This window comes from Pseudoflavonifractor phocaeensis, assembly GCF_021531375.1.
Lineage (GTDB): Bacteria > Bacillota > Clostridia > Oscillospirales > Oscillospiraceae > Lawsonibacter > Lawsonibacter phocaeensis_B.
Window position 1 is genome coordinate 56,576 of sequence record NZ_JADYTU010000003.1, and the last position, 54,741, is coordinate 111,316.

48 protein-coding genes (1 of these 48 running past the window's edge) are annotated in these 54,741 nt (G+C 59.6%); 29 read left to right on the top strand and 19 right to left on the bottom strand.

Annotated elements, in window-relative coordinates; genetic code table 11:
- The 6 genes in view from I6E39_RS02470 to I6E39_RS02495 are tightly spaced (at most 16 nt apart) and all read left to right on the top strand, a layout consistent with a single transcriptional unit that may run on beyond the window.
- Positions 1-487 carry the 3' portion of an ABC transporter permease gene (locus I6E39_RS02470; protein WP_235379750.1) on the top strand. 473 nt of this gene lie to the left of the window's left edge, so 487 of the gene's 960 nt are visible here — the last part of the coding sequence; its start codon lies off the left edge, out of view; its stop codon occupies positions 485-487.
- 16 nt (positions 488-503) lie between these two features.
- The gene (locus I6E39_RS02475; protein ID WP_235379751.1) at positions 504-1,397 is read left to right on the top strand and encodes an ABC transporter permease; all 894 of its coding nucleotides are present in this window, start codon (positions 504-506) and stop codon (positions 1,395-1,397) included.
- A gap of 12 nt (positions 1,398-1,409) precedes the next feature.
- Positions 1,410-2,468, top strand: coding sequence for an ABC transporter ATP-binding protein (locus I6E39_RS02480; RefSeq protein WP_235379753.1), 1,059 nt, complete (start codon positions 1,410-1,412; stop codon positions 2,466-2,468).
- A 1-nt stretch (position 2,469) separates the two neighbouring features.
- A complete protein-coding gene (locus I6E39_RS02485; protein ID WP_235379755.1) occupies positions 2,470-3,513 on the top strand; it encodes an ABC transporter ATP-binding protein in 1,044 nt (347 codons plus the stop codon).
- Positions 3,514-3,528: 15 nt separating this feature from the next.
- Entirely contained in the window at positions 3,529-5,142 is a 1,614-nt protein-coding gene (locus I6E39_RS02490) for an FAD-dependent oxidoreductase (RefSeq protein ID WP_235379756.1), read from the top strand.
- 12 nt (positions 5,143-5,154) lie between these two features.
- On the top strand, positions 5,155-5,604 hold the full coding sequence (locus I6E39_RS02495; protein ID WP_235379758.1) for a NanQ anomerase/TabA/YiaL family protein: 450 nt from the start codon (positions 5,155-5,157) through the stop codon (positions 5,602-5,604).
- Positions 5,605-5,679: 75 nt separating this feature from the next.
- Here the strand turns inward: I6E39_RS02495 and I6E39_RS02500 are convergent, their stop codons facing one another.
- The 4 genes from I6E39_RS02500 to I6E39_RS02515 all read right to left on the bottom strand — a co-directional run bounded on the left by I6E39_RS02500 (position 5,680) and on the right by I6E39_RS02515 (position 9,799).
- Positions 5,680-6,366 carry a D-lyxose/D-mannose family sugar isomerase gene (locus I6E39_RS02500; RefSeq protein ID WP_235379822.1) on the bottom strand — a complete coding sequence of 229 codons (687 nt, stop codon included), beginning with the start codon at positions 6,364-6,366 and terminating at the stop codon, positions 5,680-5,682.
- A 54-nt stretch (positions 6,367-6,420) separates the two neighbouring features.
- Positions 6,421-7,146 (bottom strand): GntR family transcriptional regulator, encoded by a 726-nt coding sequence (locus I6E39_RS02505; RefSeq protein ID WP_235379760.1) that lies wholly within the window; start codon positions 7,144-7,146, stop codon positions 6,421-6,423.
- A gap of 265 nt (positions 7,147-7,411) precedes the next feature.
- The gene (locus I6E39_RS02510; RefSeq protein WP_235379762.1) at positions 7,412-8,410 is read right to left on the bottom strand and encodes an SIS domain-containing protein; all 999 of its coding nucleotides are present in this window, start codon (positions 8,408-8,410) and stop codon (positions 7,412-7,414) included.
- Positions 8,411-8,434: 24 nt separating this feature from the next.
- On the bottom strand, positions 8,435-9,799 hold the full coding sequence (locus I6E39_RS02515) for a hydantoinase B/oxoprolinase family protein (RefSeq protein WP_420908169.1): 1,365 nt from the start codon (positions 9,797-9,799) through the stop codon (positions 8,435-8,437).
- Here I6E39_RS02515 and I6E39_RS02520 point away from each other — a divergent pair.
- The 4 genes from I6E39_RS02520 (at position 9,734) to I6E39_RS02535 (ending at position 13,443) form a co-directional block, all read left to right on the top strand.
- Positions 9,734-10,015, top strand: a complete 282-nt coding sequence (locus I6E39_RS02520; RefSeq protein ID WP_235379764.1) for a hypothetical protein — start codon at positions 9,734-9,736, stop codon at positions 10,013-10,015. The two genes, I6E39_RS02515 and I6E39_RS02520, sit on opposite strands and share 66 nt — an antisense overlap.
- Positions 10,016-10,540: 525 nt before the next feature.
- Positions 10,541-11,584: an ABC transporter substrate-binding protein gene (locus I6E39_RS02525; RefSeq protein WP_338127107.1), complete on the top strand. Its 1,044-nt coding sequence runs from the start codon at positions 10,541-10,543 to the stop codon at positions 11,582-11,584.
- A 109-nt stretch (positions 11,585-11,693) separates the two neighbouring features.
- On the top strand, positions 11,694-12,656 hold the full coding sequence (locus I6E39_RS02530; RefSeq protein ID WP_235379767.1) for an ABC transporter permease: 963 nt from the start codon (positions 11,694-11,696) through the stop codon (positions 12,654-12,656).
- The gene (locus I6E39_RS02535) at positions 12,649-13,443 is read left to right on the top strand and encodes an ABC transporter ATP-binding protein (protein WP_235379768.1); all 795 of its coding nucleotides are present in this window, start codon (positions 12,649-12,651) and stop codon (positions 13,441-13,443) included. Before I6E39_RS02530 ends, I6E39_RS02535 begins: the two co-directional genes overlap by 8 nt.
- Positions 13,444-13,527: 84 nt before the next feature.
- Here the strand turns inward: I6E39_RS02535 and I6E39_RS02540 are convergent, their stop codons facing one another.
- The 3 genes from I6E39_RS02540 to I6E39_RS02550 all read right to left on the bottom strand — a co-directional run bounded on the left by I6E39_RS02540 (position 13,528) and on the right by I6E39_RS02550 (position 16,019).
- Positions 13,528-14,136 (bottom strand): polysaccharide deacetylase family protein, encoded by a 609-nt coding sequence (locus I6E39_RS02540; RefSeq protein WP_235379770.1) that lies wholly within the window; start codon positions 14,134-14,136, stop codon positions 13,528-13,530.
- A 119-nt stretch (positions 14,137-14,255) separates the two neighbouring features.
- A complete protein-coding gene (locus I6E39_RS02545) occupies positions 14,256-15,836 on the bottom strand; it encodes a recombinase family protein (RefSeq protein ID WP_235379772.1) in 1,581 nt (526 codons plus the stop codon).
- Positions 15,837-15,875: 39 nt separating this feature from the next.
- Positions 15,876-16,019: a hypothetical protein gene (locus I6E39_RS02550; protein ID WP_235379774.1), complete on the bottom strand. Its 144-nt coding sequence runs from the start codon at positions 16,017-16,019 to the stop codon at positions 15,876-15,878.
- 312 nt (positions 16,020-16,331) lie between these two features.
- Between I6E39_RS02550 and I6E39_RS02555 the strand changes: the two genes are divergently transcribed.
- The 13 genes from I6E39_RS02555 to I6E39_RS02615 all read left to right on the top strand — a co-directional run bounded on the left by I6E39_RS02555 (position 16,332) and on the right by I6E39_RS02615 (position 32,048).
- Positions 16,332-18,815, top strand: coding sequence for an O-antigen ligase family protein (locus I6E39_RS02555; protein WP_235379776.1), 2,484 nt, complete (start codon positions 16,332-16,334; stop codon positions 18,813-18,815).
- 181 nt (positions 18,816-18,996) lie between these two features.
- Positions 18,997-19,623: a sugar transferase gene (locus tag I6E39_RS02560; protein WP_235379778.1), complete on the top strand. Its 627-nt coding sequence runs from the start codon at positions 18,997-18,999 to the stop codon at positions 19,621-19,623.
- Positions 19,620-20,462 carry an NAD-dependent epimerase/dehydratase family protein gene (locus I6E39_RS02565; protein ID WP_235379779.1) on the top strand — a complete coding sequence of 281 codons (843 nt, stop codon included), beginning with the start codon at positions 19,620-19,622 and terminating at the stop codon, positions 20,460-20,462. The genes I6E39_RS02560 and I6E39_RS02565 overlap by 4 nt, the downstream gene beginning before the upstream one ends.
- Before the next feature lie 9 nt (positions 20,463-20,471).
- Positions 20,472-21,281, top strand: coding sequence for a glycosyltransferase family 2 protein (locus I6E39_RS02570; RefSeq protein ID WP_235379781.1), 810 nt, complete (start codon positions 20,472-20,474; stop codon positions 21,279-21,281).
- Between the two features lie 3 nt (positions 21,282-21,284).
- A complete protein-coding gene (locus I6E39_RS02575; RefSeq protein WP_235379782.1) occupies positions 21,285-22,412 on the top strand; it encodes a DegT/DnrJ/EryC1/StrS family aminotransferase in 1,128 nt (375 codons plus the stop codon).
- Positions 22,412-22,990 (top strand): acyltransferase, encoded by a 579-nt coding sequence (locus I6E39_RS02580; RefSeq protein ID WP_235379783.1) that lies wholly within the window; start codon positions 22,412-22,414, stop codon positions 22,988-22,990. The genes I6E39_RS02575 and I6E39_RS02580 overlap by 1 nt, the downstream gene beginning before the upstream one ends.
- Entirely contained in the window at positions 22,991-24,310 is a 1,320-nt protein-coding gene (locus I6E39_RS02585; RefSeq protein ID WP_268842154.1) for a nucleotide sugar dehydrogenase, read from the top strand.
- Entirely contained in the window at positions 24,311-25,393 is a 1,083-nt protein-coding gene (gene wecB, locus I6E39_RS02590; RefSeq protein ID WP_235379784.1) for a non-hydrolyzing UDP-N-acetylglucosamine 2-epimerase, read from the top strand. It begins immediately after the preceding gene.
- Positions 25,390-26,499, top strand: coding sequence for a glycosyltransferase family protein (locus I6E39_RS02595; RefSeq protein ID WP_235379785.1), 1,110 nt, complete (start codon positions 25,390-25,392; stop codon positions 26,497-26,499). The genes wecB and I6E39_RS02595 overlap by 4 nt, the downstream gene beginning before the upstream one ends.
- Before the next feature lie 18 nt (positions 26,500-26,517).
- Positions 26,518-27,597 (top strand): Gfo/Idh/MocA family protein, encoded by a 1,080-nt coding sequence (locus I6E39_RS02600; protein WP_235379786.1) that lies wholly within the window; start codon positions 26,518-26,520, stop codon positions 27,595-27,597.
- Between the two features lie 27 nt (positions 27,598-27,624).
- Positions 27,625-28,926 (top strand): glycosyltransferase, encoded by a 1,302-nt coding sequence (locus tag I6E39_RS02605; RefSeq protein ID WP_235379787.1) that lies wholly within the window; start codon positions 27,625-27,627, stop codon positions 28,924-28,926.
- Positions 28,923-30,494: a hypothetical protein gene (locus I6E39_RS02610; protein ID WP_235379788.1), complete on the top strand. Its 1,572-nt coding sequence runs from the start codon at positions 28,923-28,925 to the stop codon at positions 30,492-30,494. Before I6E39_RS02605 ends, I6E39_RS02610 begins: the two co-directional genes overlap by 4 nt.
- Before the next feature lie 15 nt (positions 30,495-30,509).
- Entirely contained in the window at positions 30,510-32,048 is a 1,539-nt protein-coding gene (locus I6E39_RS02615; RefSeq protein ID WP_235379790.1) for a lipopolysaccharide biosynthesis protein, read from the top strand.
- Positions 32,049-32,107: 59 nt separating this feature from the next.
- On the opposite strand, the gene I6E39_RS02620 is transcribed toward I6E39_RS02615, so the two are convergent.
- The 3 genes from I6E39_RS02620 to I6E39_RS02630 are packed head-to-tail and all read right to left on the bottom strand — an operon-like array spanning position 32,108 to position 33,593.
- Positions 32,108-32,248 carry a hypothetical protein gene (locus tag I6E39_RS02620; protein WP_235379791.1) on the bottom strand — a complete coding sequence of 47 codons (141 nt, stop codon included), beginning with the start codon at positions 32,246-32,248 and terminating at the stop codon, positions 32,108-32,110.
- Positions 32,245-32,508 carry a hypothetical protein gene (locus tag I6E39_RS02625; protein WP_235379793.1) on the bottom strand — a complete coding sequence of 88 codons (264 nt, stop codon included), beginning with the start codon at positions 32,506-32,508 and terminating at the stop codon, positions 32,245-32,247. Before I6E39_RS02625 ends, I6E39_RS02620 begins: the two co-directional genes overlap by 4 nt.
- 11 nt (positions 32,509-32,519) lie before the next feature.
- Positions 32,520-33,593 carry a hypothetical protein gene (locus tag I6E39_RS02630; RefSeq protein WP_235379795.1) on the bottom strand — a complete coding sequence of 358 codons (1,074 nt, stop codon included), beginning with the start codon at positions 33,591-33,593 and terminating at the stop codon, positions 32,520-32,522.
- Positions 33,594-33,991: 398 nt separating this feature from the next.
- On the opposite strand from I6E39_RS02630, the gene I6E39_RS02635 reads away from it, so the two are divergent.
- Positions 33,992-35,917 (top strand): polysaccharide biosynthesis protein, encoded by a 1,926-nt coding sequence (locus tag I6E39_RS02635; protein WP_235379796.1) that lies wholly within the window; start codon positions 33,992-33,994, stop codon positions 35,915-35,917.
- A 263-nt stretch (positions 35,918-36,180) separates the two neighbouring features.
- Positions 36,181-36,990: a carbon-nitrogen hydrolase family protein gene (locus tag I6E39_RS02640; RefSeq protein WP_420908171.1), complete on the top strand. Its 810-nt coding sequence runs from the start codon at positions 36,181-36,183 to the stop codon at positions 36,988-36,990.
- Positions 36,991-37,152: 162 nt separating this feature from the next.
- Here I6E39_RS02640 and I6E39_RS02645 read toward each other — a convergent pair whose 3' ends face one another.
- Together I6E39_RS02645 and I6E39_RS02650 are read right to left on the bottom strand one after the other, a co-directional pair.
- Positions 37,153-37,743, bottom strand: a complete 591-nt coding sequence (locus I6E39_RS02645) for a metallophosphoesterase family protein (protein ID WP_235379800.1) — start codon at positions 37,741-37,743, stop codon at positions 37,153-37,155.
- Positions 37,740-39,734, bottom strand: coding sequence for a BMP family ABC transporter substrate-binding protein (locus I6E39_RS02650; RefSeq protein WP_235379802.1), 1,995 nt, complete (start codon positions 39,732-39,734; stop codon positions 37,740-37,742). The genes I6E39_RS02645 and I6E39_RS02650 overlap by 4 nt, the downstream gene beginning before the upstream one ends.
- A gap of 350 nt (positions 39,735-40,084) precedes the next feature.
- Between I6E39_RS02650 and I6E39_RS02655 the strand changes: the two genes are divergently transcribed.
- On the top strand, positions 40,085-41,026 hold the full coding sequence (locus tag I6E39_RS02655; protein WP_235379803.1) for a VanZ family protein: 942 nt from the start codon (positions 40,085-40,087) through the stop codon (positions 41,024-41,026).
- 78 nt (positions 41,027-41,104) lie between these two features.
- On the opposite strand, the gene I6E39_RS02660 is transcribed toward I6E39_RS02655, so the two are convergent.
- On the bottom strand, positions 41,105-41,311 hold the full coding sequence (locus I6E39_RS02660) for a hypothetical protein (RefSeq protein ID WP_235379805.1): 207 nt from the start codon (positions 41,309-41,311) through the stop codon (positions 41,105-41,107).
- 206 nt (positions 41,312-41,517) lie between these two features.
- Here I6E39_RS02660 and I6E39_RS02665 point away from each other — a divergent pair, with 206 nt between their 5' ends.
- Genes I6E39_RS02665 through I6E39_RS02675 form a run of 3 tightly spaced genes read left to right on the top strand, consistent with a single transcriptional unit; the run spans position 41,518 to position 44,287 of the window.
- On the top strand, positions 41,518-42,285 hold the full coding sequence (locus I6E39_RS02665) for an alpha/beta hydrolase (RefSeq protein WP_235379806.1): 768 nt from the start codon (positions 41,518-41,520) through the stop codon (positions 42,283-42,285).
- Between the two features lie 14 nt (positions 42,286-42,299).
- Complete coding sequence (locus tag I6E39_RS02670) at positions 42,300-43,052, top strand: esterase family protein (RefSeq protein ID WP_235379808.1); 753 nt, start codon at positions 42,300-42,302, stop codon at positions 43,050-43,052.
- A 41-nt stretch (positions 43,053-43,093) separates the two neighbouring features.
- On the top strand, positions 43,094-44,287 hold the full coding sequence (locus I6E39_RS02675; protein WP_235379810.1) for an ATP-grasp domain-containing protein: 1,194 nt from the start codon (positions 43,094-43,096) through the stop codon (positions 44,285-44,287).
- 160 nt (positions 44,288-44,447) lie between these two features.
- Here I6E39_RS02675 and I6E39_RS02680 read toward each other — a convergent pair whose 3' ends face one another.
- The 6 genes from I6E39_RS02680 to I6E39_RS02705 all read right to left on the bottom strand — a co-directional run bounded on the left by I6E39_RS02680 (position 44,448) and on the right by I6E39_RS02705 (position 54,497).
- Positions 44,448-46,880 (bottom strand): glycogen/starch/alpha-glucan phosphorylase, encoded by a 2,433-nt coding sequence (locus tag I6E39_RS02680; protein ID WP_235379812.1) that lies wholly within the window; start codon positions 46,878-46,880, stop codon positions 44,448-44,450.
- Positions 46,881-47,117: 237 nt separating this feature from the next.
- Positions 47,118-48,554, bottom strand: coding sequence for a glycogen synthase GlgA (gene glgA / locus I6E39_RS02685; RefSeq protein ID WP_235379814.1), 1,437 nt, complete (start codon positions 48,552-48,554; stop codon positions 47,118-47,120).
- 114 nt (positions 48,555-48,668) lie between these two features.
- On the bottom strand, positions 48,669-49,784 hold the full coding sequence (gene glgD / locus I6E39_RS02690) for a glucose-1-phosphate adenylyltransferase subunit GlgD (protein ID WP_235379815.1): 1,116 nt from the start codon (positions 49,782-49,784) through the stop codon (positions 48,669-48,671).
- On the bottom strand, positions 49,781-50,989 hold the full coding sequence (locus tag I6E39_RS02695; RefSeq protein WP_235379817.1) for a glucose-1-phosphate adenylyltransferase: 1,209 nt from the start codon (positions 50,987-50,989) through the stop codon (positions 49,781-49,783). The genes glgD and I6E39_RS02695 overlap by 4 nt, the downstream gene beginning before the upstream one ends.
- Before the next feature lie 78 nt (positions 50,990-51,067).
- Positions 51,068-53,152, bottom strand: coding sequence for a 1,4-alpha-glucan branching protein GlgB (glgB, locus tag I6E39_RS02700; protein WP_235379819.1), 2,085 nt, complete (start codon positions 53,150-53,152; stop codon positions 51,068-51,070).
- Between the two features lie 196 nt (positions 53,153-53,348).
- Complete coding sequence (locus I6E39_RS02705; RefSeq protein WP_235379821.1) at positions 53,349-54,497, bottom strand: D-alanyl-D-alanine carboxypeptidase family protein; 1,149 nt, start codon at positions 54,495-54,497, stop codon at positions 53,349-53,351.
- Between the last annotated feature and the right edge of the window lie 244 nt (positions 54,498-54,741).

The window sequence follows — 54,741 nt, forward strand, 5'->3', positions numbered from 1 at the left end:
CATCAAGCTGGGTATCTTCCCTGCGGCGAACCGCGTCAGTCCTGACGCCACCAACGCCTTTGTGGACGCCTTCATGCATCTGTTCCTGCCGGTACTCACCCTGACCATCGGCATGGTGGCCGTGCTGATGCGCTATGCCCGCAACACCATGCTGGACGTGCTCAACAGCGATTACATCAAGACCGCCCGCTCCAAGGGCATCCCCGAGTGGAAGGTCTACATGAAGCATGGCTTCCGCAACGCCATGAAGCCCGTGCTGGTCATCCTGATGTACCGCATCCCCGCCCTCATCGGCGGCTCCGTGGTCATTGAGTCGGTGTTCTCCTATCCCGGTATCGGGACCACCATGGCCAACGCCGTCACCTCCATGGACTATAACCTGGTGCTGGTCATTACCCTGATCATTGCCGCCGTGATGCTGATCTGCTCCTTCATGGTGGATGTGTTCAATGCGCTGCTGGATCCCCGTGTCCGGCTGGGCGAGTAAGAAAGGAGGAACGGCTATGAGCGAAACCAAGACACTGAGTATCAAGGAACAAAATAAGAGCGCGGCCTCCTCTCTGATGAAGAAGAATATCCGCAAGTTCCTGCGCAACAAGCTGGCCGTATTCGGCCTTGTGGTCATCGTGATCATGACCGTGGCCTGTGTCGCCGGCATGATCCTTGGGGTCGATTACAGCACCCCCAACCCCACCATCATGAGAGCCGCACCTGACGCGGCCCACATCTTCGGCACGGACACCATCGGCCGTGACCTGTTCGCCCGTGTCCTGTACGGCGGCTGCTACTCCATCTTTATCGGCGTATTCTGCGCCGTGCTGTCCAGCGTGGTGGGCGCCATCCTGGGCGCCATCGCCGGCTATTTCGGCCGCTGGGTGGATGCGGTCATTGTCCGTATCTCCGAGATCTTCCTGGCGTTCCCCCAGCTGGTGCTGGTCATGATGCTGGTGGCCATCCTCAACAAGCGCAGCATGGGCAACATGCTCTTCGTGTTCGTCGTCACCGGCTGGATGACCACCTTCCGTATGGTGCGAAACGAGTTCATGAGCCTGAAGGGCGAGACCTACGTCAAGGTCTGCGAGGCCTTTGGCATGTCCCGGGCCAACGTGATGTTCAAGCAGATCCTGCCCAACGTCATGACCCCCATCATCGTCTCCACCACCACCAACGTGGCCTACTTTATCCTGCAGGAGGCCGCCCTGAGCTTCATCGGCCTGGGCGTGGCCGACTCCACCCCCACCTGGGGCAACATCCTCAACGCCGCCAAGAGCATCCAGGTGGTGCAGAACCAGTGGTGGATCTGGGTGTTCCCCGGTCTGGCGATCAGTCTGTTCGTGCTGGCTATCAACTTCTTTGGCGACGGCCTGCGCGATGTGCTGGACGCCAAGCAGCAGTAAGGAGGCGGCAGTATGGATAACAAAGAGATCATTCTGGACGTAGAAAATCTGAATACCACCTTTATCTCCGATCGGAAGAAAATCCGTATCGTAAAAAATGTCTCCTTCCAGCTCAAGCGGGGCACCGCCCTGGCTGTGGTGGGCGAGTCCGGCTGCGGTAAGAGCGTGACCATGAACTCCATCATGCGGTTCTTGGGCAAGAACGCCATTGTGGAGGCGGACAAGATCCAGTATAACGCTCTGCGGGACGGCAAAGTCACCGAGTACCGGCTGGAAAATATCGAGAAGCCCCACGGTCCTGAAATGCGCGCCCTGCGCGGCCCCGAGATGTCCATGGTGTTCCAGGACCCCATGTCCAGCCTGAACCCCGTGTATAAAGTGGGCGACCAGGTGGCCGAGGGCCTTTTGCAGCACAACAAGGGCATGACCAAGGCCCAGGCCCGGGAAAAGGTGCTGGAGATGTTCCGCAAGCTGGGCATCCCCGATCCCGAGGAGCGCATCGACTGCTACCCCCACCAGTTCTCCGGCGGCATGAAGCAGCGCGTGGTCATCGCCATCGCCATGATCTGTAACCCCGAGCTCATCATCTGCGACGAGCCCACCACCGCTCTGGACGTGACCATCCAGGCCCAGATCATGGAACTGCTGAAAGAGATGCAGCTCAAGGACGGCAAGAGCATCATCCTCATCACCCACAACATGGGTCTGGTGGCTGAGATGGCCGACGAGGTGTGCGTCATGTACATGGGCCGGGTGGTAGAATTCGGTTCCCTGGAGGACGTGTTCGACCACACCAGCCACCCCTACACCCAGGCGCTGCTGCGCAGCGTGCCTGTGCTGGGTCTGGCCGACGGCCAGAAGCTGGAGACCATCCCCGGCGCCACGCCCAACCCCGCCGACCTGAAGGGCGGCTGCGAGTTTGCTGACCGCTGCCCCTATGCCACCGACGCCTGCCGGGAGAAGGACATCCCCATGTTCCAGCTGTCTCCGGGCCACCGTGTGCGCTGCCTGAGATACAGCGAGTATCCCGTCGTCGGGAGCGGCGAAGCCGAAGTTGCGGAGGTGCAGTAAGATGAGTGAAAACAAGGAAATTATCTTTAAGGTGCAAAACCTTCGCACCTGGTTCCCCATTACCAAAGGCGCCTTTAAGAAGGTAGTGGGCCATGTCAAGGCCGTGGACGACGTCAGTCTGGAGGTCTACAAGGGAGAGACTTTGGGCATCGTGGGCGAGTCCGGCTGCGGAAAGTCCACCTTCGGAAAAACGCTGATGATGCTGGAACGTGCCACCGGCGGTCAGGTGCTGTTCAATTACGACGGCGAGTTCCGGGACATCACCAAGTTCAATAAGGACGAGATGTTCGACTTCCGCAAGAAGGTGCAGATGGTTTTCCAGGACCCCTACTCCGCCCTGAACCCCCAGAAGAAGATCTATACCTCCTTTGAGGAGCCTCTGGTGGTCCACGGCATGAAGGACCAGGCCCAGCGGGAGGCGCGGATGCAGGAAGTGCTGAAGATGGTCAACATCCAGCCTGACTACCTGATGCGCTACCCCCACGAGTTTTCCGGCGGTCAGCGCCAGCGTCTGTGTATCGCCCGGGCGCTGGAGGTCATGCCCGAGGTGCTGATCTGTGACGAGCCCGTGTCCGCGCTGGACGTGTCCATCCAGGCCCAGGTGCTGAACCTGATGAAGGACATTCAGAAGGAACTGAATCTGACCTACCTCTTCATCGCCCACGACCTGAGCGTGGTGCAGTACATGTCTGACCGCATCGTGGTCATGTATCTGGGCAAGATCGTGGAGGTGGCCGATTCCCGGGCCCTGTATGACGAGCCTCTGCACCCCTATACCCGGGCTCTGCTGTCCGCCATCCCCGTACCCGACATCCACAACACCAAAAAGCGCCAGGTTCTGGAGGGCGAGGTGCCCAGTCCCATCCACAAGCCCTCCGGCTGTGCCTTCCATAACCGCTGTCCCCACTGTATGGAGATCTGCAAGCAGGTGGACCCCACTCTGGCTGTGCAGAATCCCGAGAACGGCCACATGGTGGCCTGCCACCTGTATGCGGAGCAGCAGAAGAAGCTCCAGGAGGAGCAGGCTGCCGCGTCCCAGGCATAAGAAAGGAAGAACACTGTGTTTCTGCCGATCAATTGGCACTGTGATGTGCTGGTAGTTGGCAGCGGCATTGCCGGCCTTATGGCCGCCATTGAGGCGGCCGAGGCCGGTTGTGCTGCTACCCTCATGACCAGCGTCAAGCTCTTCTACGGCTCCAGCTTTTACCCCGGCACTTGGGGGTTGGGGCTGATCGGTCCGGAGGATCGGGCGGACCAGGCAGACCTGGTCAGCACCATTCAGGAAGTAGGCTGCGGCATGGCCAGCCAGGAAATGGCGGAGACTTTTGTGGACGGCATTCAACCGGCTATTGAAAAGGTGCGGGCCATGGGCGTGCGGCTGCGCCAGGCGGTCCAGAAGGACCAGCGGGAATTTATTCCCTGTTTTGACCACAAAGGCCGGGACTGGAACGGCATCGAGTTTGACAGCGCCCGACAGGTCTTCGGAAAACGTCTGGAGGAGCTGGGCGTTCAGATCCTGGAGCGCTGCGAGGTCCTGCAGTTGGTCCGCTCCGAAGGGCGGGTATGCGGCGCCGTGGTGTGCCGCCAAAATGAGCTGCATTATTTGGGTTGCCGCGCCCTGGTGCTGGCCACCGGCGGCTACGGGAGCCTGTTCCGCTATCATCTGTGTACGGAAGATGTGGCGGGGATGGGACAGGCCCTGGCGCTGGAGGCCGGCTGTTCCCTGGTCAACATGGAGTTTATGCAGATGATGCCCGGCTACATCTCCCCGGCCCCCAAGACCATTTTCAATGAGAAGACCTTCCGCTTTGTCCACATACGCCGGAATGACGGCGGAGAGCTCCTGCCTCCGGGAGCGGAGACAGACCGGCTTTTGGATCTGCGCTCCGGGCACGGCCCCTTTACGTCACGGTTGGATTCCCGAGAGGTGGACCTGGCGCTGTTCCGGGCCTTTTTGGAGGACGAGCGGGGAGTGGAGGTGACCTACTCCGACGCGCTGCGCAAGGCCCCTCCGGAGTTTATTACCACCTACTTCGACTGGCTGCGGGAGGCCAAGGGGCTGACCATGGATGACCCCATCCACATCGGCGTCTTCGCCCACGCCGCCAACGGCGGGGTGCGCATCGACCCGGAGGCCTTTACCGGAGTGCCCGGACTGTTTGCCTGCGGCGAGGTCACCGGCGGCATGCACGGAGCTGACCGGATCGGTGGCCTGTCCACGGCCAACGGACTGGTATTTGGCGGAAAGGCCGGACGGAGCGCCGCCGCGTCCTGCTTGGGTACGCCCCAGCCGCCGGAACAGTGCGCCTTTGAGGGCCATTCCTGTACCGACCCGGCGGGGACCCTGCGGGCGTTGCAGCAGCTGATGTTCCAAAATGCCATGATCGCCCGCAGCGAGACGGGCTTGAACGGCGCGCTGGAGCGGCTGGATGCCCTGGAGGCGGGGCTTAACCGTCGGCCCAGCGCGGACCCCCGGGCCATCGCCGGGGAGCGGGAGATCACGGCCCGGCTGACCACCGCCCGCTGCGTCCTTCAGGCGGCCCTGCTGCGGAGAGAGAGCCGTGGCTCCCATTATCGGGAGGATTTTCCCCATCAGGATCCCGCGTTGGAGCGGCAGATCATCCTTCGAAAGGAAAACGGCATAACAGCGCGCTTTTCTGACGCATTACCATAAGGAGGAATTTTTGTGATTTATACAAAACGTGATCGGCTGGGACGCTATAAAGGGATCAGCGCCCCTCTGGATACTGCCATCGACTTTTTGGTTTCTGCCGACCTGACCAAGCTGGCGATGGGCCGCAACGAGGTAGACGGCGACAACGTGTTCATCAACCGCTTTGATTACACCACCATGCCCGAGGAGCAGGCATCCTGGGAGGGCCACAAGTATTACGCCGACATCCATGTGGTGCTGGAGGGTGAGGAGCGCATCGGCGTCACCGACGCTGCGTCCCTCACCGCCGGGGCCTACGACGAGGCGGGGGATTTTATCCCCTATGAGGGGCCCGTAGACGCCTGGGTCACCATGCGCCCCGGCGACATTCTCATTGTCTACCCCGAGGATGTGCACATGGTGAAGGTGCAGCTCGACGGAGCGTGCCAGGTCAAGAAGGCCGTCTTTAAAGTCAAAGTGTGACCGCCATATTGTGAAAACAAGACCCGTCTGGAATTCCAGACGGGTCTTGTTTTTGTGTGTCAGGGATAGCGGCGGTTACGTTCCGGCCGGGGGATACTCGGTACACAGAAGACGGTAAACGGGTTCGTCCTCGTCAATCTGCGGGAAGCGGCCCACGGGGGCGTAAAAACGGTTGTCGTTCTGGTCGTCGTTGCACATGGAGACCTCACCCAGCAGGACGGGGCCAGTGCCGGGGACCACCTCAAAGTCGTGGTACAAATAGGGGTAGATGGTGATGCTCTCGCCGGGATCCAGGCGGACCTGGGCACCGGCCTTTACATAGTAGGAGCGGCCGTCCTTACATACGTTTACATCGGTATCCGCAAAGGTCTCCTCCGGGGTGGAATTATATACCCGGATGAGAATGGAACCGCCGCCCCGGTTGATGATGTCCTCCATCTTGTGCCAATGGAAGTGCATGGGAGAATATTGGCCTTCCTCCAGCATCAGCAGCTTTTCCGCGTAGGGCTTGGGGTAGCGGTCTGCCCGGCTCACGTTTCCGTTTCGCAGGGTGATGAGGGTGAAACCGGTCTTGTCAAATTCCCCCAGGCCGTAGTCGGTCACATCCCAGCCCAGCATGTTGTCCCGGATCTCGTCATACGCGTGGCCCTTCCCGGCCCAGTCGGCGGGAGTCCAGCGGCAGAAGGGGGGCAGGGCGAAGCCATTTTCCTCCGCAAGGCGTTCCATGCGCCGGATGGCATTGTTGATCTCTGAGCGCTTCAACACAAATCAGCTCCTTGTGATACATCGGCAGCGGCAGGACGGAAAAGGGCGGCATCAGCGGACGATAAACTCAAAATTCTCGCCGTAGCCGATTTGATAGCTGGTATGAACTGTTTGACCATCTGCCCGAACCACACGGCCCCGCATCTCCAGTTGAGGGGCGTTTCTGGGGACCTGCAGCAATTTGGATAGCTTTGCATCTGCCCGTACGATGCGAAGATGCATCGCGGTACGGCGTAGTTCTATCCCTTTTTCTTCCTGCAGGTAGCGGTATATCGAGTCGTTTTCCAGATCAATGGACAGCAAATACGCATACTCCAACGGATAGAAATTGTCTTCCAGCACCAAGGGCTTGTCACCCGCATAGCGCAGGCGGCGAATGCGCACCACCGGCTCGTTGGATTCCACGGAAAGCGCTTTCCGGATATCAGTCGAGTCTGCGGTACAGATCTTCGCGTCCAGAATCTTCGCGGAAACTGTGAGCCCATTGGCGCGGCACATTTCCGTAAAGCTCATGGGACCATCCAGCTGGCGGGTCAGCTTGGGCGCACAGACAAAGGTTCCTTTGCCCTGCTTTTTTTCCACAAGACCCTGGCTGACCAGCTCGTCCACAGCGCGGCGGACTGTGATCCGGCTGACACCATACTGCTGAGACAACTCCGTCTCTGTGGGGAGGCGCCCACTTTTGCTGAATATTCCATTGTTGATATCGCGCTGCAGCTGCTCTACGATTTGAGCATACAGGGGAACGATGCTGTTCGGGTTCATGGTCATTTCCATGGACATCTCACCAATCCATTCCATTTATAACGATACGAAATCTTTGCGCAAAATGATCCTATGACATTTGGTATCATATGGTTATAATTATAGCAGTTTTCCTGAAAATTACAACTGAATTTCCAACTTTTCTTGGATCTATTTTGACAAAGTTTCAAGGCCCGCCCCCGTTTTATACACGATGAAGCGGCGGACTCTAAAAAGGGACAAGCGTCCGCCGTAACTGCGGCAGACGCTTGTCCACGATTGGAGCGGATGATGAAGATCAATAATCAAATTTCCACATATAACGGCGGTAGGACATGGGATGCATCCGGACGTCGCCCATGGCGGCGATCAGCTGCTTGGAGACGGGGTGCAGCAGCAGGGCGTTGAAATATTCCGCAACGCTCTCGTCCAGCTCGCCCAGGCCCAGCTTTTCCGCGTCAATGACCCAGTGGTGGCCGCCGAACTTCTCCAGAAAGCGCTCAGCCCGCTCGTCCAGGGGACGGGTGCGGCCGACACTCTTGAACAGGAGAATGGCCAGGTCCTTGTCGCAGGTCTCAAAGGCACCATGGAAATACTCGCCGGAGTGGATGGGGACACAGTGGACGGTCTGCATCTCCTGGAAGAAGCAGAAAGCGTCGGAATAGGCCACTTCCCAGGCAGCTCCGCTGCTCATCACGTTCCAGACCGTGTCGTCTTTATAGGTCATGGCGAACCGGGCGGCCTCCTCTTTCAGGTCCTGATAGGCCCGGCCATAAATCGCGGGCATCTTCTCAAAGGCCTCCATAGCCTTGTCATAGGACGGATAGTTGTCATACTCCTTCAGCAGCCAGAAGGCGATCTTCAGGGCAGTACCCTGGCTGTTGCAGTGGATCAGGGTAGGATCCTGGTACCACTCGTCGGCGTGGTAGTAGGTAATGTAATATTTGGCGGTCTGCGCGGTGAGAGAGTCGGCATAGCCGGACAGGCCGATGGTAACAGCGCCCTTGGCATTGGCCACCTTCAGAGCCTCCACTGTCTCCGGAGTAGCTTTGGTGGAAGTGGCGATCACCAGGGTGTTCTTGTCCACTGACTTGGGCGTGGCATTGACGAACTCGCTGCTATTGTAGCCCTGCACCCGCAGGGAGCTCTCCTGGTTCAGCAGATAGCGGGCGGGGTAGGAGGAGGCAAAGGAACCGCCACAGGCCACGAAAATAACCTGCTTCAGACCGCCGTTTGCCTCCAGGTCGGCCTTGGCCTTGCCCATGACCTCTATAACTTCCTGCATGCCTTTAATCATTGATCGAATCCTTCCTTTCTTCTTTCAGCGGAGCGAGGCAGTGGCCTGCTCATCAATCTGATAGTGAATGCCGTCGCTGACAATGGCCACGCCGTACTGCTCCCGGGCGGCCTGAACAGACACCTTGCCTTCGATCACGTCCTTCAGGACCTTCTCCGCGGGGCGCTTCTTGGGATCGCCGTAGCCGCCGGCGCCGGGGGTGACCACCCGGATCACGTCGCCCTTCCGCAGGGGCAGACTGGTGGTCTTGTGGCCCATCCGGGTGACGCTGCCGTCCTTCACGGATACCCGGTAAAAGGCACCGGCACCGCCCTCCCGGCCGCCCATCAGGCCCCAGGGGTGGAACTTGTGGCGGTCGCCCAGGCCGGTGTACAGCACGTCGTCCTGAAGGATCTCCAGTTCGCGCTCGATGCCCAGACCGCCGCGCATCTCACCGGCTCCGCCGGTATCCGCTTTCAGCTCGTACTTTCGTGCCAGGATCTTGGTAAACTCCATTTCGGTGGCCTCGATGGGCATGTTGGAGGTATTGGTCATGTTGACCTGGACGCCGGACAGGCCGTCAAACTTGCGGGACGCTCCGCCGCCTCCGGCAATGACCTCGTGGAAGATAAACACACTGTCAGTACCGATGGCACCGTCGCCCGCCAGAATGGTGGTGGTGCAGGCGCCATTGCCGGCGGTAGTGGCGGTATCGGGAAACACGGGAGCTAAAGCGCCAAAGATGGCATCGGGGATACGCTGCTGGCAGTCGATTTGAGCGCCGATGGGGCTGGGCTCGGTGGGGTTGACGATACAGCCCGTGGGGGCGATGATCTTGATGGCCCGGTTGATCCCCTCGTTGGCAGGAATATCGTCGCCCATCAGCGCTTTGACGGAGAAGAACACCGCCGCCTTGGTGCAGGGGTAGGGCACATTGATGGGGGCTTTGATCTGGGCGGCGGTGCCGGTAAAGTCGAAGGTCAGGTCGTCCCCGGCCACGGTCACCTTTACCTTGATGGGCAGGGGATCGGGGTACTTGTCGCCGCAACCGTCCACATAGTCGGTGTAGCTGTATTCGCCGTCGGGCAGAGTGGCCACCACGGCGCGGACACGGCGCTCAGAGTAGGTGACCAGCTCGCTCATACAGTCGATCAGCACGTCGCCGTAGCGGGCATAGGCTTCCCGAATGCGCTGGACACCAATGAGGTTGGCGGACATCTGGGCGGTCAGGTCGCCCTCACGCTCCTGGGGCACGCGGGTGTTGTCCAGCAGCAGGTCCATTACGCTGGGCAGAAGCTGGTCGTTTTCCCGGATGCGAAATATGGCTCTACCGACGTTTGCGACGTGAGCTGGTTCACTCCCACCATGCAGGTGACCACCGCCTGTTACGCCAAGGATACGCCGGGACACTCTTGGCAGCAGGTTGCCCAGGGCAAGCGGCCGCTGTGTTATAACGGCATGATGACCGCGGCCAAGGTCATGGCCCTCACCGGCGCCCAGCTGCTTGTGGACCCCCAGGCGGTGGCTGATATGCGTGCGGAGTTTGACGCGGCCATGGAGGGGCGCACCTATGAATGTCCCCTGCCGGAGAGCATGCGCCCCAGTGCGGACAACGGCAATCTCTGATACCATAACCCCCCTTTCCTGACTGAGACTGGGGGACTGTACTCCCGCTGAATGGAACATAAGCCGCAGAACTGTGGCCCGCGGCGTGTGGGGATGCCGAGCTGCCTGCCGCGTCCAAAGGATTCGCGGGTAAGAATAGATTGAAAGGGGACCGTCACGGTCCCCTTTCATTTTTATGTTCCAGTATGACGGACGCTGAGTCAGCATGAAGCCATGGAAAATGAACGGGGCAAGTGATTTTCTGGTTGGTCCGTCTTACTGATTCAAGGGCACGTGCATGCAAAAACTGCGGCAAAGAAATCTGTTGGGAAAAGACCTCTATTCTCATAAGCGGGCAGCCGGGTGGGAACATGCCACAACGGAGACCCAATGGGGTCGGGAAGATAGATGGATCATCCTTTGAAAAAATATGCCGGCGGCATAAAAATGGGGTTGACATTTTTTCGGATAAGATTATAATACAAACATGCTTTATCGCCAAAAAGCGTTAAAGTGACAAAGCTCATGAGGAAAGAAGTAATGAAAATGAAACTGTCTAAACTTGCCGCACTGGTTCTGGCCGGTGCTATGATGCTCTCTCTGGCTGCCTGCGGCGGCAGTTCGGGATCTGCCCCTTCCGCCAGCTCCGCGGCTTCCTCCGGTGCAGCCTCTTCCGGTGCTGCTTCCTCCGAGCCCAGCGAGGGTACGGCGACTTATACGGTTGGCATCTGCCAGCTGGTCCCCCACGACGCGTTGGACGCCGCCACCCAGGGCTTCAAGGACGCTTTGAATGAGGCGCTGCCCGGCCAGGTGGAGTTCAAGGAAGGCGTCGGCGCCGGCGACTCCGCCACCTGTACCCCCATCGTCACGGACCTGGTTTCCTCCAATGTGGATCTGATCATGGCCAACGCCACCGGCGCGCTGCAGGCCGCAGCCGCCGCCACCGAGGATATCCCCATTCTGGGCACCTCCGTCACCGAGTATGGCGTGGCTCTGAACATCGCCGACTTCACCGGCACTGTGGGCAACAACATCTCCGGCACCAGCGATCTGGCGCCTCTGTCTGAGCAGGCCGATATGGTCACCGAGTGGTTCCCCGAGGCCAAGACCGTGGGGCTGCTCTACTGCTCCGCCGAGCCCAACAGCCAGTATCAGGTGGATGAGGTCCAGAAGTTCCTGGAAGCCAAGAACCTGACCTGCACCCAGTATCCCTTTGCCGACTCCAATGATATGGCCGCCGTGACCCAGACTGCCGCCGCGGAATGTGACGTCATCTATGTCCCCACCGACAACACCGTGGCTTCCAACACCGGTATCATCGACAATATCTGCCGTCCCGCCGGCGTCCCCGTTATCGCCGGGGAAGAAGGTATCTGCAAGGGCTGCGGCGTAGCTACCCTGTCCATCAGCTACTATGATCTGGGCGTCGCCACCGGCAAGATGGCCGCCAAGATCCTGACCGGCGAGGCCGATGTGTCCGAGATGGCCATCGGTTATGCCGAGAACGTCACGCCCAAGTACAACCCGGTGATCTGCGAGGAGCTGGGACTGACGCCTCCGGACGGGTATGTCGCCATCGAGATGAACTGATATTCCATAAAATTAAAAAACTGGGAAAGGGGACTTCCCTTTTCCCAGTTTTTCTTATAAAATACTAGACGCTCGAATTTCAGCACCAATCTGACAGGGGGAACAAGTTATGACCAACCTCGCCAACTTTATTGGCGCTTTGCCCGGAGCCATATCCCAGGGCCTCATATGGGGCATTATGGCTATTGGTGTGTACATCACCTACCGTATCCTCGACATAGCCGACCTGACCGTGGACGGCTCCTTCTGTACCGGAGGCGTTGCCTTTGTGGTCCTCTTCTCCGGCGGGATGAACCTCTGGCTGGCGTTGGCCCTGGCGTTTTTGGTGGGGACCCTCACCGGATTTGCCACCGGGCTGCTCCATACACTGTGCGGAATTCCCGCCATCCTGGCCGGCATTTTGACCCAGTTGGGTCTGTGGTCGGTAAACCTGGCCATCATGTCCATGAAGGCGAATGTGTCCATCAATGTCATCGACAAAGCGTCTTTGAACCGTTTGCTGGTCTCTCTGCGCTTTGTACAGGATGTGGCCAAGGGCGAGCGGCCGGTCTGGCAGCATCCGATCTTTGTGGTGGGCCTGTTCACTATTGTGATCATTGCCGTCCTCTACTGGTTCTTCGGCACCGAGCTGGGCTGCTCTCTCCGGGCTACCGGCTCCAACCCCAATATGGCCCGCGCCCAGGGCATCAACACCGACTTCAATAAGGTCCTGGGTCTGATGATCTCCAACGGTCTGGTGGCCGTGTCCGGCGCTCTGCTGGCCCAGTACCAGAGCTACGGCGATATCAATATGGGCCGCGGCGCCATCGTGATCGGTCTGGCGGCCGTCATCATCGGCGAAGTGGTATTCAGCCGTATCTTCCACAACTTTGCGCTGAAGCTGCTGGCGGTTTCGTTTGGTTCCATTATCTACTATGTGGTCATCCAGGCGGTGCTTTCCTTCACCGAAATCAATTCCAACTATCTGAAGCTGATCTCCGCGGGCATCGTGGCCCTTTTTCTGTCCGTCCCGTACTGGAAGGACAAATACTTCTCCAAGCCCGTCAAGAGGGGAGGCACCCAGAATGCTTGACATCAAAAATATCTATAAGACCTTCAACGCGGGAACGGTCAACGAAAAGACCGCGTTGAACGGGGTCTCGCTCCACCTGAATGAAGGCGATTTTGTTACCGTGATCGGCGGAAATGGCGCCGGAAAATCAACCCTGCTGAACGCCGTGGCCGGTACTTGGCTGGTGGACGAGGGGTCCATCACCATCGGCGGAGTGGATGTTACCCATCTGCCCGAACACAAGCGGGCCAAGTACATCGGCCGCGTCTTTCAGGACCCTATGATGGGCACGGCGGCAACCATGCAGATCGAGGAAAACCTTGCACTGGCCTTCCGCCGCGGAAAGCCGCGTACCCTCCGCACCGGCATTAACAAGGCGGAGCGGGAACAGTACAGGGAGATGCTGAAGATTCTGGATCTGGGGCTGGAGGACCGTATGACCTCAAAAGTGGGACTTCTTTCCGGCGGTCAGCGGCAGGCGCTCACCCTCCTCATGGCCAGTCTGGTCAAACCAAAGCTCCTGCTCCTGGACGAACATACCGCTGCGCTGGACCCCAAGACTGCCGCAAAGGTTTTGGACGCCACCGAAAAAATCGTGACGCGGGACAACCTGACCACCCTGATGATCACCCACAACATGCGAGACGCGATCATGCACGGCAACCGGCTCATTATGATGTACGAGGGCAGGGTCGCGCTGGACATCTCGGGCGAAGCAAAAAAGAACCTTACCGTTGAGGACCTGCTTGCCAGGTTTGGACAGGCGACCGGCTCCACTGAGGCCGACGACAAAATGCTCTTGGCGTGATCGGCGATAAATTTCATGATTCATGAAAAACCACCTGGCTGATGAAAAGTCAGGTGGTTTTTGCGTGGTTCCATTCGGTTTGGATCAATTTGCCGGACATTGCCGCCCGGTATGGTCGATGGTATAGGGCTGGGGAAGAATAATCTGGGAGATGGGGACAAAGGTATAGCCGTCCTGAAGGAGACATTCCAGAATGGTGGGGAGAGCCTCGGGGGTGTGCTTGGCGGCGTTATGGAACAGGACGATGGAACCGGGGCAGACCTTGGAGGTGACCCGCTTGGTGATCTCGTCGGCGGAGATGTCCTTCCAGTCCAGACTGTCCACGTCCCACTGAATGGGCTCCATGCCGATGGAGCGGACGGCGTTGATGGAATGGTCGTCGTAGTCGCCGTAGGGCAGGCGGACCAGAGTGGGGCGGACGCCGGTGACCGCTTCGATCTTATCGTTGCAGGCGTTCAGATCGGCTACCACCTGGTCGGTGGACAACTGGGGGTAGTGGGCGTGGGTATTGGAGTGGTTCATCACCTCATGGCCCGCATCGTGGAGGGCCTTGACGGATTCGGGGTATTTCTCCACCCACTCGCCTACTACGAAGAAGGTTGCTTTGATCTGGTATCGGCCCAGAATGTCGATCAGCTGCTGAGTGTCTTCATTGCCCCAGGGCGATATTATATTGCGGACGTTGGGCCCCAAGGTTTTCAGGGATCAGCGCCCGCATTTTTCTGAAAATCAGTACAGCACAGCACAAATTAGCTATAAAGGCAGGAGCTTTCTCCCCAAAAAGAGCGGAGGAAGCCAGGCTCTCCTCTGCCCTACCGTTCCAGGACCCCCAGGTCATCGGAAAACGTGTATGTAATTTCCACCCGGTTATCCTCAAAGACCAGGATCTGCTTGATGGTCTCGGCCACGGTGGTCCGGTCAAGGGCGGTCAGCTTTCCCTGCCGCAAAAGCTCCGTGGTCCACGGACTGTCCACTTTGTTCCGGGGCTTGTTCAGCTGCTCCAACTGGCCGGAAAGCAGTCTCTCCTGGCGTTTGTAGTCCTCCTGATAGCGCAGGAAATCTTCTTTTGGGATAAGACCGTCTTTGTAGTCCTCATAGGCCGACTTCTTCAGCCTGCGGACCCGCTCCAGACTGCCCCGCAGGCGGTCCCGCTCCCCTTTGCGGTCGTAGGTCTTTGCCTCGGGCCGGGCCTCCTCCGCCAGTTTCTTCAGGTCGCCCACCGCCGAGATGATCTTGTTCAGGTCCTCCAGCACGATCTGCTCCAGCATCCGGTACGAGATGCCGTGGCGGCTGCACACCGTTGGTCCGTACCGCTTGTAGGAGCCGCAGCAGTAGTACGCGCCGCCAGGACCGTTGGTCTTGCTCATGGCCCGTCCGCAATCGCCGCAGCGCAAAAAACCGGCGAAAGGGCTGACATTTTCCTTGAAATTCAGCGTCCGGGTGTCCCGCTGCAGCAGGGACTGGACCCGCTCCCACTGCTCCACATTAATAATGGCCTCGTGGGTATTTTCCACTACCGCCCATTGCTCTTTTGCCAAAAGTTTGGCCCTGCCGTGCATGGTCTGGCGCGGAGCCCTCCCCTGTTCCATGTTGCCCGCGTACATCTGGTTTTTCAGGATGCGGTGGATGGTGGCGTAGGTCCAGTAGGTCGTCCCGCCCAGCTTTTGTCCGTTGTGGTACTTTTCGCCGTTGAGCTTTTTGTACTCGCTGGGACAGGGCACCCCCTCGGCGTTTAACAGCTTGGCGATCTTGACCTTTCCGTTCCCCTGCTCAAACAAGGTGAAGATCCGCCGCACCACAGCCGCCGCGGGCGGATCAATGACCAGGCGGTTATGGTCCTGGGGGTCCTTCCGGTAGCCGTAGGAGGCGAACGCCCCAATAAACTCGCCGCTGCGCTGCTTGGCCCGGAAGGAGCTTCGCACCTTTTGTGAAATATCCCGGGCGTACTGCTCGTTGATGATGTTTTTCACTGGCAGCAGCATGTCATAGGGCCCCTTCTCACTGTCGATGTTGTCCCCGATGGCGACAAAGCGCACGCCGCGCTCCGGAAACCACCGCTCCAGATAGCGCCCCACGTCGATGTAGTCCCGGCCAAAGCGGGACAGGTCCTTCACCACCACGCAGTTGATCCGTCCCGCCTCAATGTCGCCGATCAGCCGCTGAAAATCCGGGCGGTCAAAGTTGGTGCCTGTGTAGCCGTCATCCACATAGAGCTGGGCATACTGCATGTCCGGCTGCCGGGACAGGTAGTCCTCCAGCAGCTTCTTTTGATTGGAGATGCTGTCGCTCTCCGGCTTGTCCCCGTCCTCCCGGGACAGGCGTGTGTAGAGGGCGGCGCGCCACATGGCTCCGCCGGCGTGATCCGTGTTTGGAATGTGCCGTGTGCGGGCCATGGGCGCGCCTCCCTTCTGACGCACGTTTTGTTTGCCGGTTTATACAGGCTCTGTATGGGCGCAGATCAGCCGTCTCAGCATCTCCCGGCTCTGGCGTTCACAGGAGAAGCGGCGCTCCACTCGGATTTTACGAGCAGCCTGCGCTTTCTCCGGGGGCGTATGTACCGTCTCAGACTTTGGCATATGGCGCGTCCTTTCCTACTGTATTGTGGGCAATGTAAAATTATTCGCAGGAACCGCCGGATAGAAGCGAGTCGATGCAATAAGCCGAAATTATAAAATATGCGGCAAGGGGATGGGACGAAACAATATGGCAAAAGCGTGCGTATCTGTGTCCGCACCGGACCCTAAGTTAAACCATTTTGCCCAGGGGAAGGTTATACCTTTTGGCCGAAAATGGAGGCTTTATAGGGTTGAAATACGAACTTGCTTGCTATATAATGAACTCACTAAAATGGGGTGATATAAGCCCCAATGCAATTGGAGGAACTCACTGTGAGCGGAAAGAAACCCAGTATCCGAATGGGGAAGCAGCCGGCAGTGCAGGCTGTGCCGGACACGCCCACCCCTGTTTCGGAACCGATCACAAAAAAAGATCAGATTTGGATCGCGGCCTACGCGGTCCTGTTATTCCTGGCCATGACTGTTCAGACCGGCGCCATGACGCTGTTTCTGACGGTCCTGGCTTTGGTATTGTCCGTTGGAAAGGGGCCTTTGAAGCGCTTCAGGGCTCGCTTTTGTATCCCGGTGATCGGGCTGCTGGCTTTTGCCCTGATGAACGGGCTGGCAGCCATCTACTCCGACTTCGGCAGCTACGCCGTGGGCGAATATTACAAGTTCTTGGCCGCCTTTTCCATGGCGGTGATCCTGCTGGCCCGGTTTGAGAAAAAGCATGTGCGGGGCCTGCTGTGGGGCTTTGCCGGAGTCGCGGCTGTAATTTCGCTGCTGTGCATTGATATGGGCAGCTTTGGAAAGCTGTTTGACCTGTTTGCCGGGGTGATGGGCTCACTGGGCGCTGATTATTCCAGCGTCCTGGAGAATAGCCAAGGCATCCGTGTCAACGGTATCTATAATGACGCGAACGTTACCGGCGCACTTCTGGGGACCGCAGTCCTTCTGGGGCTCCATCTGGTCCATACGGAGCGCGATACCAGACGGAGGGTGCTGGCTTCCCTGCTCATGGGCGTTTCCGCCGTTGGCTTTCTCATTGCCATGAGCCGTGGCGCGATCTTGTGCTTCGGAGTGGCGGCGTTGGTCTATCTGGCTGCTGTAGACGCCAAGGACCGGTTTTCCCTCTTTGCCCTGATGCTGGCGCTGGGTGTGTCACTGGCCGCTACCGGGGCGGTCGCTATGACGCATATGGCGGAGGGGGCCTTCCTGCCTGTCCTCATGGCCCTCCTCTGCGGTGGGATCGCTTTCCTGCTGGATTGGGGCGTGGGTCAACGGGTGGCCCGCAAGCTGTCCGGCCACGGAAAGGCGGTGGCCGCGGTCTGCATAGGATTGATCCTTGTGGTATGCGGACTGGGTTTCGCGGCCATGCAGGTGACGGAGCCCTATGTCTTTGAGGATGGCTCTCACCTCTACCGATCTTTGGCGCTGGAACCGGGGGAGTACACGGTTTCTGGTGACTGGGACGGCGAGGATACCACCAATGTGCTGATTTACAGCCGGAGCGATGAGGAAGCTCTGATGAATCAGACGACCACGCTATACCGGGGAACGCTGGCGGACGCCCGCTTTACCGTTCCGGAAGATTCTGTACTTGTATTTTTCTGGTTTACAGGGGCACCGGGTGATACACTGCGGTCGGTTTCCCTGTCAGATGGGCACAATGTTCCCTTGTCTTACCGGTGGGTGCCGGAGATGATCGCCTACCGCCTGCAGGAAGGGTTCCTTCATGGACACAGCTACCTGCTGCGCGTGCAGTTTATGAAAGATGCCTGGACCCTCTTTACCAAGAGTCCTCTGATCGGTCACGGTCTGGGCTCCACGGAGGGCCTGTATACGGCGGTCCAGCCCTTCTATTACGAGTCTCTCTATGTGCATAACCACATCCTGCAGGTCATGTCTGACATGGGCCTGTTGGGCCTGCTGTCGTTCCTTGCTCTGCTGGCAGGCGCGCTGTGGCTGATCGTCTGCCAGCTCCGGAGTGAGCAGCGTGCGTTACCCGCAATGCTCCTCGCCTGTTGGGTCATGATCAATACCCACAGTATTATGGAGATCAATTTTTCTATCCGCGCGTTTCAGTGCTTTGCCTATCCGCTGCTGCTCCTGCCTGTGGTGCTCTACGGAAAGCCCATGGCTCAGAAGGCTGTGAAGCGGTGTGGTTTGGCGGCAGCGGGCTTTGTTTGGGCTTATTTGGCGGTGTTTGGCGGACTTCTGGCCAGCCATCGCATGGTCCAGCAGGCGGCGGCCGATTTCACGCCCAGCAGCGCCTATCAGCTGATGCACACTATGGAGACCTATACCCAGCGGGATGTGTTTGACCATGAGCAGTACCAGCTCAACTATGTGGGCAATGCTGTTCTGCTGAACGACAGCAGCTACGCGGCAAACGCGGATAAGTATGTGAAGGCTTTGAGATCCTCCGGTACCTATACCGCCTGCTCGGGTCTGGCGAGATATTATTACCTGCCGCTGGGTGAGTTTGAGGGGCTGTTTGCCTGTTCTCGGGAGGGGATCGCCCAGGAGGCGTCCGCCAAGGAGTCCTGGAATCTGCAGTTGGATTTCTATCGCAATGAGGTGCTGCCCGCCGCCGGTACGGAACATATTGGCGAGTTTATGGATGGTGTGCTGGCGCTGCGGGACTATTTGACCGAGTACAGCCAGGGCCGTCTGGAGGAGATCCAGTTGACGGAGGAAAATCAGAGCTTCCTCTCGATGGTGTCTTCCGCGGAGGAGAACGGTATTTCCGGAGAGGCGGCTTATGTGCTGCTGACCACTCTGGCCGCTGGGGCATCTGAGAGCACGACTCCCTGATTTCATATGAGCCCCCTGGCAATTTTATCGCACCCTGGCATGGGGCGCCGGTGAAATTTCCGGGGCCGCTTTTTATGCGGTTGAGATTTTTTGAGTTAGACCGTATGGTTTGACCATGCCTGTGGTTCAAGGAACCTCAACAGTAGCGTTCTGGGATAGCCTATTATTTAGGAGGCCCTTTATGTATGCTAAACATTTTAAACGATTGATAGACCTTCTTTTGTCCGCTGTGGGACTGATAGTGCTGTCCCCGCTTTTTCTGGTCTTAGCCATCGCCATCAAGTTGGATGACCCCGGCCCGGTGTTTTTCCGGCAGAAGCGGGTGGGCATCCACAGGAGCTACTTTGAAATATTGAAGTTCCGCACCATGAAGATGGACACCCCCCACGACATGCCCACCCATCTGCTGGAGAACCCGGACCAATACATCACCCGGGTGGGGCGGTTCCTGCGCAAGACCTCCCTGGACGAGCTGCCCCAGATCGCCCAGATCTTTACCGGGAAAATGTCTATCATCGGCCCCCGGCCTGCCCTCTGGAACCAGTATGACCTGATCGACGAGCGGGACAAATACGGCGCCAACGACGTGCGCCCCGGCCTGTCCGGCTGGGCCCAGATCAACGGTCGCGACGAGCTGCCCATTGCGGTGAAGGCCCGGTATGACGGCGAGTACGTGGAGCGCATGAGCTTCCTGTTTGACTGCAAATGCTTCTTTGGAACCATCGGCAAGGTCCTCAAGCGCGAGGGCGTGGTGGAAGGCGGCACCGGGGAGCTGGAGAAGCGGGAAAAGGAGACAGCCGCGAAATGAAACGGATTTTGGTGGCGGGCGCCTGCAGCTATCTGGGCAGAGCTTTTGCCCGGTATATGAACCAGTGGCCGGAGGCCTACCGGGTGGACCGGGTGAGGACCTCCGACGGCAGCTGGCGGGAGAAGGATTTTTCCGGCTATGACGTGGTGTACTGCGTGGCAGGCATCGCCCATATCAAGGAAACCCCGGAAAACGCCCATCTGTATCAGGAGGTCAACTGCGATCTGGCCGCGGCCCTGGCGGAGAAGAGCAAGGCCGCCGGTGTGCGGCAGTTCCTGTACCTCAGCTCCATGAGCGTCTATGGTCTGACCACCGGCGTCATCACGCCGGAGACCCGGCCCAGTCCCAATACGGCCTACGGCCGCTCCAAGCTGGCCGCCGAGGAGCGGCTGGCGGCGCTGGCCGACGGGACCTTCACCGTGGCCATCCTGCGGCCGCCCATGGTGTACGGCAAGGACTGTAAGGGCAACTTCCAGACGGTTTTGAAGCTGGTCAAAAAACTGCCGTTTTTTCCCCTGTGTGAAAACGCCCGGAGCATGCTCTATGTGGACCATCTCAGCGCCTTCGTAAAGCTCCTGGTGGACTGGGAGCTGGGGGGCCTGTTTTTCCCGCAGAACCGGGACTATGTGCAGACCTCCCACATGGCGTCGCTGATGGCGGATGCTCTGGGGAAGCCCCTGCGGCTCAGCCGCCTGGCGGGCTTGGGGGTCCGGGTACTGTGCCCGCTGGTGCCCATGGCCCGGAAGGCCTTCGGCAGTCTGGTTTACCGGGACACCGAGGCGTTTGATTTCTGCTACTGCGAGACCCCCTTTGACGAGACCATCCGAAGGAGTGTGTGAGGTGCGCCCATGCCATTGGTAAGTGTTGTGATGCCCGCCTATAACGCGGAAAAGTATGTGGAGGCCGCCATCCGCTCCGTGCTGGCCCAGACCTTCCCGGAGTTCGAGCTGCTGGTGGTGGACGACTGCTCCAGGGACCGGACAGCGGAGATCATCCAAAGGCTTGCCCGTCAGGACAGCCGGGTGGTGTTCCTGCAAAATCCGAAAAATTCCGGCGTCGCCGCCACCCGGAATTACGCCATCTCCCAGGCGAAAGGGGAGTGGGTGGCCTTTTTGGACAGCGACGACCTGTGGCGGGCGGACAAACTGGAAAAGCAGCTGGCCCTGCTCCGCGGCCATCCCGACGGGGTGCTGGCCTACACGGCCTCCGCCTTCATTGACCAGGACGGAAAGCCCTATTCCTACATCATGGAGGCCCAGCCGGAGGTCAGCTACCAGACGCTGCTGCGCCGGAATCTGCTGTCCTGTTCGTCGGTGATGGTGAAAACGGAGGTTATCCGCCGCTATCCCATGGGCCACGACGGGATGCACGAGGATTATACCACCTGGCTCCAGATCTTGCGGGAGACCCGCTGCGCCTATGGCGTGAACGAGCCCCTGCTGATCTACCGCCTGTCCCCCAACTCCAAGTCCAGCGGCCGGGTCAAATCGGCCAAGATGCTCTACCGGTCCTACCGCTATGTGGGATACGGCTGTATGACGGCGGCCTGCCTGGTGTTCCGGTATTTCTTTTACAGTGTGCGCAAGCGGCGAAAGATCGCCGTGTCGAAGCAGGATATGCCGTCAGGGGCCGAGGCTCCAACAAGGGAAGAAGGTTAAATTATGCAATTCATCGACCTGAAGGCCCAGTACCGGGCCTTGAAAGCGGAGATCGACGCCAATATCCAGGCCGTCCTGGACTCCGCCCAGTTCATCGGCGGGCCCTTTGTGAAGGAGCTGGAAGAACAGCTGGCCGCTTTCGTGGGCCGCAAACACTGCGTCACCTGCGCCAACGGCACCGACGCCCTGCAGATCGCCTACATGGTGGCGGGGGTAGGGGAGGGGGACGCCGTGTTCTGTCCGGACATGACCTTCATCTCCTCCACGGAGCCTGCCAAGATGTTCGGCGCGGCCTCCGTGTTCTGCGACATCACCCCGGACACCTACACCCTGTGTCCGGAGAGTTTGGAACGGCAAATTCAGGCCGTTCTCGCCGAGGGACGCCTGACCCCGAAAGCCGTGGTCAGCGTGGACATTCTGGGCAATCCCTGCGACTATGACGCCATCGTCCCCATCTGTGAGAAGTACGGCCTGTTCCTCATCGAGGACGCCGCCCAGAGCTTTGGCGCCTCCTACAAGGGCAAACGGGCCTGCGCCTTCGGGTACATCGCCACCACCTCCTTCTTCCCGGCCAAGCCCCTGGGCTGCTACGGCGACGGCGGCGCTATCTTCACCGACGACGATGAGATGGACGCTCTCATCCGCTCCCTCTGCGTCCACGGCAAAGGCCCCGGCGGTAAGTACGACAACATTCGCGTTGGTATGAACTCCCGGCTGGACGCCATCCAGGCGGCTGTTTTGCTGCCCAAGCTGAAGGCCCTGGGGGACTACGAGCTGGACGCGCGGCAGACCGTGGCCGGGCGCTATAACGAGGCCTTCGCCGGAAAGCTGCAAACGCCCTTCGTGGCAGACGGCAGCGTCTCCGCCTGGGCCCAGTACGCGGTGCTGGCCAAGGACACCGCCCAGCGGGACAAGATCATCGCCCACCTGAAAGAGAAGAACATCCCCAACATGGTCTACTATCCCACGCCCCAGCACGGCCTGCCGGTGTTCCGGGAGGAGCCCCACTACGGAGAGACGTTCCAAAACGCCGATGACTACTGCGCCCGGACCTTTTCCCTGCCCATGCACCCCTATCTGGAGGAAGGGTCGCAGCAGGCGGTCATCGGCGCGGTTCTGGAGGCGCTGTGATGGAAAAGGACTACTTTGTACATGAGTCCAGCTACGTGGACGAGGACGTGGAGATTGGCGAGGGCACCAGGATCTGGCACTTCTGCCACATCCAGAAGGGCGCCCGCATCGGCAGACGCTGTTCTCTGGGGCAAAATGTGAACATCAGCAATCATGTGAAGATCGGCGACGGCTGCAAGCTCCAGAACAACGTCTCTCTTTATGAGGGCGTGGAGCTGGAGGACTACGTCTTCTGCGGCCCCAGCTGCGTGTTCACCAACGACCTGACGCCCCGTTCCAAGTATCCAAAGGGGAGCGCGGGTTACAAAAAAACCCTCATTCGTGAGGGGGCTTCCATTGGCGCCAACGCCACCATTGTCTGCGGCCACACCGTGGGGCGCTGGGCGCTGATCGGCGCCGGCGCTGTGGTGGCGGACAATGTCCCCGACCATGCGCTGATGCTGGGCGTACCGGCCAGGCTCGTTGGCTATGTCTGTGCGTGCGGCGCGCGCATGAAGTTTGAAAACGGCCGGGCGGTCTGTGCCGCCTGCGGCAGAACCTATCTGAAATCTCCCGACGGGAATGTGGAGGAAGCATAAATGGGCATCAAGGAAGAACTGATTGAAAAAATTGAAAACAAGACCCTGACCATGGGCGTCTGCGGCCTGGGCTATGTGGGTCTGCCCCTGGCGGTGGACAAGGCCAAGCACGGCTTCAGGACCATCGGCTTCGACGTCCAGAAGGAAAAGGTGGACATGGTCAACGCCGGCAGGAACTACATCGGCGATGTGGTGCAGGCCGACCTGGAGGAGCTGGTGTCCAGCGGGATGCTGTCCGCCACCTCGGATTTCAGCTTTGTCAGGGACGTGGACTTCATCGCCATCTGCGTGCCCACGCCCCTGGACAAGCACCAGCAGCCGGACATCAGCTACGTCCGGGACTCCACCATCGCCATCTCCAAGTACCTGACCCGGGGCTCCATCGTGGTGCTGGAATCCACCACCTACCCCGGCACCACCGAGGAGCTGCTGAAGCCCCTGCTGGAGGAGGGCAGCGGCCTCAAGTGCGGCACCGACTTCTATCTGGGCTTCTCTCCCGAGCGCATCGATCCGGGCAACCTCATCTATAAGACCAGCAACACCCCCAAGACCGTGGGCGCCATCGGCGCCGACGCCACGGAAGTGATTGCCATGGTCTACCGGGCCATTCTGGAGGGCGAGGTCCACACCGTGTCCTCTCCCGCCGTGGCGGAGATGGAGAAGATCTTGGAGAACACCTACCGCAACGTGAACATTGGATTGGTCAATGAACTGGCCATTTTGTGCAATAAAATGGGCATTGACATCTGGGAAGTGGTGGACGCCGCCAAGACGAAGCCCTACGGCTTCCAGGCGTTCTATCCCGGCCCCGGCCTGGGCGGCCACTGCATCCCCCTGGACCCCTACTACCTGAGCTGGAAGGCGAGGGAGTTCGGCTTCCACACCAGCATGATTGAGGCCTCCATGATGGTCAACGACCGGATGCCGGAGTACACCGTGGAGCGGGCGGGGAAGATTTTGAACCGCCACAAGAAGGCGCTGAATGGCTCCAAGGTTCTGGTGCTGGGCGTGGCCTACAAGCAGGACATCGACGACTACCGGGAGAGCCCCGCCATCCGGGTCATCGGGGAGTTCCACAAGACCGGCGCCGAGGTGGACTTCTACGACCCCTACATTCCCAAATACCGGGAGGAGGGCAAGTGGTATGAGGGCCTCCCCGCCCTGACCGCTGAGACTGTGAAGCAGTACGACCTGGTCTGCATCACCACCGCCCACACCAAGGTAGACTACGCCATGGTGGCGTCCTGCGGCGTGCCGGTGTTCGACTGCAAGAACGTCTGCAAGCATATCGAAAACAGAGAGAATATCGAGGTACTGTAAATGAAGAAGATCTGTACGGTCGTCGGGGCCCGTCCCCAGTTCATCAAGCTGGCGGTGGTGTCCCGGGTGCTGCGGAAGGAGTTCCGGGAGGTGCTGATCCACACAGGGCAGCACTATGACTACAATATGTCCGACGTGTTCTTCGAGGAAATGGACATCCCCCGCCCGGACTACAACCTGGGGATCTCCGGCGGCACCCACGGCCAGATGACCGGCCAGATGCTTATAAAAATTGAGGAAGTCCTGATGAAGGAGCAGCCGGATATGGTGCTGCTCTTCGGCGACACCAACTCCACCATGGCGGCGGCCATGGCGGCGGTGAAGCTGCACATTCCCGTGTGCCATGTGGAGGCGGGGAACCGCTTCGGTACCCTGGACAGCCCAGAGGAAGTCAACCGCACGGTGACGGACCATGTTTCCGCCATCAACCTGCCCTGCACGGAGTCCAGTCTCCGCTTCCTGGAGCGGGAGGGCCTGGGCCACACCGCCACGGTGGTAGGCGATCCCATGTACGACGCCTTCCGGTATTACACGGAGCGGCTGGACGGCGGCGAGCTGACGGAGCTCACGGACTTTGCCGGGAGCCCTGTCACACTGCCGGAAACCTTCTATTACATGACCTGCCACCGGCAGGAAAATACAGATACGGATGAAAAGCTCCGGGGCATTTTCGACGCCATGGAGGCGCTGGACGCCCCCACCATCTACCCGGTGCATCCCCGGAATCACCAGCGTGCTGAGCGGTTACAGCGGGAGCACGGCTACCGGAACCTCATTCTGACCGCTCCCGTTGGCTACAAAACCTCCATTTCGCTGGTGAACCACGCGAAGAAGGTGGTTACGGATTCCGGCGGCGTCCAGCGGGAGGCCTTCTTCGCAGGGAAGTCCTGTGTCACCGTGCTGGACTTCGTGGTCTGGCCGGAGACGATGAAGGACCATTGCAACCAGCTGGCCAAGCCGGACAAGGCGGACATTCTGGAAAAGCTGTCCGCCTCCGTGACCTTTGACCCGGCGTATCAGCCCTTCGGCGACGGACACTCCGCCGAAAAAATCGTAGAGAAGATCAAGGAGTTTCTGGCATGACAAAGGTTTGCCACCTCACAAGCGTCCATCCCACGGAGGATGTCCGCATTTTTCAAAAGGAATGTGTCTCCCTGGCAAAAGCGGGGTATGACGTGACACTGGTCCAGCAGGGGAGCAGCTATGAAAAGGACGGCGTCCATATCATTGGCTTCGGAGAGATCGCCCCCAGCCGCCTTCAGCGGATGCTCCGCACCTCCCGCGCTGCCTACGAGGCCGCTTTGGCGGTGGACGCCGACGTATACCACCTCCACGACCCGGAGCTGCTGCCTTACGGCCTGAAGCTGAAGCGGAAAGGGAAGAAGGTCATCTTCGACAGCCATGAGGACGTCCCGGCGGATATTCTGGAAAAGTATTGGATCCCGGCGCCCCTGCGCAGGCTGATCTCCCGGGTGTACGCCCGGTATGAGGCCCACTGCTTTTCCCGACTGGACGGCGTGATCGGCGTGACGCCGACGCTGTGTGACCGTCTGGAAAAAAGCAGCCGCCGGTCAGTGATGGTCACCAATTATCCCATTTTGGAGGAAGGCCTTCCCGTCCCCGCGTTCCGGGAACGGAAAATTGTATTTCCGGGGCTGGTCAGTCCCCTCTGGTGCATCGACACGCTGCTTCGGGCGGTGGAGCCCATTGAGGACGTTACCGTGGAGCTGCGCTCCCGGAATGTGGAGGAGCCTTACGGTTCCGAACTGCGGAGTCTCCCAGGATGGCAGAAGGTGAATTTCCCCGGCCGGGTTCCCCACCGGGAGGTCCTCCAGCTCATGGCGGATTGTATGTGCGGTGTGGCCCTGCTGCATGAATGCCCCAATTCCGGCGGAAAAATGGGCACCCTGGGCAACACGAAAATATTTGAATATATGATGGTGGGCATCCCGGTGGTCTGCACGGATTTCATCCTGTGGAAGGAAATTATAGACCAATGGAACTGCGGCATCTGCGTGAACCCGGAGGATGAAAAGGAAGTGGAGGCCGCCATCCGCTACCTGCTGGACCATCCGGAGGAGGCCCGGCGGATGGGAGAGAACGGCCGCAGGGCCGTGGAGACGGAATTCAACTGGGACACGGAGGCAGGAAAGCTGCTGGCCCTGTACGAGGAGATTCTGAACGACTGAGAACGGAGGAACCGAACCATGAAATACGCGCTCATCGGCTGCGGCCGCATTGCCGTCAACCACATCAAGGCGGCGCTGAACAACCATCTGGAGATCGTTGCCGTCTGCGACGTGCTGCCGGAGGCCATGGAGACGCTCCTGGCCAAGCACGGGCTGGAGAAGGACACCTCCATCAGGCGCTATACGGACTACAAAACCATGCTGGCGGAAAACCCGGACCTTCAGCTTATCAGCATCGCCACGGAGAGCGGCATCCACGCCCAGATCGCCCTGGACTGCATCGACGCCGGGGTGAACGTCATCATTGAAAAGCCCATGGCTATGAGCATGGCGGATGCCGAGGAGATCATCCGCCGCGGCGAGGAAAAGGGCGTGAAGGTCTCCGCCTGCCATCAGAACCGGTTCAACGTGGCGGTGCAGGAGACCCGCCGGGCCCTGGAGGCGGGCCGGTTCGGCAGGCTGTCCCACGGCTCTGTCCATGTGCGGTGGAACCGGAACAAGGGCTACTACGACCAGGCCCCCTGGCGGGGCACCTGGGCCCAGGACGGCGGCTGCCTGATGAACCAGTGCATCCACGGCATCGACCTGCTGCGCTGGATGATGGGAGACGAGGTGGAGGAGGTCTACGGCGTCACCAAGCGGCAGTTCCACGACTACCTGGAGTGCGAGGACATCGGCATGGCGGTGGTGAAGTTCAAAAACGGCGCCGTGGGCACCATTGAGGGCACCACCAACGTCTACCCCAAGAACCTGGAGGAGACGCTGTACCTGTTCGGCGAGACCGGCACGGTGAAGATCGGCGGCACCTCCACCAACAACATCGACGTGTGGGACTTCGCCGACGAGGGGGAGGCCGACGAGAAGAACAAGGGTCTCCAGGAGGCCACCTCCAACGTCTACGGCAACGGCCACACTAGCCTGTTCGCCGACATCATCGACGCCATTGAGCACGACCGCAAGCCCTACGTGGACGCGGTGGCAGGCCGGAACGCCCTGGAGATGGTCCTGGCCATCTACCAGTCCGCCGCCACGGGCAAGCCGGTGAAGCTGCCGCTGAAGGACGTGGCCTCCACGGACTTTGCCGGGAGATTTTCCTGAAATATCACCGTCAGGCAGGAGGTTTCCATGAAGCTGGTGCTGTTCACAGCGAACTACCCATTTGGCAGGGGCGAAGAATTTTTGGAAAACGAGGTCCGGGTCGCGGAACCCCGCTTTGATGAGATCGTATTCGTGTCCCTGGCCAAATCGGGAAGCCCTGTTACAAAATATGTGCCGCGAAACGGGCGTGTTGTCTGTGTCCGGGATTATAACAGCGAATGGCTGCGCCGCGTGACCGCCCTCCGGGGGATATTCCGTCCAAGGGTCTGGCGGGAGGTTTTCCGGCTCCACAGGGAGCGGAAAGAAGCCCGTATCCTGAATGTGCTGAGCAGTGTCCTGCTGGCGGAAGACGCGATGTACTATCTGCATAAAAAGCGAGCGGCCTGGGAAAGCCCCCCGGACGCCCCGGCTCTTTATGTGTCCTACTGGCTGGACGCAAGCGCGACCTATCTGGCCATGCACCGGCAGGACCTCCATGGCCTCTGTGTCTCCCGCGCCCACGGCTGGGACTGCTTTTATGACAGAGGGATCGTGCCTTACCGGGAGATCCAGCTGACCGCCCTGGACGGGATCTATCCGATCAGCGACGCGGGGAGACAGGACCTGCTGGCCCATTACGGGCGGCAGATCCCGGGCCTTTCGGAAAAAGTCCGGGTGCATCATCTGGGCGTCCGCCGGGAAGGCGGCGCGGAAGGGGAGCGGTATCCCAGACAGATGCGCACCATCGTGTCCTGTTCCTCCATCATCCCGCTCAAACGGCTGGATCTGCTGATCGGTGCGCTGTCCCAGTGCGCCACACCTATCCACTGGGTCCACTACGGCGATGGCCCTCTAAAGGAGCAGGTCCTGGACGAGGCACGGGAGAAGCTGGACCCGCTGCCCCATATCACCTATGAGTTCCGGGGGAACGTGCCCAACAGCGAAGTTCTGCGGTTTTATGCGGTCGCCCCGGTGGATCTCTTTGTCAACTGCAGTGATTCAGAGGGCATCCCCGTTTCGATCATGGAGGCCATGGCCCGGGGCATTCCGGTGGTTGCCCGGGACGTCGGGGGCAACGGGGAGATCGTGGACTCCGCCTGCGGCCGGCTGCTGCCCGCGCAGACCGGTCCCACAGACCTGGCCCGGGCCATCGACGGGCTTCTGGCACTGCCCGCGGAGCAGTTCGCCGGAATCCGGCGGGCAGCCGCGGAAAAGATCGCGGCGCAGTATGACGCGGAGTCCAATTATAAGCACTTTTACGAACAATTGGAGGCGCAGCTGTTTTCCATTTCGCGGATGCGGGAGGATGCTCCCAAACCGCAGGTAAATGAGAGGAAAGAGAGAGAATGAATACCTTTGTCAATGCACTGTCGGCCCAATGGAAAACGGATAAGCTTCAAGCAAGCCTGTGGGCAGCATGGCTTGCCACTGTGTTCTTTTCCTTTTGGGGCTCCAACCTTTTTTCAATCGAAGTATCCGGCGTGGGACAGCTGTTCCCGTTCCGGATTCTGCTTCCGATCACTGCCCTGCTGTATCTGATATGGGCGGTTCGGGAGAAGGATTGCTTCTGGAAAGACTCTTCCGCGCTGGAAAAGTGGGTATATGTGCTGATCCTCATTATGGTGGTGTACGGCGCGTTGTCGCTGCCCCGGGCGCTGAACGTTACGCATACTTTCCGGAAGCTGTTCAACCTCTGCTTTGACATGTGCTTTTTCTTCCTGATGCTGCGGCTGTGCCGCAACCGGAAGCTGCTTCGCTATACGCTGTTCGTCTGCGGCTTTGCCGCGCTGCTCCTGGCGGCCGCGGGAATCTTTGAAATTTTTAACGGCGGCATTTTTGACGGTAAATATGATGGAAAAACCTTCTTTTTCCTGTTTAATACATATTTTCAGTATCCTTTGGTGGGTTTCTGCTGCTGCAACGGTTTTTCAGCGACTCTCCTGTTTGCGGTCACCGCGCTGGCGCTGTTCTGGAGCGGAAGAGAAACGCCGCCCACTCGTCCGCAGCTGTGGCTGATCGCGCTGGGACTCCCTCTTATCTGGTTTCTGCTCATTGCCTCTTCCTCCAGATTGTGCATGATGGCTTTTGCCATTCTGATGGCGGGCATTCTTCTTTATTTGTTTTTCAGCAACCGCAAGCTGATGAAGTTCCCGATCATTGCGCTGCTTTTGATCTGCTGCGTACAGTTTGCCCATGAATATCGCAATATCGTCCCGCCTATCCAGCAATATCTGGCGGAAATGAGCGCGTATAAGGAGCAAGTTGCCCAGCCAAATCCCCCTACGCCTGAGACCCCCGACACCACTGAGACTCCCGGTACGCCTGAACTCCCGGCGAAACCCGTCCTGGAGCTTGGGGATCCCAGTGCTGTAAGCTTGGGTGATGAGTTCTTTGAAACGGACGAAGAAACCGGCGAGACAGTATTGAACACACATCTGAGCGGCGGAATCCGGGCCAGCCTGCTTCTCCACGCGATAAACTGTTTCAAAAGTTCCCACGGCCTTGGTGTCGGACTTGGCAACACGGAAGTATTGGCCCCTCAGCAGGTACCGGTTTTAAGGTGGGCGGAGGATGGCTTTGACTATTACAGCATCCATTGTTTTGTCGCACGCATCATTGCCGATTACGGGCTCTTTGTGCTGCTCCCCCTGTGTGTCATTGCGTTCCTGCTTTTGAAGCGGGTGTGGGACATGCTCCGCAGCAGCCTGAAAAACCGGGATAGCCGCATGCTGGGACATACATGCATGCTCCTCTTCGCTCTGCTGGTTTTCCCGATCGCTTCCACCGCAGATGGCGACACCCAGGATCTGCTGGCGATGTGGCTCTATCTGTCCACCGTCGTGCTGTACGCGGAGGAGGATTCCGTCTCCCGCGGCACGGCCCCCCAGCCGGAGCCGCTTCCCCGGGAAGCATCGTGAGAAAGGTTGGTCGTTTTGTCTGAATCCCGTATCCGCAACAGCACATGGAACCTGCTGTCCACCTTCGGCAGCACCATCGTCTACGACCTGGGTTACTTTCTGCTGCGGGCCGTTTTTGTCAGGACCCTCTCCGAGGAATATCTGGGCCTTGAGGGCCTGTTCAGCAATATTTTGAGCCTGTTTTCCCTGATGGAGCTTGGGGTCGGTCCGGCGTTGGTCGTCAGTCTGTACCAGCCCGTGGCAGAGGGGAACCGGGAAAAAATCAAAAGTCTCATGCGCCTGTACCGCAAGGCCTATCAGATCGTGGGCTGCTGCGTGGCCGTTGTGGGGCTGTGCCTGACGCCGTTTCTCCAATACCTCATCAAAGACCCGCCGGAAAACATTCCCCATCTGCGGCTGATCTTTCTTCTGTATGTGCTGAACACCGCTCTGTCTTATTTCTGTATCTATAAGCAGTCCCTGTTCATCGCCCACCAGAAGAACTACCTGGTCACGCTGTGGTACAATGGCGCCCGGCTGATGATGCTGCTGGTTCAGGGCATCGTGCTGCTGTGGACCCGGAACTTTATCCTGTTCCTGGTGGTGCAAATTTGCTTCACCCGGGGCGCAAACCTTTTCATTTCCAAAAAAGCGGACCAGTATTACCCCCATCTGAAGGAGGGGGACGTGGCGCCCCTGGATGCGGAGAGCCGGCAATCCATCTGGAAATACGCCTACGCCTCCACCTTGCACGGGGTGGGATCCAACCTGGTAAACAGCACGGACCAGATCATCATCTCCGCCTTCGTGGGGCTGGTGCCCGGCGGCCTGTACTCCAACTACACCATGGTCACCCAGGCGCTGCGCTCCATCATGCTGAAAGCCTTCGACTCTCTGACGGCCAGTGTGGGGAATCTGAACGCGTCCGCTGACCGGGCGCATCTGCACACGGTGTTTTACCGTCTGCTGTTCTTGGACCTTTGGCTCAGCGGTTTCATCTCCATCGGCCTGTTCTGTATGTTCCAGGACCTGATTTCCCTGTGGGTGGGGCCGTCGTTCCTGTTGGGCTGGGACGTCGTGCTGTGTCTTTCGGTCATTTTCTATCTCAGCAGCGTCCGCCGCACGGTGCTGACCTTCAACTCCGCCACCGGGAACTACTACCACGACCGCTACAAGCCTCTGGCGGAAGCGGCCGTGAATCTGGTTACCTCGGTTCTTCTGGCGCGGCCCCTGGGGGTGACCGGCGTGGCCCTGGGCACCATCATCAGCACGGTGACGGTCAGCTTCTGGGTGGAGCCATATATTCTTTACAAAAATATACTGCGCGACTCCTGGCGGCCCTACTTCGGGCTGGTTCTGCGTGGCACGGCGCTGACGATTTTGGCGGGCGTCGTCACCTTCCATCTGTGCTGTCTGGTGCGGGGCAGCGGGCTGCTCTCCTTCGCGGGGAAATTCCTGATTTGCTGCTTGGTACCCAACCTGCTGTTCCTGCTGGCTTACCATCGAAGCGAGCATCTGCACTATTACCTGCATCTGGTCCAGTCGGTATTCAAACGGCTGCGGAAGCGCCCCTGATACAAGCCATATAAAGAGGACGGGCAGCCAAAGCTGCCCGTCCTTTCTATATGCTCTTCTCACGCGCCCAGCGCCGCCCGGACCTGGACCTTTTCCGCCTCCGTCAGCCGGGAATAGTCCGCCAGGACCGTCTCCAGGTCCTCGCCCCGCGCCACTCTGCGCCGGACCACCCGGCACAGCAGACTCAGTGCCATTGTCATTCGCCGTCACCTCCATACAGCAGGTTCGCCATCAGGTCCTCCAGGTCCTCGATGCGCTGCTCCTGGGAGGGGTGGTCCGCCCGCCAGTCCGCCCGGAGGGTGCCGGCGCAGTCCGCCGTCTCGGACAGCTCCCAGCCCTCCGCGAAGGGCCCGTAAACGGTGCCGTCGTCGGCAATTGCCTGATCGGCGGTGTAGGAGGCCACCTGCTCCAGGGTCTGTTCCGGCGTCTCCGCGCCGGTTTTGTAGAGATACAGTGTCATATGTTCCTCCTTTACAGCAGCGTGCCGTCAGCCTTGACGATCATGCCGCCCTGCTTTTTGTTGTAGCTGCCGCCTAACTGGTTTGGCGTACTGCCGCCCAGCAGCACGATGCCGCCGTGCGAGACCCAGGCGCCCACCTGGTTGTCGTGGCAGTCGTCGGCGCTGTCGCAGTTGATCCAGACCATACCGTTGTTCCGGACGATCATCACGTTGTTCAGCTGGGAAAACTGGCAGGAATTCGCGCTGATTTGGTTGTGCCGGTCGGTGAAGATGCCGGTGTCCTGTCCGCTGCCGGTGACGGTGCAGGTGTCCAGGTAGACCGCCCCGCAGTCCGCGAAATACAGCACATCGCCGGTATTTCCTTCCGCGGATGTAAAGGTAAGCCCCCGCAGGATCATGGAGACGGCGCAGTTGCTGCCCTTCAGACCCTTGGTCAGCGTGAAGGTTTCATTCTCCGCGGCCTGAACGGTCAGGAAGCCCGGGCCGTAAAAATTGTGGAGGCTCAGCGCCTCCGTCAGAGTACCGCTGACGTTGACGGTCACGTTGCCGGTCAGCAGCCGGGGCAGGCTGTCCAGAAAGGCCTGCAGTTCTCCGGCGGCCAGGGTGCGGGTGACGGCAGTCATCCGGTTGGTGGCCATCACCTTATCCCGCACGTGGGAAAATTTTTCCTCGGTGATCAGTCCGGCGGGGGAGCAGGACACAGCCACGTTCAGGTCCTCGGAGACCGTCTCCTCCAGATAGAACCGCAGCACCGTCTGGCTTCCGGCCGTAATGATCACCGGGTTGGACAGCTTGTAGATCTTGTAAAGGATCTCTCCTTCATCCGGGTCATTGGCATAAACGCCCAGTTCTGTCAGGGTGTAGCTTCCCGAGGCGCTTGCCGCCGCCAGCGTGGCGGGGATGGTTGCCGTGTTCCCGCTTTGGGTGGGGGAATTCACCGCCAATGTCTGGCATGGGCCGGGCAGGGCGGCCGCCGTTGTCTGCGTTTTTCCGCTGCCGGCCACCACCCGGGAGATGGTCAGCACCGACCCAGCCGCCAGCTTGGCGGAAAGCGCCAGGCTCTTGGTGGTAAAATATCCTTGCATGTCCAAATCTGCTTCAGCTCCTTTGTATGTTCAGTTGGCCGCCTCCCTGGCCGGAAGGTCGGCTTTTCTTCATCCTAACGAACCCGTCTGTCTCCGGCACTGGAAACGGTTCACAAAACGCCTGCGGAAACCGTTTCCCTGTTTTCCTTGATCATAGCCCGGAAAATCCACTATATTGATGACTTTTATATCAGATGTTTTTCGTTCGGAATCATGTCGCAGGGCGGTTTTAAAATCATGGCGGGGAACTGTTTTCCAGCAGATAAATTTGTCGAAATGCCTTTCCAACCTCAAATGATTGTGCTATATTGTTATAGATAAAGTAACAATCCGTTGCTTTTGCATGTATTTCGCCGGGACCTCAGGGCCCGATCGTAATCGGAAAGGCAGAAACAACCATGAGCCGTTTTCGCAAGCCCCTTCTTTTTTTCTGTGATAGTCTGATCCTGCTGGGTGTCACACTGACCCTCAGTAAGTTTTCCCTCCGATATGGCCTCCCCGATGCCGTAGGCCGGGGCCTGCTGCTGAAGCACCTGTTGGTGCTGTATGCCTGTACAGCGGTCTTTCAGCTGCTGTTCCACACATATGACAGTCTCTGGCGCTACGCGGAGAGCAGGGAATACCTGTCCTTGCTGACAGCCGCCTTCTGCGGCTTTCTGGCCTATGAGGTCATCAGCCGCGCTCTGATGGACAGCGTCATCTCCTTCATCCTGCTGGTGGCCATCGCCTGCCTGTGGGTACTGGGGATGCTGCTGGTCCGGTTTTCCTACCGGGTCTACCGCAGCCGGGTCCTGTTCCGGCGGGGAGGCCCCCGGGTCCCCGTGGCCATCATCGGCGCCGGGGCCGCGGGCGTGCAGCTGCTGGAGGAGCTGCAAAGCAATCCCGACAGCCATTACACCGTTCAGTGCTTTTTCGACGACGACCCCGCCAAGGTCCACAACCGGATTCACGGAGTGGAGGTCAAAGGGCGTATCGCGGACATTCCCGACCGCCTGCGGGCCATGGACATCCGGGAGTTGCTGGTGGCGATCCCCTCCATTTCGGAAGACCGCCGCCATGAGATCTTGCAGGAGCTGTCCGGCCTGGAGCGGGTGCGGGTGACCATCCTGCCCAGCACTTTGGACCTGATCGCCCAGAAGCCCATCCGCAGCCAGCTGCGGGAAATCCGGATCGAGGACCTGCTGGGCCGGGAGCCGGTGCGGCTGGACCCTGCCCCGGTGGACGATTTCCTGGGCGGAAAGACAGTCCTGGTGACAGGCGGAGGCGGCTCTATCGGCTCCGAGCTGTGCCGCCAGATCGCCAAGCACCATCCCAAGCGGCTCATCATCGTGGATATTTACGAAAACAACGCCTACGACATCCAGCAGGAGTTGCTGTACCACTTCGGCAAACGGCTGAATCTGGTGGTGGAGATCGCCTCTGTCCGGGACGGGGAGCGGCTGCGGCAGCTCTTCGCCATGTACCGGCCCGACGTGGTGTTCCACGCCGCCGCCCACAAGCACGTGCCGCTCATGGAGCAGAGCCCCCAGGAGGCGGTGCGGAACAACGTATTCGGAACGCTGAACCTAGTGCGGACGGCGGATGAGTACGGCGTGGAAAAGTTCATCCAAATCTCCACAGACAAGGCCGTGAATCCTACCTCCGTCATGGGCGCTACCAAGCGGCTGTGCGAGATGATCTTGCAGTCCATGAAGGGGCAGAGCGGGACCACCTTTGCCGCGGTGCGTTTCGGCAACGTACTTGGGTCCAACGGCAGTGTGGTCCCCCTGTTCAAGCGGCAGATCGCCGCTGGAGGCCCCATTACCGTCACGGACAAGCGGATCATCCGCTACTTCATGACCATCCCCGAGGCGGCCCAGCTGGTGCTCCAGGCGGGGGCCATGGCCCGGCAGAACGAGCTGTACGTGCTGGACATGGGCCAGCCGGTGAAAATCCTGGACCTGGCGGAGAATCTGATCCGCCTGTCCGGCTACGTGCCCTACCGGGACATTGACATCGTGGAGACCGGCCTGCGGCCCGGCGAGAAGCTGTACGAGGAGCTGCTGATCGCCAGCCGGGACATTGAAAAGACGGAAAACGACCAGATCTTCGTGGAGCGTCAGCCCGGTATCACCCCGGAGGAACTGCGGGGCAAGCTGGCGGTGCTGTCGGCGGCCCTGGAGAAAAACGACCCCACTGTTATTCGGGACGCATTGCACCAGGTGGTGCCCACCTTCCACGAGCCGGAAGACCTGAACCGGGATCAGGGAGACGAGGTCCGAATACCGGAACCGAACGTGGAAGAAAAGGAGAACAGCGTGGTCTGCGGCAGCGCCACGCGGTAAAGCGGCCGCTTAGCGGAAAAGGAAAAATGACAGCGCCTGTGGTTGGAGCCGTAGGCGCTGTTTGAATATACCGTCCTTTTACCTGGGACTGGGAGCGCGGTACTATAATGAAACGCTTTAACGATGTAAAGAGGTACTGTGAGATTCAGAGGCTTTGTATAGGTTCGGGAAAAAGTCTGCGCGCCGCCCTTGGCTCAAAAAATCTGGTTGCGGATTTACCGGAGACGTGCCATACTGATCTTGATAGATGACAATATAAGGTGGTGGGAGTCATGCGCGCAGCCATGATCCAGATGAAGGTAGTACATGACAAACAGCAGAATCTGATCCATGCGAGGGAACTGTTGTACCAGGCGGCCCAGGATGGAATTGATCTGGCCGTGCTGCCGGAAATGTTCTGCTGTCCCTATTCCAACCGCTTCTTCCGCGCATATGGCGAGGAAGAGGGCGGCGTGGCTTGGACCGCTCTGTCCCAGACCGCCCGGGAGCTGCAAATCTATTTGGTGGGAGGCTCCATGCCGGAGCTTTCTGACGGGAAGGTGTACAACACCTCTTATGTCTTTGACCGGGGAGGACGGCAGATCGCGAAGCACCGGAAGGCGCACCTGTTCGACATAGACGTGGAGGGTGGACAGCGGTTTCGGGAATCGGAAGTGCTCAGCCCGGGCAGCCAGATCACCGTGTTTGACACGGAATTCGGTAAAATCGGCCTGTGCATCTGCTTTGATTTTCGCTTTCAGGAGCTGGCGAAGACCATGGCCGACCGGGGCGCCCAGTTGATCGTGGTCCCCGCGGCCTTCAATATGACCACTGGCCCGGCCCATTGGGAATTGCTGTTCCGGCAGCGGGCAGTGGATAATCAGATTTTTACCTTGGGGACCGCGCCGGCCCGGGACGAGACAGAGGAGTATGTCTCCTATGCGAACTCCATTCTGGCGGACCCCTGGGGTACGGTTGTGGCCCGGGCCGGCACAGGGGAGGAAGTGCTTCTGGCCGAGATCGACTTTGCCCAAAATGAAGCCATCCGCCGGCAGCTCCCCATTCGCTCCGCCCGGCGCGGCGACCTGTATTGACCCGCCGACACTCCTGACCGAAGGGGGCCGCTCCGCCGGATGGCTGGAAATTGGGAACTTGTGCGGAGCGGCGGACAAAAGAAAATATTGAATGGAAAGGGGGACGCGGCTTGACCAACCGCGTCCCCTTAAAGTTATCTGTTACGCTCCACAGGGCCTGACTCAATACTCAAACACATAATATCCGCTGGCGTTGATCGTTGTGGTATCACCATGGCTGGACCGCTGGGGAATATTGGGGCCGTAGCTGCGGTGGATATGACCGTGGACAAAGTATTTCGGACGGTACTGCTCCAGCAGGTCCGTGAAACACACGAAGCCCCGGTGAGGCAGCGAGTCAAAATCGTTGATGTGCCGAGCCGGGGCGTGGGTCATCAGGATATCGAAACCGCCGCTCCGCCAAAGGCGGAACTTCAGCTTTCGGATACGGCGCGCCATCTGGGACTCGGTGTACATATGCGTTCCGTCCCGGTAGCGGTAAGAGCCGCCCAGTCCCAGGATCCGGACGCCCCGGTAGGTGTAGATCTGGTCTTCCACGCAGATGCAGCCGCCGGGCGGTGCGGCGTCAAAAGAATCGTCGTGGTTGCCATGGACATACAGCACCGGACAGTGGGCCAGGGTGGCCAGAAATTCCAGATATTCCTTCCGCAGATCTCCGCAGGCCAGGATCAGGTCAAATTCATCCAGCTTCCCGGGGGAGTAATGATCATAAAAATATTTGGATTCCTCATCCGCAACGGCTAAAATTCTCATTTCTGTCCTCCGGCCTTACTGGGAGGTGTCGTCTGTTCCTTCGCCTGTGCCATCGGCTCCTTAGAAGACTGCCGTTCCTCGGTGAACAGATCGATGCCCACAATGCCCACGGTGGCCTTTCCGGTATCATTCAATTCCTCGTAGACCGGGATGGAACCCTCAATGTTTTCCACCAGCCAGTCCATATTGATGATCTGTTCCAAACTCAGGGATTGTCCCTTTTTTGCCATCAGTCTGCCGCCTTGGGCGTACAGCGGACCCTGGAAGGGACCGTACAGTCCGGCGCAAATCCCTTCCCGGAGCAGGGACGCCAGCTTCTTCGATCCGTCCGGCACTCTGTCTGAGCAGCGAAGATCCACTACCCCGGCGGACATTCCCCAGTAGTAATTCAGGGCCTTGCTGCTCTCCTCATATTCCAACTGGAAGGACTTGCTCTGGATCCGGCGGAGCATGGATTCGTAATAGACGCCCCACTGCCAGACCGGCATGGCCAGGGGGACCTGGCCATCTTCATTGATCAGGGACAGACCGAAGCTGCTGTGCCTTCCGTCCTCCCGCTTTGCCAGATCCTGGGAGGAAATCAGCCGAATCCCACGGTCGGTCAGCCGCTTTGCGGCGGCGGCCACGCCGTCTACAGCGGACCACTCCAGATAGACCTTTACTCTGGGATTTACCAGCTGTACTCCCAGCGCAAAGGCGTTGATCCCGGCCATCTGGCCGAAAATAGGATAATCGCAGATATATCCCACAGGATTGCTGCCTGCCAGAGAACCGGCGATGGCCCCGATGATAAACTTTACCTCGTACATTCTGGCATAGTAGGTACGGATATAGCGGTGGGATTTATTCAGGGAGCAGTTCAGGATCACACACTCCGGATGGTCCACCGCCGCGCGCAGGCTGGCGGGAAGCAGCCGGGGCGAGGTGGTAAAGATGGTGGTATTGCCGTCGGCGATGGCCCGCTCGATCACTTGCAGCGGATCGCCGTCCAGGGCGTTAAAATAGGCGGTGGTCTCCAGTTCTCCCTGGAACACCCGCTGTACATGTTGGCGTCCCAGCTCGTGGCCAAAGGTCCAGCCGGACGTGTCCTGGTTCTTGTCGTGGATAAAGGCGGCCTTCCGCACTTCGGTTTTGCTCTTGAACACCTTGGAGAGAAGCCCGCCGCCCGTCTCCTCCTCCGGGATCAGCTTGACGTCGATGGGCGTCTCTTCCTGCTGGAGGGTGATGTCCTCCCAGACCCGGGCCACGGCCTTCTTGATCTCCGCTGCGCTCCGGCTTCGGAGGGACGGATAGCCGTAGATCTTGATATAAGCCAGCATGGCGTCCCCCACCGTGGAGCTCAGACGCTTTCCGCCGTTGGCCTCGTAGGCCTGACGGAAATAGTAGTACGCCGTGGAAAAGCCGCTGCGGTCCTCATCTGTCCAGGGCTCTTCCGGGCCCTTGCCCAGCAGCCGCTGCAGTTGGGAAAAACTGCCCAGCTTTGAGAATTCAATAAAATTGACTTTGCTGAGCCGGTAGAACTCCAAGAATTCGTAGTAGAGCTCCACATCCTTCTGCCCGTTCCGTTCCGGCAGAATACGGGTCACCTGGGCATATACCGTGTCCGCGCCGAAGAATTTCAACACGCTGACCCGCTTGTTGCCCTCCTCCACATAGAAGCGGTTCATATATTCATAGGCCTTGATGGGGTCCCGGATTCCTTTCTCCAGGTGGGACTGGCAGAGGTTCTGCCACTTTTTCGCAAACTCGCTCTCCTCGGGAAGCAGCGGCATAAAGTTCCGGGCAAAGGCCTCAGTCCGCTGTCTGCTCCTGGTACCCACAAGGAACTCCATGGGCACCTGAACAACACCCAGATCCATTCCCTGAAACATGCGCTCGGCAGGGACCAGGTCATCCAGCACCGGGAGATAGGGGGACAGCCCCTTGGCGGTACAAGCGCGAAATTCTTTCTGGCCCAGCTTCTGCGCATCTTTGTAATAGAGGGTGGGCATCAATCACCATCTCCTTGTTTATTCCGGTCATTCTCACAATCTTTCCGGACATATTTTACCCCGAAAGGGTACCTTTGGGCAACTGTTTTATGGCCTGCGGAGGTCTTTAACGGCTATGATCGACGTGTTAAAAGAGGACCCCAGTCTGCCGGGCTGCATCGGGAGTAGCTTGCGGCATCCTTCCCCCACGCTGCTTCCGGTATGAGCATGATTCGCCGGATTTTGCCAATCTCAGAAAGCCGTGCTATAATGGCGGCAGACGGCCCGGCGGGCCCCGAGCCTTTGACGCGCCCGAGAGGCGGACGGGTGCTTGGCCGTTGACCGACGATTTTTTACACAGGAGCCGAACTATGAACCAAATTCGCTGTTTTGACGTCCTGCGCGCTGCCGTCTGGCTGCCCGTCCTGCTCTGGTACAGAGTCATATGGAACTTTTCCGCTCAGACCGCGGCGGTCTCCGGGGACTTGTCTGACCGGCTGCTGTGGCGGCTGCTCCACAGCCTGTCCCCGGTGTTCGCCGGGGCGGACGCCGCGGCCCAGAACGCCGCCGTGGAGGTGCTGTCCTTTTTTGAGCGGAAGGCGGCGCACATGTTTTTGTACTTTGTGCTGGCTCTACTGGTTTTGTTTGCCCTCTCTTTCCTGTTGCGGCAAAAGGCTGCTAGGGGCGCTGCGACGGCCCTGCTGTGCGCGGCGCTGGCGGGGTTGGATGAGTTTCACCAGACCTTTGTGCCCGGACGCAGCGGGCAACTCCGGGACGTTTGCATTGACCTGGCTGGCGGAGCGCTGGCATTGGGCCTGGTGGCCCTGCTGCTGTGGACGGGCCATGTCCGCCGTGGAAGGACGAGGCCTGGGCTGACGGTGCGCGCCCTGCTGCCGGTCCTGCTGTGCGCGGGAGCGCTGGCGGCGGCCCCGGCGCTGGCGGCTTCACAGTCGGCGCTTCCCGTTTTGAGCGGGCTGGCCGCCCGCTTCGTGCCGGGTTTTTCCGCCATGGACACCTCCGCCCAGGCAGAGCTGCTGCGTGCCCTCCAGCCCATTGCAGGCGACACGCTTCGGCTGGGCCTGTGCGGGCTGCTGGGATGCAGTGCGGTACTGTCCGCGGCCCTGTGCGGATTGCCGCTGCCAGGAGCGCTGCTGGTGTCCATTCCCGCGTTGCTGCTGGGGAGCGGCGTTTTTGGATGGCTGGAAGGGTCTGACATCTCCTCTTGCATAGGGCTGACCGGGGCAGGTGTACTGCTGGCCGCCGTCATCTGGCTGGCAGCTCTGGGGCGCAAAGATTGCAGGAAGCTCCCTTGACCGGACAGCCCGGGAGGAGCGCCTTTGCCCAGGCCAGCGGCTGGCCGGGACCCGAGAAGCCTTGAGGATGGGGAAGCGCTAAATAGCATTACCCCAGGCCGCGTCGAAACTGATGGATACCAGTTTCTGATCCCGCTGGACGCAGTAGATGGGCAGCTGCCGCGTGGCTGCGGACACCCCCACCGCCGTTGGGAAGTTTACCATAGAGAAGATCCCCAGTGCCGCCAGCAGGCAGCCCCCAAGGGACAAAAGCCTGCGCCTGAGCAAAATGACCTTGACTTTCATAGTTCTCCTCCTTAATTTACCGTGTTTTGGTTTGCGGTCTCTGCCGCTCTACTATATGAACTGAACGCCCGCTCCATTCAAATAGACTTGCCCGCCCGGGTTCGAGAGCCCGGAATTTGCGGAAAGCGCCAATTGAATTTGGGAGGTTGCTGTGCTAAACTAATACCTATTCAATCCTTGGTAATACAACGAAAAGAGACTCTGCCATGATCGAAACCTGGAATCTTACCATCCCGGAATTGACCGGGGATGAGCCGCGGCGCGCCTATGTCTATCTTCCCGACGCCCTGAACCAGGACCCTGACGCGCGCTATCCGGTTTTATACATGTTCGACGGCCACAACCTGTTTTTTGACGGGGACGCCACCTATGGGAAGAGCTGGGGGATGCTGGAGTACATGGACGCCACCCAGACGCCCCTCATCATTGCGGCCGTAGAGTGCAACCATGACCCCAACAACGGCCGGCTCAACGAGTATTCCCCCTTCTCCTGCCGGGACCCGGAGATGGGCCGGATCAAGGGGCTGGGCAAGGTCACCATGGACTGGATGGTGAAGACCTTCAAGCCGGAGATCGACTCGAACTTCCCCACTCTGCCCGACCGGAGCCACACCTTTATTGCAGGCAGCTCCATGGGCGGACTGATGAGCCTGTATGCCGTGGCCAAGTACAACAAATATTTTTCCCGGTGCGCCGCCCTGTCGCCCTCCATCTGGCTGGCGCCGGACAAGCTGGAAAAGCTGCTGCGTACCGCCCGGCTTCGGCCGGACACCGTGGTCTACATGGACTACGGCTCCAGAGAACTGGCCAACCACGACGACATGTCCCGGGGATTTGCCGCCGTTGCCGGCCTGCTGCTGGAGCGGGGAGTTCTCCTGAATTGCCGCATCGTACCCGGAGGGGAGCACTGCGAGGCGAGCTGGGAGCGGCAGATCCCCTTCTTTCTCAATACCCTGCTCTATGAGCTGGAATAATGGAGGTATCCCCCATGCAGACTCAGTATTTTAAGCAGTACAGCCCCGCGCTGGGCCGGGATATGGAGTGCAAGGTATACGGCCACGCCGGCCGGCCGGTGCTGTTCATCCCCTGCCAGGACGGCCGCTTTTTTGACTTTGAAAGCTTCCACATGACCGATACCTGGGCGCCCTGGATCGAATCGGGCCAGGTCATGGTCTTTTCCATCGACACCATGGACGCCGAGACCTGGTCCAACAAGGCGGGCGATCCCTACTGGCGGGCACGGCGGCACGAGCAGTGGATCCAGTACATCACCGACGAGATGGTCCCCTTTATGCGGGACATGGCTAATTCCTGCAACGGCTGGACGGGGTTCCCAGGGGTCATGGCCTTTGGGTGCAGCCTGGGTGCCACCCACGCCGCTAACCTGTATTTCCGCCGCCCCGACCTGTTCGACGGTCTGCTGGCGCTGAGCGGGATCTATACCGCCAGCTACGGCTTTGACGGGTACATGGACGATGTGGTCTATCTCAATTCCCCTGTGGACTATCTGGCCAATATGCCGGTGGACCACCCCTTTATCCAGCAGTACAACCAGCACAAGGGCGTCATCTGCGTGGGCCAGGGGGCCTGGGAACTGCCCGAAACCACCCACCGTATTCAGGAGATCTGCCAGGAAAAGGGAATCCAACTGTGGGTGGATTTCTGGGGCTGGGACGTCAATCACGATTGGCCCTGGTGGCACAAGCAGGTGGCTTATTTCCTTCCCTATTTGCTGGAGTGACCGAGTTCTTCCCTACATAAAAAGAGAAAGCAGGAGTGAACGTGAAAAACATCATCTTTATTTCCCCGAACTTTCCCACCAATTACTGGCAGTTCTGCCAGGAGCTGAAGAAGAACGGCATGAACGTGCTGGGCATCGGCGATCAGCCCTACGATGAGCTCAGCGGCGAGCTGAAGGCCAGTCTGAACGAATATTACAAAGTGGGTACCCTGGAGGACTACGACCAGGTATACCGCGCGGTGGCCTTCTTCATCTTCAAATACGGCCGTATTGATTGGCTGGAGTCCAACAACGAGTACTGGCTGGAGCGGGATGCCCGGCTGCGTACCGACTTCCACATCACCTCCGGGTTCCAGACGGAGGATATGCCCCGGGTCAAATACAAGTCCAAGATGAAGGAGTTCTATGCCAAGGCCGGTATCCCCACCGCCCGGTATTACCTGGTGGAGGACCTGAAGGGCTGCCGGGACTTCATTAAAAAGGTGGGCTATCCGGTGGTGGTCAAGCCGGATAACGGCGTAGGCGCCTCCCACACCTACAAGCTTACCAGTGACCAGGAACTGGAGAGCTTTATGGCCGAGAAGGAAGCGGATGTGCCTTACATCATGGAGGAGTTTGTCCACGCCGAGGTCAACTCCTACGACGCGATCATCGACGACCGGGGCGAGCCCCTGTTTGAGACGGGCAACGTCACCCCCATGTCCATCATGGATATCGTCAACGAGAACGACAACTCCGTCTACTACATCCTCCGGGACCTGCCCGAGGACACCCGGAAGGCCGGCCGGGATACGGTAAAAGCCTTCGGCGTCAAGAGCCGGTTCGTCCACTTTGAGTTTTTCCGCCTCACCCAGGACCAGAAGGGGCTGGGCAAGGCGGGCCAGGTGGTGGGGCTGGAGGTCAACATGCGCCCCTGCGGCGGCTTTACCCCCGACATGATCAATTTTGCCCACAGTACCAACGTGTACAAGATCTGGGCCGACATGATCGCCTTTGGACGCTCCGATATGCCGGTGGGAGAACACGCCTACTGCGCTTTTGTGGGCCGCCGGGACGGCAAGGATTTTGTACTCAGCCACCAGGAGGTCATGGAGAAATACGCCGCCCAGATGCGGATGGTGGAGCGCATCCCCGACGCGCTGTCCGGCGCCATGGGTAACCAGATGTATGTAGCGGTGTTCCCCACCAAGGAGGAACTGGACCAGTTTTATGCCGATACGCTGAAATGCCGCTGAGTCCCTATTGATGATACCGCGTGAGCCGCTGGGTGTAAGTCCCGGCGGCTCACATTTTTTTGCGCGGCGCCTTTTGTGCCCATTGCGGCGCGGACAAAGAAGCCCCCATGTTCCGGTGGGACCGGATCATGGGGGCTTCTTGCATGATGGGCAATGTGTTTTAGCGGGTGGGGACGTGCCAGATATTCTTGGCGTACTCGGCGATGGAGCGGTCGGCGGCGAAGATGCCGGACCGGGCGATGTTGATCAGAGACATCTGGTTCCAGCGCTGCTGGTCGGCATAGGTCTCCAGAGCGCGCTGGTGGGCGGCGCAGTAGCTGTCGAAGTCGGCCAGGAGCATGTATTCGTCGGCCATGCTGCCGCCGGCGCCGAAGAGGAGCCTGTTGGTCAGGTCGCTGTAGGACACATGGTCGCTGAAGCCGGCGGAGATCTGGTCGATGACCCGCTTCAGGGCCTGGTTCTGCTGGTAGTAGTCCAGGGAGCGGTAGCCCTGGCGCTTGCGCTCGGCCACCTGGTCGGCGGTGAGGCCGAAGAGGAAGATATTCTCGTCGCCCACCTGCTGGTGCATCTCCACATTAGCGCCGTCCAGCGTACCGATGGTCAGCGCACCGTTCATCATGAACTTCATGTTGCCGGTGCCGCTGGCCTCCTTGCCGGCGGTGGAGATCTGCTCGGACAGCTCGGAGGCGGGCATCAGCTTTTCGGCCAGGGAGACACGGTAGTTCTCCAGGAACACCACCTGGAGCTTGTCCTTGCACACGGGATCGTTGTTGATCTGGGTGGACAGGGAGTTAATGAGCTGGATGATCTCCTTGGCCACATGGTAGCCGGGGGCCGCCTTGGCACCGAAGAGGAAGGTCTGGGGGGTGAAGTCCATGTTGGGATTATCCCGCAGCTGGTTGTACAGGTGGATGATGTGCAGCACGTTGAGCAGCTGGCGCTTGTACTCGTGCAGACGCTTCACCTGGACGTCGAAGATGGCGTCAGTGTTCAGAATGACACCGGACTCCCGGGCGATATAGCTGGCAAAACGGCGCTTATTCTCGTCCTTGATCTTAGCCAGCTGGAGCAGGACGGACTTGTCGTCCTTGTACTTTTCCAGACCCTGGATGGCCTCGGGATGGAGGAGGTACTGGTCGCCGCCGGTGCACTCCCGGATCAGGGCGTCCAGCTTGGGGTTGATCTGGGACAGCCAGCGGCGGTGGTCGATGCCGTTGGTCACGTTCTGGAATTTGTCGGGGTGAGCCAGATAGGCGTCGTGGAACACGTCACGCTTCAGAATGTCGGAGTGGAGGGCGGACACGCCGTTGATGGCCTGGCAGGCGCAGACGCACAGGTTGGCCATGCGGACCTCACCGCCCCAAATAATGGCCATCTGGCCCACCTTGTTCATGTCGCCGCCGTAGCGGTACTGGAGCTGCTGCTGGTAGCGGCCGGAGATCTCCTTCAGGATCTGCCAGATCCGGGGCAGCAGGGTCTCAATCAAGGTCTGGGGCCAGCGCTCCAGCGCCTCGGCCAGAATGGTGTGGTTGGTATAGCAGACGCTGCGGGTGACGATATGCCAGGCCTCATCCCAGGAGTAGCCCTCTACATCCAGCAGGATCCGCATCAGCTCCGGGATGACCAGAGTGGGATGGGTGTCGTTGATCTGGATGACGTGCTTCTCATGGAAGTTACGCAGGGTGCCGTACTGGGAGCGGTGCTTGCGGACAATGGACTGGACGGTGGCGGAGACGAAGAAGTACTGCTGCTTCAGACGCAGGGACTTGCCCTCGTAGTGGTTGTCATCGGGGTAGAGGACCTTGGCGATGACCTCAGCCATGGCCTGCTGCTCCACCGCCTTCAGATACTCGCCCCGGGAATACAGGGACATGTCCACAGGGACAGGGCTCTTGGCGTCCCAGAGGCGCAGAATGTTGGTGTGCCGGGTCTTGTAGCCGGCGATCTCCATGTCACGGGGGATGGCCAGGACCGTGGTATAGCCCACATGCTCGGGATGGTTGTGGCCGTTCTCATCCCAGTGGTCCACGATCTTGCCGCCGAAACGGACCTCCTCAGCCTCGTCCAGCTTGGGGATGAGCCAGGCGTCGCCCAGACCCAGCCAGTTGTCGGCCAGCTCCACCTGCTTGCCGTCGATGATCTTCTGCTTGAAGATGCCCAGCTCATAGCAGATGGAGTAGCCCGTGGCGGGGATCTCCAGGGTAGTCATGGAGTCCAGATAGCAGGCGGCCAGACGGCCCAGGCCGCCATTGCCCAGACCGGCGTCGGGCTCCTTCTCGAACAGATCGGAGGCGGAGAAGCCAAGGCCCTCCAGCGCATCCTTCAGGGTGTCCAGCAGGCCCAGATTGTAGGCGTTCTTCTCCAGAGAACGGCCCATGAGGAACTCCAGGGACAGGTAGTGGACCTGGCGCTGCTGGCCCTCCCACACACGGTTGTCCGTCTCCATCTGGCGGCGGGACATGATGTCCCGGAGCACCAGGGCGCAGGCCTTGAACATGTGGTCCTTGGTGGCCTCCTCCACAGTGCGGCCAAAGTTGCGCTGAAGTTTTCCTATGATCATATCGGTAAGCTGGGCCTTGGTATATTCAGCCATAACGCTGCCTCCCGTTTTACAGTAATATTGAAAGAAATCGGTGGAAAATCTTGATTCCTACGGCGATACATTTTATCAGATTTTCCCAAGAGCGTCAATCGGCAGAAAGGAACAAAACGGGAGCACAAGAAGAGTTTTCTATCCGTTTTGTACAATTATGTAATAAAAATAGGGAAAATAAACATAAAACCGGCCCCCGTTGGGAAACGGGGGCCGGTGAGACGCGGGAAGAACGGATCAGCCCTGGATACGCTGGTAGATGTCCAGGTACTGCTTGGCGGAGTTGGTCCAGGAGAAGTCGGCGGTCATGCCGGCGCGCTGAAGGCCGCGCCAGGCTTCCTTGTTGGAGTGGTACAGGTCCACGGCCTCCCGCAGGACCCACACCATGTCGCCGGCATTGATGTTGGAGAAGGTAAAGCCACGGCCCTCGCCGGTGAACTTGTTATACGGGGTGACAGTGTCCTTCAGACCGCCGGTCTCCCGCACCACGGGGACGGTGCCGAAACGCATGGCGATGATCTGGCTCAGGCCGCAGGGCTCGGAGATGGAGGGCATGAGGAACAGGTCGGCGCCGGCGTAGATCATGGTGGAAAGGGGAGCGGAGTAGGTCAGCTGGGCGGCGAAACGGCCGGGATACTGGCTCTGGGCGTGGCGGAAGGCCTCCTCATACTGCCAGTCGCCGGTGCCCAGCACCACCATCTGCACGTTCATGCCCATGATCTCGTGGAGAACGTCGGTGACCAGAGAGAAGCCCTTGTGGCCCACCAGACGGGAGATGCAGGCGATGATGGGCACGTCCGGGTTCTCCTGGAGCCCCACCGCCTTCTGAAGAGCCAGCTTGCACTGCTTTTTGCCCTTGACCAGGGACTTGGTGGTGAAGTTGGCGGCCAGACCGGGGTTGGTGGCGGGATCATAGAGTTCCATGTCGATGCCGTTGAGGATGCCCTCGATCTTGCCAGCCTGCTGGTTGATGACGCCGTCCAGGCCCTTGGCGTAGAAGGGAGTGCGCAGCTCCTGCGCGTAGGTGGGGGAGACGGTGGTGACGAAGTTGGAGGCCATAATGGCGCCCTTCATCAGGTTCACGTCCCCGAAGTAGGCCAGCATTCCCTCGTTGAAGTAGCCGGCGTCCAGACCGATGACGTCCTTCAGCACCTGCTCGCCGTAGCGGCCCTGATACTCGATGTTGTGGATGGTGAAGACGGACTTGGCGTTAGCCAGCTGCGGGATGCGGTATTTCTCCTCCAGCAGATAGACGGGGACCAGAGCGGTCTGCCAGTCGTTGCAGTGGATAATGTCAGGGGCCCAGTCCAGCTGGCCCGGGGTCTCGATGACGGCGCGGGAGAAGTAGGCGAACCGCTCGCAGTCGTCGAAGTGGCCGTAGATCTGCCAGCGCTTGAAGTAATACTCGTTGTCCACGAACCAGTAGGTGACGCCGTCACGCTCCAGCTGGAAGACGCCGCAGTAGACCTGACGCCAGGACAAAGTGACGTTGAAATACTTCAGGAAGGTCATCTGGCTGCGCCATTCCTGGCCGATCCCCTCGTACAGGGGGAGGATGACCTTGACCTCGTGGCCTTCCTTGGCCAGAGCCTGGGGCAGAGAGCCGGCCACATCGGCCAGACCGCCGGTCTTGATAAAGGGAGCGACCTCGGGAGAAGCAAATAAAATTTTCATAATAATCCCCTTTCTTGAAAAGTGCCGGAGAGATGGGATATTAAGGGGCTCCATCGCCGGAGAGAGGGGTTGCCTCCTGCCTCCGCGCGATGGAGCCGCTGTTGACGTTGGATATTACACCACGGAGCCCTTGGCAATGGCAAGAGGATAGGTGGAATGGCCCATGAGCATACGGTCAGCGTTGATGGTGACATTCTTGTCCGCGATGACATAGGCCAGGGAAGCGCCGGCCTTGACCACGGTGCCCTGCATCAGAACGCTGTTGACCACCTTGGCACCCTTCTCCACAATGACGCCGCGGGAGAGGATGGAGTTCTCCACCTCGCCCTCGATGTAGCAGCCGTCGGCCACCAGGGAGCGCTTGGAGACAGAGTTGGGGCCGTAGTAGCTGGAGGGGTTGGACATGTCCTTGGTGCGGATGGGGCGGGCGGGGTTGAACAGGTCGTCCCGGACGGCGGGCTCCAGCAGATCCATGGAGCGCTGGAAATAGTCGCCCACGGACTGGAAACGGCCCGCATAGCCCTGGTGGACATAGGGCATCAGCTTCAGGGATTTCAGTCTGGGCTGGAGGACGCCCCGGCTGAAGCTATGTACGTCGTGGGCGGCGCAGTACTCCACCATGTCCATCAGCAGCTGCTTGGACATGATATAGATCTCCAGAGACTCCAGAGCCTTGTCCGCGGAAGTGGGGTGGACGGACAGGTCGGTGACCCGGCCGTCGGCGCTGACCTCCACATACTCGGAGAACCGGGGAGCGCCGTTCAGTGTGGGGGTGCACACCACGGTGATATCGGCGCCGGAAGCGATGTGCTGGTCATAGACAGCCTCCACGTCCAGGTTGAGGGCCGCGTCGCCCCAGCCCATGATGACATAGTCCTGACGGATGTTCTTCAGATACCCGGCCACACCGGCCAGGGCCTCCATGTTGCCGCGGTACTCGCCGTGGCCCTGCTCACCGTAGCCGAAGGGGGGCAGAATCCGCAGACCGCCGTGCTTGCGGCTCAGATCCCAGTCCTTGCCGGAGCCCAGGTGGTCCAGAAGGGACTGGTAGCTCTCATGGACGATGACGCCCACGTCGGTGATGCCGGCGTTGACATAGTTGGACAGCATGAAGTCGATCAGACGATACCGGCCGCCGAAGGCCAGAGAACAGGTGTTGCGCGGGCGAGTCAACTCGCCCAGATTAGCGTCGGAGCGGTAGGCAAAGAGAATACCGTGGAGATTATTCATGCCCGCTCACCTCCCTTCACATCTTCCCGGATCATGGCGCTGGGGGAAATCACAGCCTTTTCGCCCACGGTGACACCGCTGGCCACCACGGCGATGCCCCACTCGGGGCTGTCATCGGGGGCGGAGCCCACAACGGCCTCCGACTCGACCACAGCGTTCTCCGCCACGATGGCGTAGGACACCTTGGCGCCGGCCTTGACCACGGCGCCGGGCATCAGGATGGAATACTGGACGTCGGCGCCCTGCTCCACCGTGACCGAGTGGAACAGCACCGAGTTTTCCACCGTGCCGTCCACCTGGCAGCCGCCGGTGACCAGGGAGTGGGAGATCTTGGCGTTGGGGCCGGTGACATGGGGAGGCTTGATGGGAGTGCGGGCGTAGATGGGCCAGCTGGGATCGTACAGGTCGATGCTGCTCCGGGGGGCCAGCATGTCCATGTTGGCGTCCCACAGGGAGTTGATGGTGCCCACGTCCTTCCAGTAGCCCTGGAACCGGTAGGCCATCATCTTCTCACCGGCGGCCAGCATGTTGGGAATGATGTTCTTGCCGAAGTCGTTGGAGGAATTGGGGTCGGCCTCGTCGTCGATGAGGTACTGGCGCAGCTTGGACCAGGTGAACACATAGATACCCATGGAGGCCAGGTTGCTCTTGGGATGGGCGGGCTTCTCCTCAAACTCGAAGATCCGGTCCTCGGCGTCCACGTTCATGATGCCGAAGCGGGTGGCCTCCTCCATGGTGACCTCCAGAACGGAGATGGTGCAGGCGGCGCCGGTCTTCTTGTGCAGGTCCACCATGTCGGCGTAGTCCATCTTATAGATGTGGTCGCCGGACAGAATGACCACATACTCGGGGTCGTACAGGTCCAGGAAGCCGATGTTCTGGTAGATGGCGTTGGCGGTGCCCTTGTACCAGGTGCCCTGGTCACCCTCCCGCATGTAGGGGGGCAGGATGTGGACGCCGCCGTCGGAGCGGTCCAGGTCCCAGGGCTGGCCGTTGCCCAGGTAGCTGTTCAGCTCCAGGGGACGGTACTGGGTCAGGACGCCCACGGTGTCGATGCCGGAGTTGACGCAGTTGGACAGGGGGAAGTCAATGATGCGGTACTTTCCGCCGAAGGGAACGGCGGGCTTTGCCACGTGGCTGGTCAGGGCGTAGAGGCGGCTGCCCTGTCCGCCGGCCAGCAACATGGCCACAACTTCTTTTTTCATACTGTCACCTCTTGTATGTTTCAGGGAAGCTATATGGAAACAGGCGCTCGTCTGGGGCGCGCCCTGTTATTCCCGGGATCACTCCTGGGCGGCCTTTTTGGTCTTGGCGCTCTTCTTGGCAGGCGCTTTTTCCGCCTTCGCCTTGGGCGCGGCAGCCTTTTTCGCCTTGGGCGCGGCGGCTTTCTTGGCCTTTGCGGGAGCCTTGGCCGGCGCGGCGGCGGCCTTGTCCGCCTTGGGCTTGCGGATAGGGTTCTTCCGGATGCAGCGGTAGATCATGGCCGACATGGGAGGCAGGTCGATGACCATAGACTGCTGCTGGTCGTGGCAGGGGACCTTTTCCGTCTTGATGGGGGCGGTGTCGCCCAGGCCCTGGCCGCCGAACTCGGCGGAGTCGGTGTTCAGGATGGGGGCCCAGGTGCCGCCGAAGGGGGCGCCCACCCGGTAGCCCTTCCGGTGCTCGGGGGAGAAGTTGCAGACCACGATCAGAGGCTTGCCAGCCTTGTCCCAGCGCAGGAAGGCCACGGTGTTGGCGTTGTTGTCGTCGGCGCACAGCCACTGGAAGCCCTGCCAGGAGTTGTCCTGCTCCCAGAGGGCGGGCTGCTCCAGATAGAGGGCGTTCATGGTCTTGAAGAAGGTCTGGGTCTGGCGGTGGGGCTCGTACTGGAGCAGGTGCCAGTCCAGAGAATATTCAAAGTGCCACTCGTTCCACTGGCCCAGCTCGGCGCCCATAAAGGTGAGCTTTTTGCCAGGGTGGGTCATCATATAAGTATAGAAGGCGCGCACGCCGGCAAACTTCATGGGGTTGTCACCGGGCATTTTGCCGAAGAAGGAGCCCTTCATGTGGACGACCTCGTCGTGGGACAGAGGCAGGATGTAGTTCTCCGAGAAGGCGTACATCAGGGAGAAGGTGATGTCCCGGTGGTTGAACTGGCGGAAGTAGGGGTCCATCTTGATGTAGTGGCAGATGTCGTTCATCCAGCCCATGTTCCACTTGAAGTTGAAGCCCAGACCGCCGTCGCTCACCGGGTAGGTGACCTTGGGCCAAGCGGTGGATTCCTCGGCGATCATCAGTACGTCGGGGTGGCGGGAGAAGATGGCGGTATTCAGCTTCTGGAGGAACTCGATGGCCTCCAGATTCTCGTGGCCGCCGTTCACGTTGGGCATCCAGGCCCCGTCCTGCCGGCCATAGTCCAGATACAGCATGGAGGACACGGCGTCCACCCGCAGGCCGTCCATATGGTATTCCTCCAGCCAGAACATGGCGGAAGAGAACAGGAAGGAACGGACCTCGTTGCGTCCGTAATCAAAGACGTTGGTGCCCCAGTCGGCGTGCTCGCCCTTCCGGGGATCGGCGTACTCATAGGTGGGGGTGCCGTCGAAGTTGTACAGGCCGAAGGCGTCCCGGGGGAAGTGGGCGGGGACCCAGTCCATAATGACGCCGATACCGGCCTGGTGGAGCTGGTCGATGAGGTACTTCAAGTCATCGGGGGTGCCGAAACGGCTGGTGGCGGCGAAGTAGCCGGTACACTGATACCCCCAGGAGGCGTCCAGAGGATGCTCGGTGACGGGGAGCAGCTCCACATGGGTGAAGCCCATCTCCTTCACATAGGGAACTAAGTAGGAGGCGGTGTCCCGGTAGCTGAGGAACTCACCCTCGCCGGTGCGCCGCCAGGAGCCCAGGTGGCACTCGTAGATGTTCATGGGGTTGGTGTAGGGGACCTGCTTGGAGCGGTACTCCATCCAGCTCTGGTCGCCCCACTGGTAGCCGGTATCCAGATCGTAGATCTTGCTGGATACGTTGGGACGGGTGGCGGCGTGGAACGCGTAGGGGTCGGCTTTGCCCACGAAAGATCCGTCCGCTTTGTGGACGGCGTACTGGTAGGCGTCATAGCGCTCCAGACCGGGGACAAAGGCCTCCCAGATCCCGCCTTCCAGCTTGTTCATGGGGGTGGCGTTGGCGTCCCAGTTGTTGAAATCGCCGATGATGGAAACTAAGGGGGCGTTAGGCGCCCATACCCGGAAGAGATACCCCTCGGTCCCGTTTTCATCCTTGGCGGGATGGGCGCCGAAACAGCGCCAGGCATGGGTGGAACGGCCTTCGGAGAAGGCTTCCAGCTCAAAAAACAGGTCGTGAGAGGAGAGATTTTCCTGAAATTTGGACAAAGTGATCACCTCTGCTATGAGATAATACCAGGAATTGGGATAAAAAGCACAATTGACCATCAAAACAATCCCTGGATATTTATATAAATTATACAACAAGCCTTTTGCGCAGTCAAGTTAAATAGAGGGAAACATCCTTTTTACGAGAATAAACAGGGAAATTGAGTAAATATGTACCCGCCGGAAAACGGCGGGATCAGTCTGCCATGAGCAGCTGCCGGAGCATCCGGCCGAAAATACCGGGGACGGTGAGCCGGTCCACCTGCTGGGCAGAGACGATGGGGACGGTATCTCGAAGCTCTCCGTCCACATAGACCTCCAGTTGTCCCAGAGTCTGGCCCTGGTCCACCGGGGCCTCCACGTCCTCCGCGATGGTCAGGTTGGTGGTCACCGTGCCTTCTTCCCCGCGGCGAACCAGTAGGCGGCAGTCCCGCTGGAGATGGGGCTGGACCTGGGAGACGGAACCCAGCAGGACCTCCACCGGGGCCAGAGGGGCCTCAGGGTAGACGTTGACCAGAGCGTAGTTGGCAAAGCCATAGTCCAGAAGGGCTTTGGCGTCCTCAAACCGCTCCGGACTGGTAGGAGATTTCATGACGACAGCGATGAGCTCCATGCCGTCCCGCTCGGCAGTGGCCGAGATACAGAAGCCGGCGCCGTCGGTGGAGCCAGTCTTCAGACCGGTGGTCCCCTGGTAGAACCGGACCAGACGGTTGGTGTTGGTCAGGCCGAAGGCCCCGTCCCGAATGGAGTCCATCCAGATGGTGGTGTACTGGCGGATGTCAGGATGGTTCAGAATCAGTTCCCGGGACATCAGGGCGATGTCGTAGGCGGAGGTCATATGGCCCTGAGCGGGCAGGCCAGTGCAGTTGAGGAACGTGGTGTCCGCCATGCCCAGTTCCTGGGCCCGCTGGTTCATCTGGGTGACAAAGGCGGTCTCGCTGCCTGCCAGGTGCTCTGCCAGGGCCACGGCGCAGTCGTTGCCCGACACCACGGTGACACATTTTATCATCTCAGAGACGGGCAGTTGCTCCCCCTCCTTCAGATAGACCTGGGAACCGCCCGTTCCGGCGGCGTGGGTGGAGACGGTGACCATGTCATCCAGGGAGATCCGCCCGCTGTCCACCGCCTCCATCACCAGCAGCAGGGTCATGACCTTGGTGACGCTGGCGGGCTCCAGCTTGGCGTGGGCGTCCTGCTCGTACAGGACGGTCCCCGTCTCCTTTTCCATCAGAATGGAGGAGGCGCAGGATAGGGACAGATCGCCGTTCTCCCCCGCGGCGAACGAGGACGGCATGGCGGCGGCCAGCATCAGAACCGCCAGAAACACAGCGGAAAGTCGCTTCATAAAGGGTTCCTCCTGATCCATCATTTGTCGGTATGGTCAGGATGTGGAGCGGGACGGCGTTCTATGCGGAACAAAAAACGGTATTTTTTTCTGGACACGCTCTCCCATACCATAATCCATCTGCGCCGTGAGATATGCCGAAAGCGGGCGAATGAGGGACGATAAATTTTCGTTTATGGATGTATTATGGGGCGTCGGGGACGCCGCCCCCTACGCACGGTTTACAATATGGCTTCGTAGGGGG

Excerpts from the sequence above, each read along its gene's own strand:
- I6E39_RS02525 (WP_338127107.1), top strand. The coding sequence starts at position 10,541 with ATGAAACTGTCTAAACTTGCCGCACTGGTTCTGGCCGGTGCTATGATG.
- I6E39_RS02645 (WP_235379800.1), bottom strand. The coding sequence starts at position 37,743 with ATGAGAATTTTAGCCGTTGCGGATGAGGAATCCAAATATTTTTATGAT.
- I6E39_RS02575 (WP_235379782.1), top strand. The coding sequence starts at position 21,285 with ATGCAATTCATCGACCTGAAGGCCCAGTACCGGGCCTTGAAAGCGGAG.
- I6E39_RS02550 (WP_235379774.1), bottom strand. The coding sequence starts at position 16,019 with ATGCCAAAGTCTGAGACGGTACATACGCCCCCGGAGAAAGCGCAGGCT.
- I6E39_RS02705 (WP_235379821.1), bottom strand. The coding sequence starts at position 54,497 with ATGAAGCGACTTTCCGCTGTGTTTCTGGCGGTTCTGATGCTGGCCGCC.
- I6E39_RS02510 (WP_235379762.1), bottom strand. The coding sequence starts at position 8,410 with ATGATTAAAGGCATGCAGGAAGTTATAGAGGTCATGGGCAAGGCCAAG.
- I6E39_RS02665 (WP_235379806.1), top strand. The coding sequence starts at position 41,518 with ATGATCGAAACCTGGAATCTTACCATCCCGGAATTGACCGGGGATGAG.
- I6E39_RS02670 (WP_235379808.1), top strand. The coding sequence starts at position 42,300 with ATGCAGACTCAGTATTTTAAGCAGTACAGCCCCGCGCTGGGCCGGGAT.
- I6E39_RS02655 (WP_235379803.1), top strand. The coding sequence starts at position 40,085 with ATGAACCAAATTCGCTGTTTTGACGTCCTGCGCGCTGCCGTCTGGCTG.
- I6E39_RS02600 (WP_235379786.1), top strand. The coding sequence starts at position 26,518 with ATGAAATACGCGCTCATCGGCTGCGGCCGCATTGCCGTCAACCACATC.
- I6E39_RS02535 (WP_235379768.1), top strand. The coding sequence starts at position 12,649 with ATGCTTGACATCAAAAATATCTATAAGACCTTCAACGCGGGAACGGTC.
- I6E39_RS02480 (WP_235379753.1), top strand. The coding sequence starts at position 1,410 with ATGGATAACAAAGAGATCATTCTGGACGTAGAAAATCTGAATACCACC.
- I6E39_RS02530 (WP_235379767.1), top strand. The coding sequence starts at position 11,694 with ATGACCAACCTCGCCAACTTTATTGGCGCTTTGCCCGGAGCCATATCC.
- I6E39_RS02485 (WP_235379755.1), top strand. The coding sequence starts at position 2,470 with ATGAGTGAAAACAAGGAAATTATCTTTAAGGTGCAAAACCTTCGCACC.
- I6E39_RS02585 (WP_268842154.1), top strand. The coding sequence starts at position 22,991 with ATGGGCATCAAGGAAGAACTGATTGAAAAAATTGAAAACAAGACCCTG.
- I6E39_RS02505 (WP_235379760.1), bottom strand. The coding sequence starts at position 7,146 with ATGGAAATGACCATGAACCCGAACAGCATCGTTCCCCTGTATGCTCAA.
- I6E39_RS02560 (WP_235379778.1), top strand. The coding sequence starts at position 18,997 with ATGTATGCTAAACATTTTAAACGATTGATAGACCTTCTTTTGTCCGCT.
- I6E39_RS02695 (WP_235379817.1), bottom strand. The coding sequence starts at position 50,989 with ATGAAAAAAGAAGTTGTGGCCATGTTGCTGGCCGGCGGACAGGGCAGC.
- I6E39_RS02605 (WP_235379787.1), top strand. The coding sequence starts at position 27,625 with ATGAAGCTGGTGCTGTTCACAGCGAACTACCCATTTGGCAGGGGCGAA.
- I6E39_RS02545 (WP_235379772.1), bottom strand. The coding sequence starts at position 15,836 with ATGGCCCGCACACGGCACATTCCAAACACGGATCACGCCGGCGGAGCC.
- I6E39_RS02580 (WP_235379783.1), top strand. The coding sequence starts at position 22,412 with ATGGAAAAGGACTACTTTGTACATGAGTCCAGCTACGTGGACGAGGAC.
- I6E39_RS02570 (WP_235379781.1), top strand. The coding sequence starts at position 20,472 with ATGCCATTGGTAAGTGTTGTGATGCCCGCCTATAACGCGGAAAAGTAT.
- I6E39_RS02475 (WP_235379751.1), top strand. The coding sequence starts at position 504 with ATGAGCGAAACCAAGACACTGAGTATCAAGGAACAAAATAAGAGCGCG.
- I6E39_RS02650 (WP_235379802.1), bottom strand. The coding sequence starts at position 39,734 with ATGCCCACCCTCTATTACAAAGATGCGCAGAAGCTGGGCCAGAAAGAA.
- I6E39_RS02610 (WP_235379788.1), top strand. The coding sequence starts at position 28,923 with ATGAATACCTTTGTCAATGCACTGTCGGCCCAATGGAAAACGGATAAG.
- I6E39_RS02565 (WP_235379779.1), top strand. The coding sequence starts at position 19,620 with ATGAAACGGATTTTGGTGGCGGGCGCCTGCAGCTATCTGGGCAGAGCT.
- I6E39_RS02620 (WP_235379791.1), bottom strand. The coding sequence starts at position 32,248 with ATGACAATGGCACTGAGTCTGCTGTGCCGGGTGGTCCGGCGCAGAGTG.
- I6E39_RS02630 (WP_235379795.1), bottom strand. The coding sequence starts at position 33,593 with ATGCAAGGATATTTTACCACCAAGAGCCTGGCGCTTTCCGCCAAGCTG.
- I6E39_RS02595 (WP_235379785.1), top strand. The coding sequence starts at position 25,390 with ATGACAAAGGTTTGCCACCTCACAAGCGTCCATCCCACGGAGGATGTC.
- glgD (WP_235379815.1), bottom strand. The coding sequence starts at position 49,784 with ATGAATAATCTCCACGGTATTCTCTTTGCCTACCGCTCCGACGCTAAT.
- wecB (WP_235379784.1), top strand. The coding sequence starts at position 24,311 with ATGAAGAAGATCTGTACGGTCGTCGGGGCCCGTCCCCAGTTCATCAAG.
- I6E39_RS02625 (WP_235379793.1), bottom strand. The coding sequence starts at position 32,508 with ATGACACTGTATCTCTACAAAACCGGCGCGGAGACGCCGGAACAGACC.
- I6E39_RS02635 (WP_235379796.1), top strand. The coding sequence starts at position 33,992 with ATGAGCCGTTTTCGCAAGCCCCTTCTTTTTTTCTGTGATAGTCTGATC.
- glgA (WP_235379814.1), bottom strand. The coding sequence starts at position 48,554 with ATGAAAATTTTATTTGCTTCTCCCGAGGTCGCTCCCTTTATCAAGACC.
- I6E39_RS02680 (WP_235379812.1), bottom strand. The coding sequence starts at position 46,880 with ATGGCTGAATATACCAAGGCCCAGCTTACCGATATGATCATAGGAAAA.
- I6E39_RS02660 (WP_235379805.1), bottom strand. The coding sequence starts at position 41,311 with ATGAAAGTCAAGGTCATTTTGCTCAGGCGCAGGCTTTTGTCCCTTGGG.